General features: G+C 73.6%; 45 protein-coding genes and 1 pseudogene (1 of these 46 running past the window's edge). 16 read left to right on the forward strand and 30 right to left on the reverse strand.

The annotated features are described in order from the left end of the window. Positions 1-346 precede the first annotated feature (346 nt). Positions 347-1504, forward strand: coding sequence for a PP2C family protein-serine/threonine phosphatase (locus ACFVU9_RS26205; protein ID WP_387597311.1), 1158 nt, complete (start codon positions 347-349; stop codon positions 1502-1504). Between the two features lie 76 nt (positions 1505-1580). Here ACFVU9_RS26205 and ACFVU9_RS26210 read toward each other — a convergent pair whose 3' ends face one another. Both ACFVU9_RS26210 and ACFVU9_RS26215 read right to left on the reverse strand, forming a co-directional pair. Beyond that, a complete protein-coding gene (locus tag ACFVU9_RS26210) occupies positions 1581-2480 on the reverse strand; it encodes an SDR family oxidoreductase (protein WP_387597473.1) in 900 nt (299 codons plus the stop codon). Between the two features lie 316 nt (positions 2481-2796). Further along, positions 2797-3306, reverse strand: coding sequence for a flavin reductase family protein (locus ACFVU9_RS26215; protein ID WP_387597314.1), 510 nt, complete (start codon positions 3304-3306; stop codon positions 2797-2799). Between the two features lie 339 nt (positions 3307-3645). On the opposite strand from ACFVU9_RS26215, the gene ACFVU9_RS26220 reads away from it, so the two are divergent. The 6 genes from ACFVU9_RS26220 (at position 3646) to ACFVU9_RS26245 (ending at position 7650) form a co-directional block, all read left to right on the forward strand. Next, the gene (locus ACFVU9_RS26220; protein WP_387597317.1) at positions 3646-3813 is read left to right on the forward strand and encodes a hydrophobic protein; all 168 of its coding nucleotides are present in this window, start codon (positions 3646-3648) and stop codon (positions 3811-3813) included. A 55-nt stretch (positions 3814-3868) separates the two neighbouring features. After that, positions 3869-4030 (forward strand): hypothetical protein, encoded by a 162-nt coding sequence (locus ACFVU9_RS26225; protein ID WP_387597320.1) that lies wholly within the window; start codon positions 3869-3871, stop codon positions 4028-4030. 106 nt (positions 4031-4136) lie between these two features. After that, a complete protein-coding gene (locus ACFVU9_RS26230; RefSeq protein ID WP_387597321.1) occupies positions 4137-4460 on the forward strand; it encodes a plasmid stabilization protein in 324 nt (107 codons plus the stop codon). Between the two features lie 85 nt (positions 4461-4545). Further along, complete coding sequence (locus ACFVU9_RS26235) at positions 4546-4743, forward strand: hypothetical protein (protein ID WP_387597324.1); 198 nt, start codon at positions 4546-4548, stop codon at positions 4741-4743. 52 nt (positions 4744-4795) lie between these two features. Continuing rightward, entirely contained in the window at positions 4796-5269 is a 474-nt protein-coding gene (locus ACFVU9_RS26240; RefSeq protein ID WP_387597326.1) for a hemerythrin domain-containing protein, read from the forward strand. A gap of 35 nt (positions 5270-5304) precedes the next feature. Continuing rightward, positions 5305-7650, forward strand: a complete 2346-nt coding sequence (locus ACFVU9_RS26245) for a molybdopterin oxidoreductase family protein (RefSeq protein ID WP_387597329.1) — start codon at positions 5305-5307, stop codon at positions 7648-7650. Between the two features lie 132 nt (positions 7651-7782). Here ACFVU9_RS26245 and ACFVU9_RS26250 read toward each other — a convergent pair whose 3' ends face one another. The 7 genes from ACFVU9_RS26250 to ddaH all read right to left on the reverse strand — a co-directional run bounded on the left by ACFVU9_RS26250 (position 7783) and on the right by ddaH (position 13512). Continuing rightward, complete coding sequence (locus ACFVU9_RS26250; protein WP_387597332.1) at positions 7783-8322, reverse strand: hypothetical protein; 540 nt, start codon at positions 8320-8322, stop codon at positions 7783-7785. A 155-nt stretch (positions 8323-8477) separates the two neighbouring features. Next, positions 8478-9662 carry an alcohol dehydrogenase catalytic domain-containing protein gene (locus ACFVU9_RS26255; RefSeq protein WP_387597335.1) on the reverse strand — a complete coding sequence of 395 codons (1185 nt, stop codon included), beginning with the start codon at positions 9660-9662 and terminating at the stop codon, positions 8478-8480. A gap of 37 nt (positions 9663-9699) precedes the next feature. Beyond that, a complete protein-coding gene (locus ACFVU9_RS26260) occupies positions 9700-10671 on the reverse strand; it encodes an SDR family NAD(P)-dependent oxidoreductase (protein WP_387597338.1) in 972 nt (323 codons plus the stop codon). 76 nt (positions 10672-10747) lie between these two features. Then, positions 10748-10972 carry a CDGSH iron-sulfur domain-containing protein gene (locus tag ACFVU9_RS26265; RefSeq protein ID WP_387597341.1) on the reverse strand — a complete coding sequence of 75 codons (225 nt, stop codon included), beginning with the start codon at positions 10970-10972 and terminating at the stop codon, positions 10748-10750. Beyond that, a complete protein-coding gene (locus ACFVU9_RS26270; RefSeq protein ID WP_387597343.1) occupies positions 10959-11609 on the reverse strand; it encodes a HemK2/MTQ2 family protein methyltransferase in 651 nt (216 codons plus the stop codon). Before ACFVU9_RS26270 ends, ACFVU9_RS26265 begins: the two co-directional genes overlap by 14 nt. Positions 11610-11650: 41 nt before the next feature. Beyond that, positions 11651-12676, reverse strand: coding sequence for an iron-containing redox enzyme family protein (locus tag ACFVU9_RS26275; RefSeq protein WP_387597346.1), 1026 nt, complete (start codon positions 12674-12676; stop codon positions 11651-11653). Next, positions 12673-13512, reverse strand: coding sequence for a dimethylargininase (ddaH, locus tag ACFVU9_RS26280; RefSeq protein ID WP_387597349.1), 840 nt, complete (start codon positions 13510-13512; stop codon positions 12673-12675). The genes ACFVU9_RS26275 and ddaH overlap by 4 nt, the downstream gene beginning before the upstream one ends. A 380-nt stretch (positions 13513-13892) precedes the next feature. On the opposite strand from ddaH, the gene ACFVU9_RS26285 reads away from it, so the two are divergent. The 3 genes from ACFVU9_RS26285 to ACFVU9_RS26295 all read left to right on the forward strand — a co-directional run bounded on the left by ACFVU9_RS26285 (position 13893) and on the right by ACFVU9_RS26295 (position 15078). Continuing rightward, entirely contained in the window at positions 13893-14051 is a 159-nt protein-coding gene (locus ACFVU9_RS26285) for a hypothetical protein (RefSeq protein ID WP_387597352.1), read from the forward strand. A 251-nt stretch (positions 14052-14302) separates the two neighbouring features. Continuing rightward, positions 14303-14479 (forward strand): hypothetical protein, encoded by a 177-nt coding sequence (locus ACFVU9_RS26290; protein ID WP_387597355.1) that lies wholly within the window; start codon positions 14303-14305, stop codon positions 14477-14479. Between the two features lie 173 nt (positions 14480-14652). Next, positions 14653-15078 (forward strand): hypothetical protein, encoded by a 426-nt coding sequence (locus tag ACFVU9_RS26295; protein WP_387597479.1) that lies wholly within the window; start codon positions 14653-14655, stop codon positions 15076-15078. A 223-nt stretch (positions 15079-15301) separates the two neighbouring features. Here the strand turns inward: ACFVU9_RS26295 and ACFVU9_RS26300 are convergent. Next, positions 15302-15445, reverse strand: a pseudogene (locus ACFVU9_RS26300) (cyclase); the annotation flags it as partial. A gap of 158 nt (positions 15446-15603) precedes the next feature. On the opposite strand from ACFVU9_RS26300, the gene ACFVU9_RS26305 reads away from it, so the two are divergent. Next, on the forward strand, positions 15604-17160 hold the full coding sequence (locus tag ACFVU9_RS26305) for a recombinase family protein (protein WP_387597358.1): 1557 nt from the start codon (positions 15604-15606) through the stop codon (positions 17158-17160). Between the two features lie 305 nt (positions 17161-17465). Here the strand turns inward: ACFVU9_RS26305 and ACFVU9_RS26310 are convergent, their stop codons facing one another. Genes ACFVU9_RS26310 through ACFVU9_RS26355 form a run of 10 tightly spaced genes read right to left on the reverse strand, consistent with a single transcriptional unit; the run spans position 17466 to position 42331 of the window. After that, the gene (locus tag ACFVU9_RS26310) at positions 17466-19229 is read right to left on the reverse strand and encodes an ABC transporter ATP-binding protein (protein WP_387597361.1); all 1764 of its coding nucleotides are present in this window, start codon (positions 19227-19229) and stop codon (positions 17466-17468) included. Further along, positions 19226-21013, reverse strand: coding sequence for an ABC transporter ATP-binding protein (locus ACFVU9_RS26315; protein WP_387597364.1), 1788 nt, complete (start codon positions 21011-21013; stop codon positions 19226-19228). The genes ACFVU9_RS26310 and ACFVU9_RS26315 overlap by 4 nt, the downstream gene beginning before the upstream one ends. Next, positions 21006-22613 carry a (2,3-dihydroxybenzoyl)adenylate synthase gene (locus ACFVU9_RS26320; RefSeq protein WP_387597367.1) on the reverse strand — a complete coding sequence of 536 codons (1608 nt, stop codon included), beginning with the start codon at positions 22611-22613 and terminating at the stop codon, positions 21006-21008. The genes ACFVU9_RS26315 and ACFVU9_RS26320 overlap by 8 nt, the downstream gene beginning before the upstream one ends. A gap of 1 nt (position 22614) precedes the next feature. Then, positions 22615-23937, reverse strand: coding sequence for a salicylate synthase (locus ACFVU9_RS26325; protein WP_387597370.1), 1323 nt, complete (start codon positions 23935-23937; stop codon positions 22615-22617). A gap of 24 nt (positions 23938-23961) precedes the next feature. Continuing rightward, entirely contained in the window at positions 23962-29376 is a 5415-nt protein-coding gene (locus ACFVU9_RS26330) for an amino acid adenylation domain-containing protein (RefSeq protein ID WP_387597373.1), read from the reverse strand. After that, positions 29373-30731, reverse strand: coding sequence for an FAD-binding oxidoreductase (locus ACFVU9_RS26335; protein WP_387597376.1), 1359 nt, complete (start codon positions 30729-30731; stop codon positions 29373-29375). Before ACFVU9_RS26335 ends, ACFVU9_RS26330 begins: the two co-directional genes overlap by 4 nt. Beyond that, positions 30719-31435 carry a VOC family protein gene (locus ACFVU9_RS26340; RefSeq protein ID WP_387597379.1) on the reverse strand — a complete coding sequence of 239 codons (717 nt, stop codon included), beginning with the start codon at positions 31433-31435 and terminating at the stop codon, positions 30719-30721. The genes ACFVU9_RS26335 and ACFVU9_RS26340 overlap by 13 nt, the downstream gene beginning before the upstream one ends. A gap of 5 nt (positions 31436-31440) precedes the next feature. Continuing rightward, positions 31441-33651, reverse strand: a complete 2211-nt coding sequence (locus ACFVU9_RS26345; RefSeq protein WP_387597382.1) for a Gfo/Idh/MocA family oxidoreductase — start codon at positions 33649-33651, stop codon at positions 31441-31443. Then, positions 33648-34727, reverse strand: a complete 1080-nt coding sequence (locus ACFVU9_RS26350; RefSeq protein WP_387597385.1) for a saccharopine dehydrogenase NADP-binding domain-containing protein — start codon at positions 34725-34727, stop codon at positions 33648-33650. Before ACFVU9_RS26350 ends, ACFVU9_RS26345 begins: the two co-directional genes overlap by 4 nt. Then, complete coding sequence (locus tag ACFVU9_RS26355) at positions 34724-42331, reverse strand: amino acid adenylation domain-containing protein (RefSeq protein WP_387597388.1); 7608 nt, start codon at positions 42329-42331, stop codon at positions 34724-34726. Before ACFVU9_RS26355 ends, ACFVU9_RS26350 begins: the two co-directional genes overlap by 4 nt. A 114-nt stretch (positions 42332-42445) precedes the next feature. On the opposite strand from ACFVU9_RS26355, the gene ACFVU9_RS26360 reads away from it, so the two are divergent. Then, positions 42446-44041, forward strand: coding sequence for an MFS transporter (locus ACFVU9_RS26360; protein ID WP_387597391.1), 1596 nt, complete (start codon positions 42446-42448; stop codon positions 44039-44041). A 23-nt stretch (positions 44042-44064) separates the two neighbouring features. On the opposite strand, the gene ACFVU9_RS26365 is transcribed toward ACFVU9_RS26360, so the two are convergent. From ACFVU9_RS26365 to ACFVU9_RS26380, 4 genes are read right to left on the reverse strand one after another with little or no spacing between them, the layout of a single operon-like run. After that, positions 44065-44841 (reverse strand): thioesterase II family protein, encoded by a 777-nt coding sequence (locus tag ACFVU9_RS26365; protein WP_387597394.1) that lies wholly within the window; start codon positions 44839-44841, stop codon positions 44065-44067. Positions 44842-44874: 33 nt separating this feature from the next. Continuing rightward, positions 44875-47343, reverse strand: a complete 2469-nt coding sequence (locus tag ACFVU9_RS26370; RefSeq protein ID WP_387597397.1) for an ATP-binding cassette domain-containing protein — start codon at positions 47341-47343, stop codon at positions 44875-44877. After that, positions 47343-48296, reverse strand: a complete 954-nt coding sequence (locus tag ACFVU9_RS26375) for an ABC transporter permease (protein WP_387597400.1) — start codon at positions 48294-48296, stop codon at positions 47343-47345. The genes ACFVU9_RS26370 and ACFVU9_RS26375 overlap by 1 nt, the downstream gene beginning before the upstream one ends. Next, on the reverse strand, positions 48293-49855 hold the full coding sequence (locus ACFVU9_RS26380) for an ABC transporter substrate-binding protein (RefSeq protein ID WP_387597403.1): 1563 nt from the start codon (positions 49853-49855) through the stop codon (positions 48293-48295). The genes ACFVU9_RS26375 and ACFVU9_RS26380 overlap by 4 nt, the downstream gene beginning before the upstream one ends. A 114-nt stretch (positions 49856-49969) precedes the next feature. On the opposite strand from ACFVU9_RS26380, the gene ACFVU9_RS26385 reads away from it, so the two are divergent. Further along, on the forward strand, positions 49970-50764 hold the full coding sequence (locus ACFVU9_RS26385) for a class I SAM-dependent methyltransferase (protein WP_387597406.1): 795 nt from the start codon (positions 49970-49972) through the stop codon (positions 50762-50764). A 360-nt stretch (positions 50765-51124) separates the two neighbouring features. Here ACFVU9_RS26385 and ACFVU9_RS26390 read toward each other — a convergent pair whose 3' ends face one another. From ACFVU9_RS26390 to rpmG, 6 genes are all read right to left on the reverse strand, one after another. Next, positions 51125-51865, reverse strand: coding sequence for a TIGR03943 family putative permease subunit (locus ACFVU9_RS26390; RefSeq protein WP_387597409.1), 741 nt, complete (start codon positions 51863-51865; stop codon positions 51125-51127). Next, a complete protein-coding gene (locus ACFVU9_RS26395) occupies positions 51853-52866 on the reverse strand; it encodes a permease (protein WP_387597412.1) in 1014 nt (337 codons plus the stop codon). The genes ACFVU9_RS26390 and ACFVU9_RS26395 overlap by 13 nt, the downstream gene beginning before the upstream one ends. Before the next feature lie 544 nt (positions 52867-53410). Continuing rightward, entirely contained in the window at positions 53411-54250 is an 840-nt protein-coding gene (locus ACFVU9_RS26400; protein ID WP_387597414.1) for a hypothetical protein, read from the reverse strand. 345 nt (positions 54251-54595) lie between these two features. After that, positions 54596-55819 carry a GTP-binding protein gene (locus ACFVU9_RS26405; protein WP_387597417.1) on the reverse strand — a complete coding sequence of 408 codons (1224 nt, stop codon included), beginning with the start codon at positions 55817-55819 and terminating at the stop codon, positions 54596-54598. Positions 55820-55857: 38 nt separating this feature from the next. Further along, positions 55858-56127 (reverse strand): type B 50S ribosomal protein L31, encoded by a 270-nt coding sequence (locus tag ACFVU9_RS26410; RefSeq protein WP_387597420.1) that lies wholly within the window; start codon positions 56125-56127, stop codon positions 55858-55860. A gap of 32 nt (positions 56128-56159) precedes the next feature. Beyond that, complete coding sequence (rpmG, locus tag ACFVU9_RS26415) at positions 56160-56324, reverse strand: 50S ribosomal protein L33 (protein ID WP_030461239.1); 165 nt, start codon at positions 56322-56324, stop codon at positions 56160-56162. Between the two features lie 164 nt (positions 56325-56488). Here rpmG and rpmB point away from each other — a divergent pair, with 164 nt between their 5' ends. The 3 genes from rpmB to ACFVU9_RS26430 form a co-directional block, all read left to right on the forward strand. After that, positions 56489-56725, forward strand: a complete 237-nt coding sequence (rpmB, locus tag ACFVU9_RS26420; RefSeq protein ID WP_387597424.1) for a 50S ribosomal protein L28 — start codon at positions 56489-56491, stop codon at positions 56723-56725. After that, on the forward strand, positions 56725-57030 hold the full coding sequence (gene rpsN / locus ACFVU9_RS26425) for a 30S ribosomal protein S14 (RefSeq protein WP_387597427.1): 306 nt from the start codon (positions 56725-56727) through the stop codon (positions 57028-57030). The genes rpmB and rpsN overlap by 1 nt, the downstream gene beginning before the upstream one ends. 123 nt (positions 57031-57153) lie before the next feature. Then, positions 57154-57347, forward strand: partial view of a CobW family GTP-binding protein gene (locus tag ACFVU9_RS26430; RefSeq protein ID WP_387597430.1) — the 5' portion only. 994 nt of this gene lie beyond the right edge of the window; the window shows 194 of its 1188 coding nt (coding positions 1-194); its start codon is at positions 57154-57156; its stop codon lies off the right edge, out of view.

The raw sequence follows: 57347 nt of genomic DNA on the forward strand, positions 1-57347 counted from the left end.
ACTGAACGCCTTCGAGATCACCTTCGACGGCCGGCTCTCCATCGGCCGCCGGTAATACAAATCAACCTGAGTTACACCGTTGGCTGGACACACCCGTGGCCGGCGGGTTGACTGCGCCGGGGCTCGCTCGGACCGGGGATACCCGTGCTGAAGTGCGGGCCGGACACGGTCGGTGCGCGAGCGGGGGTCGGGACAGCAGGCAGGCACCGCGCTTCCGGGATCCCGCGAAGCTCCCCGTGACCACGGCCGCTCGCCGCGGCGCGTACGAGGTGGAGGGAGGAAAATCGCGCGACGATGGTGGCAGGACAGGACCGGGACGCGGGGGACGCGGCGGGAGACGAGGGAGATGGATGACCGGATCGGCTTGGCCGAGCTGCTGGCCGCAGCCGAAAGCGCGGCACCGGTGGCTTCGTTGGACATGGTCGCGCAGAACCTGCGGGAGCGGTTCGGCGCCCGGGACGTGACGTTCCTGTTCGTCGACGTGGTGGGGCGGCAGGTGGTGCGGATCAGCGAGGAGGACGGCCCGCAGCAAGGCCGCCATGCCGAGCAGATCCCCCTGGCGGGCAGCATCTACGACAGGGTCCTGCGCAGCCAGCACCTCGTGCAGGCGGAAGACTCCGAGCGCGGGCAGCGCCTGGTGGCACCCGTCACCAACCGCGGCGACACCATCGGCGTCCTGGAGCTGTTCCTCACTGAGGTCACCCCCGACGTGCTGGAACAGATCGAGGAAGCCGCGCACGCGCTGGCGTACATCGTCGTCACCGACCGCCGCTTCACCGACCTCTACCACTGGAGCCAGCGCACGGCCCCGATCAGCCTCGCCGCCGAGATCCAGCGCCAGCTCCTGCCCACCGCCCCCTCCTGCGAGGCAGCGCAGTTCGCCCTGGCCTGCGCCTTGGTGCCGACCAACGCCATCGCCGGGGACACCTACGACTACAGCCTCGACCGCGGCACCCTGCACCTGGCCATCACCGACGCGATGGGCCACGACGTCAGCGCCTCCCTGATGGCCACCCTGCTGGTCAACGCCTCCCGCGGCGCCCGCCGCGCCGGAACCGACCTCGCCGAACAGGCCCGCCGCACCAACCAGGCCCTCCTCGACCACGGCCACCACACCCTGGCCACCGGCCAGCTCCTGCGCATCGCCCTCGACGGAGGTGGCGCCCAGCTTGTCAACGCCGGCCACCCCTGGCCGCTGCGCCTGCGCAAGGGCATGGTCGAGGAGGTCACGCTGGCGGTCGACCTGCCCTTCGGCGTCCACGGGCCCGGCCCCTGGCACGTGCAGGACCTGGACCTGCAACCGGGCGACCGGCTGCTCCTGTACACGGACGGTACGCAGGACCGGCAGGCGCACTCGGTCGACCTTCCCGACGTGATCCGCAACACCGCCGCCGATCACCCCCGCGAAGTGGTCCGCACCACGGTCCAGGCAGTCAACGACGCGTGCGTCGGACACCCTCAGGACGACGCCACGATCGTCTGCCTCGACTGGTACGGGCCCTGAGGCTCGCCCCTGCGACAGGACGCCCGGTGTTTAGCGGCGGGATCGCACTGCCCGGTCCGGCCGAGCCGTCGGTGCCTTAGGGCAGCGGGGTGCCGCCGGTGGCGTTGAGGATCTCGCCGGTGATGTACGACGCCTCTGGCGAGGCGAGGAACACGAAGGCGGGGGCCATCTCGGCGGGTTGGGCGGGGCGGCCGAGCGGCGACTGCTCGCCGAAGTGTGCGACCTTCTCCTCGTCCATGGTCGCGGGGATCAGCGGTGTCCACACCGGCCCTGGCGCTACGGCGTTGACCCGGATCCCGTCGGGGGCGAGCTGCTGGGCCAGGCCCTGGGTGAACGCGACGATCGCCGCCTTCGTCATCGCGTAGTCCAGCAGGTGCGGGCTCGGCTTGTACGCCTGCACCGAGGCGGTGTTGATGATCGACGCCCCGGGACGCAGGCTGGGCAAGGCGGCCTTGGTGAGCCAGAACATGCCGAAGAGGTTGGTGCGCATGACCCGGTCGAACTGGGCGGTGGTGATCGCGGTGAGCCCGTCGGGCTGGGACATCTGGTAGGCGGCGTTGTTGACGAGGATGTCCAGGCCGCCGAGGTCGGTGAGGCATTGGTCGGGGAGCCGGGTGCAGAAGCCCTCGTCCCGCAGGTCCCCGGCGATGGGCAGGGGCCGCTGGCCGGCCTGTGCGATCAGGGCGGCGGTGGTGTCGGCATCGGCCCGTTCCTCGGGCAGGTGGCAGAACGCGATGTCGGCGCCCTCGCGGGCGAACGCGAGGGCAACCGCTCGCCCGATCCCGGAGTCGCCGCCGGTGATCAGCGCGACCTTGCCCGTCAGGCGGCCCGAGCCGCGGTAGGAGGCTTCGCCGTGGTCCGGCCGCGGTTGCATCTGCTCGCCGCTGCCGGGGTGCGGCAGGCTCTGCTCGGGAAGCGGAGGGCGCGGGTACTGCTGGGCTGGATTCTGCTGGGTGTTCTGGTCCGCACGGGTCACCACGTCGTCCTCCTCGCCAGCGGACGCGTGCCACTGTCATGGCCTGGCGCTTCCCGCCGTACCCGCCGAGTCTGCCCGTCCCGCCGCGGCACCGCGTTGTGCACCGCGGGCCCGGGGCGCCCCGCTCACCCGATTGGGGCCGCACGGGATCACCAGTGTGGCGGCGGTGTCGATCGCGGCCCGGCGCGCGGGTCACGCCGCTTCGGCGCCCTCCACGAGCAACCGCTCCAGGAGCCGGCAGCGGTGAAGGGCGGCGACGGGTTCCAGGAAGTCGGGGTGGCGCAGCAGGGCGGTGGCCTGGGCTTGATCCAGACGGTCAGGCGGGGTGGCCCGGTTCGATGCCCCGGGCCTGCCGGTAGGTCATCGGCCGGGCGGCCGGGCCGCGGCCGACCGCCACCGGGGCGAGGAGGAAGCCGACGTGGTCCCCGCCCTCCAGGCGGTGCAGGACCTTGCCGACGAACCAGGCGGGTGCGTCGCGCAGCAGTACCGTGTCGGCGGGGCCGCAAGTCCATTCGGCCAGGGCGAACTTGTCGGTGGTGTCCCCGGTGCGGCCGCCGAAGAGCTCGGCCAGGGCGTGGTCGGGCGGCAGCAGGTGGACGGCCAGGTGCTCGGCCGCCAGAGCGACGCGGTAGGTGCGGTTGGCGGTGGAGAGCCACACGACGAACCGTGGCGGGTCGATCGAGCACTGGCTTGCGAAGCCGACCAGACAGCCGGCCCGCCCGGCAGGGGTCGTGGCCGTCACGATGTAGAGCGGGTAGTCGAGCAGGTCCGTGAAGGCGTCGAACCCGTCGCCCTGCTCCGCCGATGTGGACCGCCTTCCGTCCATGTGCCCACACTCCGATCCGCAGCCGGTCGGGCCGCCACGCCGTCGCGCGGTCAGCGTGCTCCTGCCGCCGCACCCCACTCTGCCACCGAGGAGTGAGCGGCGGGTCTTGCCGCCGCGGTCGTCCGAGCCGGTCCCGATCGGATGGCGCACGGCCCTTACCCCCGGGCCGCGCGCCACCGCGCCGCAGGCGTCCGGTCGCGCCGGTCGGGCCTGGGCGGAGGTGATGACGCCTTGTGTCGGTTCGCGGAAGACGGGTACACGCGGTGTCGCAGCGCCCTGTGGCTGCTTGCCCGGGCACGTCTCCCGGGCACCGGGAATTTGTCGGAAAGGGAGCCTCCCATGCTCGCTCTTGTTCTCGTTCTGTTGCTCGCGCTGGTCCTGGGCGGTCTGGGATTCGCCGTCCACGTGCTGTGGTGGGTGGCGCTGGTGGTCCTGGCGCTGTGGCTGCTCGGCTTCGTCTTCCGCGGGGCGGCGGAGGGCGGGCGCAGCCGCTGGTACCGGTGGTAGCCCGTGCCGGTCACAACCGTGCCGGTCATCCAGGCCGGGGGGCGGAGGTCTGGTTGTGACCGTGTTCCTGGCACTGACGGTGATCGCCATCCTCCTGGGACTGGTAGGCGTCGCCGTCCACGGAGTGCTCTATCTGCTGTTCATCGGCATTGTCGTGTTCGTGGCCGGCCTGGCCCATCTCGGGCTGGCCGCCGCGCGCGGGCGTTCTGCCCGCTGAGGGCACCGCTCCGTCTGGTTACAGCGACCGGCGGAGCGGCCGGCCCGGTCAGGAGTCGTTCCCCACGCGCGGGGTAGACGCTCCGCCACCCCACAGAGGAGGGATCATGCCCGCGGGTTCGAACAAGAAGCGTGAACGCCAGTACGAGCACATCAAGGACAGTGAGCTGAAGAGCGGGAAGAGCCCCGAGCGGGCCAAGGAGATCGCGGCGCGGACCGTGAACAAGGAACGGGCCCGGCACGGCGAGTCGAAGACCGCCAGCCGCTCCTCCACCCACGACATGTCCTCCTCCCGGCGCGGAGGCCAGCGCTCTCACTCCGGCTCCCAGGGACCCACCAAGGAGCAGCTGTACAACGAGGCGAAGCAGCGCAACATCCACGGCCGCTCGACGATGAACAAGCAGGAACTCGCCAGCGCCCTGGGCCACTGACCGCACGGCGCGCCGGTGACCGGCGTGGCGCCTGCGTGCTGCGGGGCTGCCCACAGCCGCCCCCCAAACACGGAAGGACGATGCAATGAGCACGGACGGCACGGCTGCCCACCACGAGCACGACGACCCCCGTGGCGAAGACGACGGCACTGTCCGGGAGCGGTGCGAGCAGGAGCGGAACACCACGACTCCCACTCCCGAGGAAGCCCGAGCCAGGGCCGCGGACGACCACGAGGACGGGGAGGAGGCCGAGCCGCCCGCCGCCGACACCCAGGCCCCCTGACCGGCGGCGCCCGCCGGCCGGACGCGTCGAGACCCACGGATCGAGGTTTGTGATGGACGCGATCGTTCTGCTCAAGGACGACCACAAGACGGTGGAGAAGCTGTTCAAGGAGTTCGAGAAGGCCGATGACGGCGCCCACGCGGACAAGCGCCGCATCGCCGACCAGGTCATCGAAGAGCTGACCGTGCACGCCGTGATCGAGGAGACGGTGTTCTACCCCGCTGCCCGCGAGGCCGCCCCGGACACCACCGACCACGTGCTGGAGAGCGTCGAGGAGCACCACGTCGTGGTGTGGATGCTCTCCGAACTCGCCGCCATGGACCCGGAGGACGAGCGGTTCGACGCCAAGATGACCGTGCTGATCGAGAACGTGCGCCACCACGTCGAGGAGGAGGAGAAGGACTGGTTCCCCCAGGTGCGCAAGGCCATGGGCCGCAACCGCCTCGTGGAACTCGGCGAGCAGCTCGAAGAGGCCAAGAAGACCGCCACCCGCGACCCGCTGAAGGTCCCCAGCGCCGACGAGTAAGAGGGCGTTGCCCCGACCTGGGGGCGACGGAAGGAGTGACGGCCGTGGACCGCATCACCGACCCCTGGGGCGTGAGAACCCCGTACGCACCCGGTGATCCCTGGCCGGCCCGTGTGGACCTACAGCTGGCCGACGGCCTCACCGAGGCGGACGTGCAGCGGTGGGTGCCCTCCGCGTCGCTGCTCCACTCCAACGGCGACGCCATGGACATCGCGGTGCGCGACGGCCGGATCGTCGGCGTCCGAGGCCGCACAGGCGACCGGGTCAACCGCGGGCGGCTCGACATCAAGGACCTGTTCGGCTGGCAGGCCAACGCCTCGCCCGACCGCCTGACGGCGCCGCAGATCCGCCGTGACGGCAGGCTGGTGGACACGGACTGGGACACGGCCCTGGACGCCATCGCCCGTCGGTGCCGGTCCGCCCTGGATGGGGGCGGGCCGGGCGCGGTCGGCTTCTACACCTCCGGGCAGCTGTTCCTGGAGGAGTACTACACGCTCACCGTGCTCGCCCGGGCCGGCATCGGCACCAACCACCTCGACGGCAACACCCGGCTGTGCACCGCCACCGCGGGCGAGGCGCTCAAGGAGTCTTTCGGCTGCGACGGCCAGCCCGGCAGCTACGAGGACATCGACCACGCCGACGTGATCGCGCTGTGGGGCCACAACGTCGCCGAGTGCCAGCCCGTGCTCTGGATGCGCATCCTCGACCGCCTCCACGGCGCCGACCCGCCCGCGCTGCTCGTCCTCGACCCCCGCCCCACAGCGACCGCCCGCGAAGCGGCCCTGCACCTGGCACCGCGCCCGGGCACCAACCTCGCCCTCCTGAACGCCCTGCTGCGCGAGATCATCGTCACCGGCCTCGTCGACACCCGCTACGTCGAGGCGCACGCGGTCGGCTACCGGGACCTGGTGGCGCGCGTAGCGCCCTGCATCCCGGAGTGGGCGGCCGGCATCTGCGGCTTGAGCGTCCGCGAGATCCGCCGTGCCGCCGAGCTGCTCGCGGGCACCGACCGGCTCGTGTCCACCGTGCTGCAAGGCGTCTACCAGTCCCATCAGGCCACCGCCGCGGCGGTGCAGATCAACAACCTGCACCTGCTGCGCGGACAGCTCGGGCGTCCCGGCGCCGGCGTGCTCCAGATGAACGGTCAGCCCACCGCCCAGAACACCCGCGAGTGCGGCGCCAACGGAGACTTGCCGGGCTTCCGGAACTGGGCGAACCCGCGCCACGTCGCCGAACTCGCCGGCCTGTGGAACATCGACCCCGCCGTCCTGGACCACGGCGGGCCGCCCACCCACGCGCTGGAGCTGTTCCGCCTCGCCGAGACCGGCGAGCTGACGTTCCTGTGGATCAGTGCGACCAACCCGGCCGTGTCCCTGCCCGACCTCGCCCGCATCCGCCGCGTCCTCGCCCGTCCTGGCCTGTTCACCGTCGTGCAGGACATCTTCCCGACCGAGACCACCGAGTTCGCCGACGTGGTGCTCCCCGCCGCGACCTGGGGCGAGAAGACCGGAACCTTCACCAACGCCGACCGCACCGTCCACCTCTCCGAACAGGCCGTCGACCCGCCCGGCCAGGCGAGGCCAGACCTCGACATCTTCCTCGACTTCGCCCGCCGCATGGACCTGCGCGACCGCACCGGGCAGCCGCTGATCACCTGGAACGGTCCCGAGCAGGCGTTCGCCGCCTGGCAGCGGTGCAGCGCCGGCCGCCCGTGCGCCTACACCGGCCTCAGCTACCGGCTGCTGCGCGACCACGGCGGAACCCAGTGGCCCGCCACGCCCGAACGACCCGCCGGCACCTCGCGGCTGTACGCCGATGGCGACTTCCCGGCCCACCCGGACGTGTGCGAGACGTACGGCCGCGACCTCAATACGGGCGAGCCCGCCACCGAAGCCCAGTACCGCGCCCTGAACCCGCACGGCAAGGCCGTCCTGCGGGGCGCCGACTACCAGCCGGCGCCCGAACCCCCGGACGAGCGGCACCCGCTGTGGCCGACCACCGGCCGCACCATCTACCACTTCCACACCCGCACCAAGACCGGCCGCGTTCCCGAGCTCCAGCGCGCCGCCCCCGAGGTCTGGGTCGAATGCTCGCGCGCTGACGCCGACCGGTACGGCCTCGCCGACGGGCAGATGGCCGCCGTCGCCACCGCCCGCGGCACCGTCGCCGCGCGGGTCCGGATCACCGGCATCCGCGAGGGCCTGCTCTTCCTGCCGTTTCACTACGGCTACTGGGACCAGGAACCCGATCTCGCAGACGGCCCCGCCCGCCACGACCGGGCGGCGAACGAACTCATCCCCACCCGCCTCGACCCCGCCTCCAAGCAACCGGTCTTCAAGACCGCCACCGCCAGCATCGCCCCCCTCGAACAGCACGACTGAACCTGGCGCGAGCTCCTGCCGGTCAGGGTGCCGGGCACAGAGGGCTCGGGAGGAGGCGCAGGGCCTCGGCCACGCGCTGCCGGCGTCCAGCCGGCAGGCGCAGGGAGACGGCCCGTGCCGGGCGCGAGCCGCTCACAGGACGGTTCCCGTGCCGGAGTCCGGCCGCCGGGTCGCGCGGCGGTGCCCGAGTACGGCGGCGCTGACCGCCTGGTGCCAGCCGTTTAGCGTGCGTGCCTGCTCGGCGGCCCGCTCGGCAAGCCGTTCCAGCTGGACCCGGTCCAGGCGCTCGTCGCTGTCGGCGATGGCGTGCAGTGCCCGCCACAGCGCGGCCTTACCCTCGACGCCGGTGCGCAGCGCCTCCAGTTCGATCAGGTCGCTGAGCGGTGCGCGGCGGACCACGGTCCCGTTGGGCTTAAGCCGGCCCAGCCGTTCACCGGCGAGGCCGAGCCAGGTCCGGTAGCGCCGGACGGGTACGCCGAGCCGGTTCATGATCCGTACGAGGTCGTCGCGGTCCTGCTCGATGTCGCGGGCCAGCTGCCACAGGTCGCTCGCGCGGCGGCTGCCGGGATGGGTGCGGGCCATGCGCTCGGCGAGGGCGGCGCCGCCGAACGCGCCGGTCAGGTGGTCGTTCAGGTAGATGTGCAGGGGCTCGGCCAACGGCTGTGGGGACATCACGAATCCTTCGGTGCGACGACCAACTGGGACGCCGGGTGGATGCGGCGCCCCTCGGCCGGGGGCGGTACGGACACGGTGCTGGTCACTTCATCGTCCTGCGAGCGGCCGCGCCGTGCTCGCGCACGCACCCCGAGGGCGGCAGCGGTCCGTGTCTACGGCTGGAACAGCACCTTCACGGCGCCGTCCTGCTTGGCCTGGAACATCCGGTAGGCGTCCGGGGCCTCGGCGATCGGGACGTGGTGGGTGGCGAACTGCTCGGCTCCGAGCGGGTCGCCGTCGGCGAGCAGCGGCAGCAGGTCGGGCATCCAGCGCAGGACGTTGGCCTGGCCCATCCGGACGGTGAGCTGCTTGTCGAACATGGTCAGCAGCGGCATCGGGTCGGTCATGCCGCCGTAGACGCCGGACAGCGAGATCGTGCCGCCGCGGCGCACCATGTCGACGGCCAGGTGCAGGGCGTGGAGGCGGTCCAGGCCGACGCGGGTCATCAGGCGGGCGGCCAAGGCGTCGGGCAGCAGCGAGGTCATGCGCTGCGCGGCGGTGGCAGCGGGGGAGCCGTGGGCCTCCATGCCGACCGCGTCGATCACCGCGCAGGGGCCCCGGCCGCCGGTCAGCTCACGGGCCGCCGCGACCACCCCGCTGCCGAGCCGGGCCAGGTCGAGCACCTCGACCCCGCGCTGCTCGGCCCGCTCCAGCCGTTCGGGCACCAGGTCCACCCCGATCACGGTGCCGGCGCCCCGGTGGGCGGCGATGCGGGTGCACATGTCGCCGATCGGGCCGAGGCCGAGCACCGCGAGGCTGCCGCCTGGCGGGATGTCGGCGTACTCGACGGCCTGCCAGGCGGTGGGCAGGACGTCGGTGAGCAGCACGAACCGGTCGTCGGGCGGTCCGTGCGGGACGACGACCGGCAGGGTGTTGCCGAACGGCACCCGCAGCAGCTCGGCCTGCCCGCCGGGGACCTGCCCGTAGAGCTTGGTGTAGCCGAACAGGGCCGCGCCGGTGCCGTAGGGGTGGACCTGGGTGGTCTCGCACTGGGACTGGAGCCCTTGGACGCACATGAAGCAGGTGCCGCAGGAGATGTTGAACGGGACGATGACCCGGTCGCCAGGGGTGAGGGCGTGGACGCCGGGCCCGGTCTCGCGGACGATGCCCATGGCCTCGTGGCCGAGGATGTCGCCTTCGTCCAGGAATGCGCCGAGGACCTCGTACAGGTGCAGGTCGGAGCCGCACAGGCCGGTGGTGGTGACCTCGACCAGGATGTCGGTGGGTTGCTCGATCCGCGGGTCGGGCACGCTGCGGACCTCGACGGTGCGGCGCCCCTGCCAGGTGACTGCCTTCATCGGTTCCTCCTCGGAGACTGGGGCGGTGGACGGACGTTCAACGCCACTGGGCGGACGGTTCGTTGTTTCGGTGCCCGGCGCGCTCGCCGAGCACGGTCAAGCGGTGGAGGAAGCCGCCGCGCCGGTGGCTGCGGGCCGCCTCTGCCCCGGAGCGGCGGGGTTCGGGGGTGTCGCCGGCCGGGGGCAGCAGCCGGGAAGCCATGGCGAGGGCCCGGCCGGTGGTGGCAGGCGCCAAGCCGTGGACCAGCATTGCGGCCTTCGCCAGTGGCGTGAGCACCAGTTCGCGGCGGCCCTGTTCGACGGCGTCGGCGATCCGCCGGGCGGCCCGCCGCGCGTCGATCGAGACCAGCGGCAGCGAGGCGCCGGTGGCGAACCAGGCGTACTCCCGGCCCGGCCGCCCGGCGAACTCGGCGCCGTTCTGCGAGCCGGTCCGCATCAGGCCGGGCACCACGGTGGTGACCCGGACGCCGGTGGTCGCCAGTTCGGCGGCCAAGCCCTCCGAGAGGCCGACGGCCGCGAACTTGGCCGTGGAGTAGGGCAGGAGGTGGGGGACAGCGATCCGCCCGCCGACCGAGCCGATGGTGGCGATCGACCCGGACCCCCGGGCGAGCATCCCGGGCAGGACGGCCTGGACCAGCCGCAATGGTGCGAGGGCCATCAGCTCGTAGGCGTCCCGGAAGTCCTCCTCACCGAGCGCGGACAGCGGGCCGACCTGGATCGAGCCGGCGTTGTTGACCAGCAGGTCGACATCGGCCCCGAAGTGGAGGCGCACCCCGTCAAGTAGCTTGGCGGGGGCGTCGGCGGAGGTCAGGTCGCAGCTGGTGGCCGCGACCGCCCCGGGCAGTCCGCGCAGCTTGGCCAGGGCCCGTGCGAGGGCGAGTTCGTCGCGTCCGCAGAGCATTACGCGGCAGCCGCGCGAGGCGAGTTCGCCGGCGATCAGGAGGCCGAGACCTCGTGAGGAGCCGGTCACCAGGGCGATCCGTCCGGCGGTCGGGGTTCGCTTCGACATTGCCCTCATCTCGCTCTCCAATCATCCCGGGCGGGATCCGGCGCGTTACCGGCCCGGCTGACGACGGCGCGCACTCTCAGGTGTCCGCCGACGGGTGTTCCGCGTGGTCACGGTTGCGGTGGCTGGTGTCGCAGAAGGGGTAGCGGCGGCTGCGGCGGCAGGTGCACAGCTCGGTCACCGGGCGGTCGGCCCGGATGCTCCGCCCGTCGGGGAGCACGATCTCCACCGGTCCGTCGACCAGCACCGGACCGCTGCCGGTCAGCCGCAGCCGGGGAACGGCCTGTTCGTCACGGCCGGACACCGCGCACCACCACCAAGGTCTCCTCGTGCTGACCGCGCGCGATCAGACCACGGTCCTCGAACCAGTGGGTCCGCTCGGACATGACCGGCCCGAACGGCTGGGTCCGAGTCGCCGTCACACCGGCCCGCAGCCCGGTTCGGTGCAGCGCGGCGACGGTGGCCGCCGGGTCCGCCAGGGAGGACTGCACCACCAGCAGCACGCCGCCGGCGGTCAACAGCCGGGGCGCCTGCGAGCAGATCCGGTCCAGCAGCAGCCGCCCCGTGGGCCCGGCGTCCCAGGCCCGGGCGATGCCGCGCCGAGGGAGCCGGCTGCGGGCCGAGGGGACGTAGGGCGGGTTGGAGACGATGAAATCGAAGCGGCGACGCGTGACCGGCGAGGTCAGATCCCCCCGCCGGAGCGTGACGCGCAGGTGACGCAGCCGGGCGTTCGCCCAGGCGGTGGCCAGCGCCAGCCGGGACAGGTCCACGGCGGTCACCGCGGCGCCCAGTTCGGCGCCGGCCAGCGCGACCGCCCCGCTGCCGGTGCCGAGGTCCAGAAGCGTTGATCCCGGTGGTGGTTGCTCGTCGCGCAGTGCCTCGATCAGGAGCGAGGTGTCGCCCTGAGCGGGATAGACGCCGGGAGGTTGTAGGAGAAGCATGGTGGGCGCCTGCCCAGTTCATCCGTCTTGACCCATGAGCCTCAGATCCGCGCTACCCGCACGGGCAGTTCGGCCAGGGGCGCCCTCAGGGAGCTGCGGCCGCGCTGCCAGCAAGTGAGCAGGTGAGTTCCGAACCGGCCCTCCACGGCGCCGGTGGCGGCGATTCCGAAGGCGATGTCGGGGCCGAGCGAGGGGTCGTCCCTGACCAGCGGCGTGATGACGGTGCGCCGGACGAGCTGTTCGTGGACGGCGTCGGCCAGCACGTGCTCGCGGTAGAACAGGGTGCCCGCAGGGGAGGCGCCCAGGCGTTCGAGCGCGGCGGCGAGGCGGGCGGCGCCGGGCGGGGAGGTGATCTCCACCGTCGCGAACTGGCCGACGAGCGCGCCGCGCAGCGAGCGGTGCAGACCGAACAGCGACATCAGGTTGACCACTGCCAGCGTGGGCGCGGGGACGGCGTCGAGGTAGTGCCCGTAGCCCGGGTCCAAGCCGAGGTCGGCCATCATCTCGGCGAACAGCTGGGCGTGGGCCCGCTCGGGGCGGCCGGCGCCGTACTCGTCGTACTGCACCGTGACCAGAGCGGCCTTGGCAGGGTGGGGCAGCCGCGGCACCACCCACATCTGCGGGTCCGCCTCCTTCAGGTGGTAGAGCGAGCGGTGCACCAAATACTCGCGCGCCTGCCAGCGCTCCCCGCGGTCGAGCAGGTGGTGGGACGGGCCGGTTCCGCCCGTGTCGTCGGCCAGCAGACCGGCCAGGGCCCGGGCCAGCGGCCGCGGATCGCCGGTCTCCCGCCGGACAGCGGTGAGAAAGGTGCGCTCCAGCGCGGACCGCAGGGCCAACTGCGCCGGGTGCCACTCCCACTCGGGGTCGACCTCGGCGAAGCCCTGGTAGTGCAATTCGTAGCAGACGTAGAGCGCCAGCTGGACGTCTTCGCCCCACGGGTCGCCGACCGGCGGGCGCCCGATCCGGGCCGTCGGGCTGGGGGTGGTACGCAGGGCGGGGAAGAGCTCGGCGCAGACCGGGCCACGAGGGTGCGGCAGAACTGGCGCCAGGCCGTCGGGCGCGTTCACGCCGACCTCCGGGGCGCCGGGTGGAGCTCCAGGGCGCAGCACTTCGGTCCGCCGCCGGCCTTCAGCAGCTCGGGCAGGTGCACGCCGACGGGCGCGAAGCCGTCCGCGCGGAGCTGGGCGGCGAGATCGTGGGCGGCGTCCGTCAGCAGGACATGGCGGCCGTCACTGATCGCGTTCAGCCCGAGGACGGACGCGTCGTGGTCGGAGGCCAGGATCGCCCTGGGGAAGAGCGCGCGCAGAGTGCGGTCGCTCTCGTGGGTGAAGGCCGCGGGGTAGTACATGATCTGGTCCTCGCTCAGCACGGCCAGTGCGGTGTCGAGGTGGTAGTAGCGCGGATCGGTCAGCCGCAGGCTGACGACGCGCCAGCCGAACGCCAGCTCGGCCTCACGGTGGGCGGCCGCACTGGTCCGCAGACCCGAGCCCGCCAGGACCCTGCCGCCGACCGGCAGGAAGTCGCCTTGGCCCTCGTTCGGCAGCTGAGCGACCAGAGGCCGGAACCCCGCCCGGCGAAACCAGACGCGGTGCGCCGCCGCCTCCGGCGCCCGTTCGGGGTGCCGGAACCGGGCGACCAGGACACGGCCGTCCACCACCGAGGCGCCGTTGGCGGCGAACACCATGTCGGGAAGCCGTGGCCGTGGAGCGATGGTCTCGACCCGGTGGCCCAGCTCCCGAAGTGTGGCCTGGAGCGTCTGCCACTGCCGTAGAGCGGCACCGGTGTCGACCGGGCGACTCGGGTCCATCCACGGATTGATCGCATACTCGACGGTGAAGTAGGTCGGCGGGCAGAGCAGGTAGCGTCGGCGGGTTGCGGTCCGCGTCGGGGCGGTGGTGGTCATCAGCTGCTCCTGAGCGGTTCGGGGAGCCACGGGTTGGTGGGGCGGCCGGGCGGCAGGGCTTCGGTCACCGTGTCGGCCCGGTACCCCTGCCCGTGAGGGCCGGCCGCACGGCTCCGCGGCACGGATGCCACCGGACCTCGAAATCCCCGCCTGCTCCGCACTCGCGCCTACCCAGCGCGCCGGTCCCCAGACGCGTCCGGGCCGGGGCTTCTCAGGGCACGCTGCGCGGCGGTTGCCCGCGGCAGCAGCAGCGGCGCCGTGCGCGGTGCCACGCCCGCCGGTCACTCTCGCAGGGGTTTCCCGGAGGGGAGGCCGGGTAGCCGAGAGCACCTACCAGGAAGTCCGGTTCGGGCTTTCGAGAACCTCCGGAGGTGGCCCCCATGGACGCGCGCGAAGGCGGCGGCCCGGGCCGAGCCGTCCGCATACCCGAGCAGGCCGAGCACCGCGAGGCCGAACCCCGCCCGGCGCCCGTTGAGCCGGTCGAGAAGCGCTGGGAGCAGGACGATGCGGAACGCTACGCCGTCCTCGGCGAAGACTGACCACGCCGGACAGATGCCGGGCCGGCTCGCCCGGCGCCCGGCGCACCATCGCCCAGGCCGCCGGCGCCCAGCCGCAGGCCACAGCGCCCAGTACCCCGGCCAGTGCTGGCGGCCCGCCCGGACGTGATCGGGCCCGATTGGAACTGGACCCCGCCTGTGTCGACGGCAGGGGGGAAACCGGCAGGCCACCGGCCGTGCCGGCGCTGTACCCCCGGCCCTGCGCCACGGGCGGGAACGGCGAGGAGAGAGTGATGGATGACGTACCCCAGGGCGGCGCCGGCGGTGTGCCCCTGCACCACGAGACGGACGCCACGAAAGACAGGCCGGCGGAGGACCAGCCGGCACCTGCCAAGACTGTCCGGGCCGGCAAGCCGGTGGCCGAGCAACGCACGGAGAACCCCGACCCGCCCCAGCAGGAGAAGGACTGACCGGGCACCGGGTTTGCGCCGGTACCGGCGGGCCATGCGGACAAACCTGGCGGTTCACGCTTTGCCGGACTCGGGCTCGCGGGCCCTGAGGTCCGGTCAGTGGCCCCCGGGCACCCGGGCCTTCAAGCGATGGCCACGGACTTCGAGCAGGGGGAGGAGGGAAGGCGTCGGCCATGACGGGCAGCTGTGTTCCTCCGGGTGGCGAACGGCCCTCGGCCGGGGACTTCGAACCGTACGACATCTGCGATCTGTGCGGTCAGGTAGCCGGTGACGACGAACTGCTGGCAGCGATCGTTCCCGACTCCTCGGCCGTGCACGACACCAACCCGTCCCTGGACGGCAAACGCGGGTTGACCGCGTGCACCGTGGACCACCTGGCCGCTCTGGTGGAGGAGTACCGGGACCGGCCGTTCATGCCGGAAGAGCAATGGGCAGCCAAGATCCGCCGCGCGCTGGCCACCCTGGACACACCGGTGGGGCTGAGCGTCGTGGCGGAGCTGAGCGGATTGTCGGAGGCCGAGGCCATGCGCGGCATCGACTGGCACACCGCGCGAGTCCGCGAGTGGCAAGCCGGCAACGGCGCAGTCGGCAGCGGCTGACCCTGTCTGGTCGAGCAGCCCTCCGCGGCAGGAAGCGGCGGCACCGGCGTGGCCGGCACCACCGCTTCGGCAAGCTGCCGAGGTCGGTTGTCAGCCTCCCGGGGTGATGCGGCCGACGCCAGCCGCCTTCCTCGACGCCGTGATCCTCGATGAAGGACTTGAAGCGCTTGAGGTCGCCCTTGACCCGGCGGTCGACCATCCCCATGGCGTCGGCTGCCTTCTCCGCGACGCCGTCGGGCTCGAAGTCGATGGCCAGGCGGACCGTGGTGTGCTGGTCGTCGAGCCGCTCGAAGGTGACCACGCCCATCTGCTGGACCTCGCCGCCGGTGGTGCGCCAGGCGATCTTGTGGTCGGGCAGCTGGTCCACGATCTCGGTGTCGAACTCGGCTCTCCCCAATACCGGCGAGACACTTAGGTCTACTCTCCAGCGGATAGACGCCTTTTCGAAAAAGGTCCACCCGTTCGAGTGCAGCCTCTTCGAGGGTGTCCGCTGGTCTGGGCGGTAGGGGGCCTCCCGTGGGCATCATGACAGCTTCGGCGCCGGTTCGAGCAGTGGTGGGTTCGCGTGTCTCGGACACGCATGGGGACGAGGGCAAGGTCTCGCACCTGGTCCAGGCGGAGTCGGCGACCCGGCACGCCCTCTCGAAGGAGTGGGAGATCATCGGGTCCTTCGAGGATCTGGACGTCTCCGCCGAGATCACTCCCTGGAAGCGTCCGGACCTCGGGCCGTGGCTCACCGACCGCCAGAGCGAGTGGGACGCGATGGTGTGGGCCAAGGTCGACCGGGCGTTCCGCTCGGCCAAGGACTGCGCCGATGTCGCCCACTGGGCAGAGGAGAACCGCAAGGTCCTGGTGTTCACGGACGACGGCATCACGCTGGACTGTCGGGAGGGCCGCAAGTCGTCGTTCGGGAACGAGCTGGCGAAGGTGTTCCTGATGCTGGCGTCGATCTTCGCCGAGATGGAGCTCAAGCGGATCAAGGCGAGGGTCACCGCCGCGCACAAGCACCTGCGGAAGACGGACCGCTGGGCCGGCGGGCAGCCGCCCTACGGGTACCGGATCGTCGACCGTCCCGGCGGCGGGCGCACCCTCGAACCGGACCCGGTCACGTCCGAGGCCGTCCGGTACATGGGCAAGCTTCTCCTGGAGGGGCAGAGCCAGTGGATGATCGCCACAGCCCTGGAAGCCGCGGGTTTCGACACCCCGGCCACCCACGCGTACAAGAACCAGGGCGAGTCGTACTCGAGCAAGCGCAAGACGCCGCCGTCGAACCACTGGAACCCCACCAGCGTGGGGAAGATCCTCCGCTCGCCGGCGTCGATGGGCCTGAAGCTGACCGGCCGCTCCGTCAAGGCGCGCAAGATCGCCCGTGACGCGAAGGGCCTGCCGATCCGGATGGCCAAGCCGTTGTTCACGGAGGAGGAGTGGGCCGCGGTCCAGGCGGCGATGGACGAGTGGTCGGTCACCAAGGAACGCTCCAACGGGGCTTGGCCCTGGCTCGGTGTGGTCCATTGTGACCGCTGCGGCGACCGGTTCTACCGGCAGGTGAACCTCGCCATGAACGGCCGGGTGTATGAGTACTACCGGTGCGCGAAGACGGCGGGCAAACCGGCTTGCAAGGGGCAGTCCGTGAAGGGGGAACGGGTCACCGCCGCGATCACCGCTCTGGTGGAGCGCCTGGCGGGGCTGGCGATGACGGTGCGCGGGTTCATCCCCGGCGAGGACCACACCGAGCAGCTCTACCACGTCACCCAGGCCATGCGCGACCTTCGCGAGGAGAAACGCCGCAACCTGTTCGACTACCCCGGCGGCGACGACGAGTACTCCGAGGCCCTCGAAGTCCTCGTCGACGAACGCCGCCGCCTCGCAGCCCTCCCACAACGCCCCTCCGCCTGGGTCGACGTCGATACCGGTCAGACCTTCGCCGACGCCTGGACCCAAGCCGACCAGGAACACCGCCGCCAGCTCCTCCTCGGCCTCAAAGCCCGCCTCTACATGACACCCACGATCGAAGGCTGGTACCTACCCGCTGGACTCGAAACACGCGTAGGGCAGCTGGAGTGCGCCGGAAGTCCGGCGTAGGGCGTGAGGCCGGCTGCGGCACGTGGCGTGTCAGGCGGCGACCTGCGGGAGCTTAACGGCCCGTGATACGAGCTGCCGAGGCGCGGGTGAGCTGCCTACTCGGCGCTCGCCTGTGTCCGGCTGACGCCATCGACAGGACCCGAGTCCGGGTCGCGTCCGCGGCCTCAACACCACTGCCGCGCCGTGGTGTTCGGCCGCCGCTAGGTTCTGGCAACGTACTGCTGCCGTACGCCTCCACCACCATTGAGGGGGCGGAGCCCAGACGGGCTTTGCCCTCTCAACCGTTCGCGGCGTTAGGGCAGCCTCTAGGGGACTCCGGCATCTGTCGGCGGCAGGTGCCAGTGGCGGGCGGCCAGTTGGGCGGTCCACATCCGGGCGTAGCGGCCGTCGGCGTCGGTGAGCAGCTCGGCGTGGGTGCCTCGCTGGGTGATGCGGCCGTCGTCGACCACCACGATCTGGTCGGCGCCCACCACGGTGGAGAGCCGGTGGGCGATGACGACGACGGTCCGGCCGGCCACCAGGCGGTCCACGGCCTGCTGCACCACCACCTCGGACTCGGTGTCCAGGGCGGCCGTGGGCTCGTCGAGCAGCACGATCGGCGCGTCCTTGAGGATGGCCCGGGCGATGGAGATCCGCTGCCGCTCGCCGCCGGAGAGCGCGGAGCCGATCTCGCCGACCCGGGTGTCGTAGCCCAGGGGCAGCCGGGCGACGAACTCGTGCACGTTGGCCGCGCGGGCCGCGGCCTCGATCTGGGCGTCGGTGGCGTCGGGGCGGCCGAGCGCGATGTTGGCGCGGATGGTGTCGTCGAAGAGGTAGACGTCCTGGAACACGACGGCGATGTGGCGAAGCACCTCGTCCGGTTCGAGGGTGCGCAGGTCGACCCTGCCGATCCGTACGGTGCCGTGCTGGGGATCGGCGAAGCGGCTGATCAGCCTGGTCACGGTGGTCTTGCCGGAGCCCGAGGGCCCGACCAGAGCGGTCAGGCTGCGCTCGGGGACGGTGAGGTCGAAGGCGCGCAGCGTGGGCTCGTCGCGGCCGTCGTAGGCGAAGGTGACGTGCTCGAAGCGGATCTCGAAGTCCTTCGGCTCCGTCCCGCCGGGGGCGACGGGCAGCGGTTCCACCCGCAGGACCTCGTCGATCCTGGTCAGGGCGGCCTCGGACATCTCGAAGAGCTTGGTCATCACGGCGGCCATGCTCAGCGGCTCGGCGAACCGGGCGGCCGTCACGACGATGGCGACCAGCAGGCCGAGCGACAACTTTGCGTCGAGGACCAGCGCCGAGCCGAGCGCGACCAGCGCCACCAGGGCCAGCCGGACCAGGAGTTGGGCGGCGGCGAGCGGCGCGGCGGCCGAGCGGTTCGCCGCCGACTGGGCGTGGTGCTGGTGGGCGAGGACGGCGGCCAGCCGGGGCGAGTCGGCTCCCGCCTGGCCGGTCGCCTTGAACACCGGCAGGCCCTGCACGTACTCGACGATCCGGTTCGCGGACGCCGCGTCCGCCTCGTCCACGGCGTGGAAGCCCGTGTTGGAGGAGCGCTGTACCCGGCGGACGAACGGCAGTGCCGCGCCGGCCGACACGGCGAGCACCAGCCCGAGCCGCCAGTCCACGGCCAGCACGACGGCCCCCAGCACCACGGGTACCGTCACCAGCTGCACGAACAGCGTGGACAGGGCCGACACGGCGGTGGCCGCGGCCGTGGCGTTGGCGCCGACCACCGAGGTCAGGTCGCCTGCCGCCCGCCGGGCGAGCTCCTGCTGCGGCATCGCGCGCAGCCGCTCCCCGAGGCGCAGCCTGGTCGCCTGGGTGACCAGGTGCCAGTAGCCATAGGTGAAGCCCGACTCCCGGACGCGCAGGGCGCCCTCGGTGACGACCAGGGCGGCGAGCACCCCGACCCACAGCCAGGCGTGCCCGGTGCGAACCGGGTCGCGGGAGAGTTCGGCCAGCAGCGGTACGAAGCTCGCGTACGCCGCCGCCTGGACGGCGCTGGCGGTGAGCGACACCCGCAGGGTGGCGCGGAACTGCGGTGCGTACGGGCCCGCCGCCGTGAACATCAGGCGCAGGATCCGCCTCATTGGGAGACCTCCCTCTCGCGGCCGCTGGCCAGCCCCCAGGCCGCAGCCACCTCGTGGCGCGCCCAGAGCCGGGCGTAGCGGCCACCGGCGGCGACCAGCTCGGGGTGGCGGCCGCGTTCGACGATCCGCCCGCGGTCGAGGACGGCGATCTGGTCGACGTCGACGATGGTGGAGAGCCGGTGGGCGATGATCAGGACGGTTCGGCCGTGGGTCAGCCGGGCGATGGCGTCCTGGATGGCGGCCTCGCTCTCCGGGTCGGCGAAGGCCGTGGCCTCGTCCAGGATCACGATCGGGGCCCGGGACAGGACGGCACGGGCGATGGTGATCCGCTGGCGCTGCCCGCCGGAGAGCCGGGCGCCGCGCTCGCCGACCTGGGTGTCGTAGCCGTCGGGCAGTTCACGGGTGATGAACTCGTGCGCGGCGGCGGCCTCGGCGGCCGTCCGGACCTCCTCGTCGGTGGCCTCGGGCCGGGCCAGGCGGATGTTCTCGGCGACGGTGCCGGAGACCAGGAACGGGTCCTGGAAGACCAGCGTGACGTGCCGCAGCAGCGTCTCGGTGCGGATCTCGCGCACGTCGACGCCGCCGACCCGGACGGTGCCCGCCTCGACGTCGAAGAAGCGCGGGATCAGCCTGGCCACCGTCGACTTGCCGGAGCCGGACGGCCCGACCAGGGCGCAGACCGTGCCGGTCGGGACGTCCAGGTCGACGCCGTCCAGGACGGGTTCGCCCCGCTCGGCGGCGTAGCGGAAGCGGACGCCCTCCAGACTGATCGCGGAGCCCTGCGGTTCGCGCGGATTCGCGGGCTCGGGCAGCGGCGGGGTGTGCAGCAATCCTGCGATCCGGACGGCGCCGGCCTTGGAGTCGTTGAGGAAGTTGGTCAGGTGCATCAGCGGGGCGATCGCCTCGACCGGCATCGCGCCGATCATCAGGGCGAGGACCAGGTCCGGGACGGAGATCCAGTCGGCCGCCAGCATCGGGACGGCGGAGGCCGCGACGATCAGCAGCGTCGGCAGCGGGACGATGAACAGCTGGTTGAGGACGCCGGAGGTGCGCGAGGTGGCGATCCAGGAGGCCACCGCCTCCGTGAACTCGCGTACGGCGGCGGAGAACCGGCCGAAGGAGCCCTTGCCGTCGTCGAAGGTCCGTACCACCGGCATGCCCTGGACGAACTCGACGACGGCCGCGTTCACGTTCTCGTTCGCGCGGTTGTAGCGGGCCCGCTGCTCGGCGTGGTCCCGGGTCAACAGGGACAGGCAGAGTACGGCGATCGGCACGATCAGGAGGACGGCGATCAGCAGCCGCCACTGCACCACTCCGAGGGTGAGCAGCGCCGCGAGCGGCTGGGCGAGGCCGGAGCCGACGAACGGCAGCGCGTCGGCCACCGCGTTGTGCAGCGCCTTGACGTCGTCCTGGACGATCTTCTTGACGCGGCCGGAGCCGAGCCGTTGGACCTCGCCCAGCGGCATCCGGGCGAGTGCGTCGGCGAGCTCGCGCCGGAGTACCACCTCAAGGTCGTAACTGGCCTCGTGCGCCAGGTGTTCGGCCAGCCACCGGCTCGCGAACGAGACCAGCAGGCCGGCCAGTGCTCCGGCCAGCCAGCCCACCGGAACCGACCCGTCGTCGGTGAACAACCGGCCCACGGCGAAGGCCGCGCAGGCGAACCCGGCCACCGTGGCGGCACCGCCGAGCACGCCCAGCAGGGCGGCTCGGACGAGCCGGGCGCGTACCGCCGGTGCCAGCGCCACCAGCCCGGCCAGCACGCGCAGGCCACCGCGCTCAGCCATGCGTCAACTCCTTCAGTATCGTGGCGAGTTCGGACTTGTTGACCTTGCCGAGCGCGGTCCGGGGGAAGTCCTCCAGCACCACCACCCGGTCCGGCAGCTTGAAGGCCGCCAGCCCGAGTGCGGTGAGGTGGGCGTTCAGCTCGGCGCGGCCGGGCGGGGTGCCGTGCGCGATCACGCAGGCGCAGGAGCGCTCGCCGAGCGCCTCGTCCGGCACGCCCACCAGTGCGACGTCGTGCACGGCCGGGTGGGCCAGCAGGTGGTTCTCCACCTCCTCGACCGGGATCTTGTCGCCGCCGCGGTTGATGACGTCCTTCACCCGCCCCTCGACCACCAGGTGGCCGCTGGGCAGTCGACGCACCAGGTCGCCGCTGCGGTAGAAGCCGTCGGTGGTGAAGGCCGAGCGGTTGTGGTCGTCCGCCCGGTAGTAGCCGCGCAGCGTGTACGGGCCGCGCGTCAGCAGCTCGCCCACCTCCCCCGGGGCCACCTCCCGGTCGTCGGCGCCGACGATCCGCAGCTCGTCGTGCTCGGCCAGCGGCCGGCCCTGGGTGGACAGCGCGAGGCGCTCGGGGTCCTCCGGCCGGGTGAAGTTGAGCAGCCCCTCGGCCATCCCGAACACCTGCTGGAGGCGGCAGCCGAGCGCCGGGCCGATCCGCTTCGCCGCCTCCTCCTTCAGTCGGGCCCCGCCGACCTGGAGCAGTTCCAGGCTGCTCAGGTCGCCGCTGGACCAGGTGGCGGCCTCCAGCCAGAGCAGTGCGAGCGGCGGAACCAGTGCGGTGACGGTGACCCGCTCCCGCTCGATGAGCCGGAACGCGTCCTCGGGGCTGGGGGTCGGGGACAGGACGACCGTGCCCCCGACCGCCAGCGTGCCGAGCACCCCGGGGCAGGCCAGCGGGAAGTTGTGCGCGACGGGAAGCGCTGCGAGGTAGCGGGTCGAGGCGTCCATGCCGGTCACGGCCGCGCTCGCGGTGGCGTTGTAGAGGTAGTCGTCGTGCGTACGGGGGATCAGTTTGGGCACGCCGGTCGTGCCGCCGGAGAGCAGCAGCAGGGCGACGTCCGAGGACGCCGGGCCGGCCAGGGGCGGCGGGGTGGCGTCGACTTCCTCCAGCGCGGTGAACTCCTCGGGCTCGCCGACCACCAGCACCTCGCGCAGCCCTGGCCGTCGGGCCCGGACGGCTCGGGCGAGCTCCCGGTGGTCGAAACCGAGATGGCGGTCCGGGATGACGTACGCGACGGCCCCGGAGAGTCGGGCCAGGTGGGTGATCTCGGTCTCCCGGTGGGCGGGCAGCGCGAGGACCGGGACGGCACCGAGCCGGAACAGCGCGAAGCAGAGCGACACGAACTCGGCGACGTTGGGCAGGTGCACCAGCACCCGGTCGCCGGGGGCGATGCCGCGCCGGTGCAGGCCGGCGGCCAACCGGTCGGCCCGCAGGTCGAGTTCGCGGTACGTCCAGCGGCGAGCGCCGTCCACGACGGCGGTGCTCTCCGGGGCGCTCAGGGCCCGCTCGCGCAGCACCGAGCCGAGCGTGCGGCCCTGCCAGTAGCCGAGCTCGCGGTAGCGCGCCGCGAAATCCTCGGGCCAGGGGGTGAATCCGTCGAGCATGTCAGCCCTCCTCATGGCCGTGACGAGCGGCGGGGACGAGGTAGGGGGCGACGCTCGCCAGCTTCTCGCAGGTCTCCTCGTACTCTCGGGCCGGCCGGGAGGTGCCCACCACGCCGGCCCCGGCGCGTAGCCAGGCCCGGCCGTCCCGCTGGTAGACGGCGCGCAGGACGAGCGCGGCGTCCAGCGAGCCGTCGGCGGCGGCCATCAGGACCGTCCCCGAGTACAGCCCGCGCGGCTGCTCCTCCAACTCCTCGATCAGCCGGTACGCGGCGGCCTTCGGGATGCCCGAGGCCGTGACGGGCGGGAACACCGCGCCCAGTGCGTCCCAGGCGGTGCGGCCGTCAGCGAGCGTGGTGGTCACCCGGGAGGCGAGGTGCTGGACGCTGCCGCGCCGTCTGACGGCCATGAACTCGCTGACCCGGCAGGCGCCGGGCTCGCCGACCGACTCCAGCTCCGTGACGGCGAGCCGGACCGATGAGGCATGCTCGAAGACCTCCTTCGGGTCCCGGAACAGCTCCGCGCGCAGCGCCTCGTCGGTGTCCGGGTCGCCGGTGAGCGCCCGGGTGCCGGCCAGCGGCTGGGTGCTGGCCGTCCCGACCGCGTCGACCTCGACCACCGTCTCCGGGCTGAACCCGGCCGCCTGCCAGCCACCGAGGTCGAGCAGGAACGAGCGGGCCGGGGTGTTGTGCCGACGGCCCGCCAGGTAGCTCGCGGTCAGGTCCACCGGGAAGGGGACGGGGACCGGCCGCGAGAGGATCACCTTCTCCAGTCGGCCGCGCCCGATCTCCGCCACCGCGTGGGCGACCCCGGCCTGGTAGGCGGTGTCGGCCTGCCGGACGTCGAGGGGCACGCAGGTCGGGTCGGGGCCCTGGGCGGGCTCGGTCAGGAGCTTGCGGGCCGCGTCGAGGTCGCTCCCCTCCAGTGCCCTGACCCGGACCCGGTCCGCCCGCACCTCGAATTCGACTCCGGGGACGAAGAGATGGGCGAGCGGCTCGGCGGTACCGGAGCCGGGACGGCTCGCCAGTTCGAAGCAGGCCCAGCCGTACGCGTGCCAGTCCGCCACCGGTATCCGGCCCAGCGCCCGTTCCACCTGCCGCCACGGTCTGCCGGACCAGTCCTCGGCCGAGCCGCCTCCGGCGAGGAGGGTGTGCACCCGTCGGTCGTCCACCCGGATCTCCGCCACCGGGTTCCCGGCGACGTGCCAGCACGACTGGCGCTCGTACACCACGTACTCGCCGAGCAGGCCGGAGCCGACCAGCTGGGCGGTGATCGCGAGCGGGTCGAACTCGCCCTCGAAGAGGGCCTCTTGATAGTGCTGAAGCACGGTGTTTCTCCTGTCGGAAGCGGGTCAGCGGGCGGCGGCGCGCAACGGGGCGGCGATCAGGTCGGCGACGGCGCGGGCGTTCCGCTCCTCGATGCAGCTGAAGTGGTTGCCCTCGATGTCGGTCACGGCGAACTCGCCGAGGCAGACGTCGCGCCAGAAGGCGAGCGTGGTCTCGTCCATGCCGGGGGCGAAGCCCGAGGCGCCGCGCGGGCGCAGGAAGCGGATGTCGCCCGCGTACGGCGGCGGCGTGAAACGCGCGGAGCGGAAGCTCTGCCGGAAGACCCGGAACATTCCCTCGGCCATCTCGGGCATCAGCTCCTGGCCGGTGACCTCGGTCGCGGCCTTCGCGTACCGGGCGAAGCGCTCCTCGCGGGTGTGCTCCGACAGCCGGCGGAAGTAGGCGGCGACGGAGTCCGACGCGGGGTCGCCGCCGACCTCGACCAGCGAGCCGGCCGGCACCCGGCCGCCGTTGCGCTCGATCACCTGCATGAAGGCGTGGACGGCCGCGTCCGGGTCGATCCCGTCGAAGCCCGCCTGGGTGAGCTCGATGTGCAGGTTGGGGATGAACAGGGTCTCGATCATCAGGTCGTCCTCGACGTCGAAGACCACCGGGTGGCTGCTGGCCAGCACCAGGTCCTCCACCTGGACGCCGCGCTCGTCGAGCCGCCGGGCCACCTCGGTGGCGTACAGGCCGCCCAGGCAGTAGCCGACCAGCTGGACGCGCTGGTGCCCCTCGGTCAGCAGGCGTTCGGCGTAGTCGTCGGCGGCCCGCTCGATCACCTCGGCGGGGTCGAGCGCGCAGTACCGTTCGGGGTCGTCGACGACGATGCCGAGCACCGGGCCCAGGTTCTGGGCGACCAGCTCCTTGGCGAGCGGCCGGTAGCAGTCCATGGTGCCGAGGCCGGCGTGGAACAGGACGCGCAGCGGGCCGTCGCCGCCGGTGCCGAACGGCACCAGCAGGGCGTTGCCGGTCGTGCCGCGCCGGCCCTCGGGGGTGGTGTCCGGGGTGGCGCGCCCGCGCAGGAAGCGGGCGAGGGCCTCGACGGTCGGCTGGTTGAGCATCTGCCGCAGCAGGGTGTCGAAGGGGACGTCGTGGGCCTCCGGCAGCTCCTCGCGGAGCCGTCCGGCCATCCGTGCGGTGATCAGGGAGTCCGCGCCGCGCTCGTGGAAGCTCTCGGTCCGACCGATCGCGTCGACGGCGAGCGTTGCGGCCCACAACTCGGCCAGGCGGGACTCGAGTTCGTCGGCCGGCCGGTCCGTGGCCGCCGTCCGCGCGGAGGCGTCGGCCGCCGGGCGCCAGGTGCGCAGGGTACGGCGGTCGACCTTGCCGTTGCCGGTCAGCGGAAGGGCGTCCACGACCTGGAGGTGCGAGGGCAGCATGTGCGCGGGCAGTCGGGCCGCCAGGTGGCCGCGCAGCTCGGCCTCGGTCACCGGCATGCGGTCGGTCTTCAGCCGGGCGGCGAACAGGTGGACGTGCTGGGGGGCCAGGGCGTGGTCGTCCGCGGGCAGGCTGTGCACCAGCGGGGCCCCGGCGTCGGCGAGGAGGCCGAGCCACTGGTCACGGTCCAGGTAGGACGGGCCGTGGCGGCGCGTGTCGTCCTCCGGCGGGGTCATCAGGAAGGCCTGGGAAGCGAGGATCCACGGGTGCTCCCGGGTCGGCTCGGTGAGCATCAGCCAGCCGCCGGGCGCGACCAGGTCCACCAGTCGGTCGAGCGCGGCCCGCACGTCCCGGGCGTTCTCCAGCACGCCGGCGGCCAGCACCACGTCGAAGGAGTTCGGGGCCAGGCCCTGGGCGCGGTGGTCGCCGTCCACGTCGAACAGGCCGAACCGGACGCCCGGGCGGTCACCGAACCGGGCCCGCGCCTCGGGCAGGAAGAACGGCGAGACGTCGGTGAACAGGTAGTCGCAGTCGACACTGGAGAGGGCCTCCAGCACGTTCTCGGTGGTGCCCCCGGTCCCGGCCCCGGCCTCCAGGACGCGCAGCGGCCGGTCGCGGTCGGTGGCGGCATCAGCGGCGATGCGGCGGAACAGGCCGCTCACCGCGCTGTTCAGGTACCGGGCCATCGCGTTCTCGCGGTACAGGGCGCGGGTGGTGTCCAGGCCGCCTTCGGGGAAGAGCAGCTCCACCGGGTCCTGACGGCCGGTGAGCAGGTCGGGGAGCCGGTCGGCGTTGCGCCGCAGATAGGAGAGGAACTCGGGCGAGCCGAGTTCGGCCGTCCAGGTCGCTCCGGCATCCGTCCAGAGGTCGGCGACGACGGCCTCGTCCACGGTGGCCGCATCCACGTCGGTCTCGGCCAGGACGGCCCGCCAGCGCTCGGCCAGCCACCGGTGCTGCTCGGCGACCTCGCCGGCCACCTCCCGCAGGGCCAGCGCCATCGAGGCGAGCACGGCCCGGTCGAGACGATCGGCGAAGGCTGTGACCGTGTCCCGGTCGAGGCCGCCGAGGGTGGACTCGGCGGCCTTCCGGGCGTCCTCGATCAGCGCCCGGTCATCCGGGCGGACCGCCTCGGCCACCCGGGCGCTCTCCACCACGCCGAGCAGCCCGCGCTCCGCACCCGAGCCGTCCAGCACCACCCCGGCCGCCGCGACGGCGGGGTGCTCCAGCAGCGCGGACTCGATCTCGCCGAGCTCGATCCGGTGGCCGCGCACCTTGACCTGGGTGTCCTCACGGCCGAGGAACTCGATCTCCCCGCCCGGCAGGTACCGGCCGAAGTCGCCGGTGCGGTACAGGCGCTGCCCGTCTCCGGGCGTCAGCACGAACCGCTGCGCCGTGGTCTCCTCGTCCCCGAGGTAGCCCTGGGCCAGGCCCGCGCCGGAGATGTACAGCTCGCCGGCCGTCCACACCGGGCAGTCGCGCAGCGATGCGTCCAGCACCCGGAAGCCCTGGTTGGCGAGCGGCCGCCCGTACGGGATGCTGCGCCAGCCCGGCTCCAGGCCGCGGTACGGGTGGGCGATCGACCAGATGGCCGCCTCGGTGGCGCCGCCGAGGGAGACGACCTCCAGGCCGGGCAGGCGGGTGGTGACGGCGTCGGGCAGGGTGAGCGGGATCCAGTCGCCGGAGAGCAGGGCCAGGCGCAGCGCGGGCAGGTCCAGGCCGGGCTCGGTCTCCAGGTAGGTGGAGAGCATCTGCAGCTGCGCGGGCACCGAGTTCCACAGGGTGACGCCGTGCTCGGCGGCCAGCTCGGCCCAGTGCGAGGGGTCGGCGCGGCGTTCGGGGTCGGGCAGGACGAGGGCGCCGCCGACCGCGAGCGGCCCGAAGACGTCGTACACCGAGAGGTCGAAGCCCAGGTGGGCGAGGGCCAGGACGCGGTCCTCGGCGGTGACACCGAAGCGGCGGTTGATGTCCGCGATGGTGTTGCCGGCGGCCCGGTGGCTGATCACCACGCCCTTGGGGCGGCCGGTGGAGCCGGAGGTGTAGATCACGTACGCGGGCGCGCCGGGGTCGCCCCCGGGCAGGGTGGTCGGGGGTGCGGCGGGTGCCAGCCGGTCGACGGCGATGGCATCGGGACCGGTGTCCACCCAGGACTGGGAGAGCACGTGCCGGACCCCGGCGTCGGCCAGGATGGCGGCCCGGCGCAGCGGCGGCTGGACGGTGTCGACCGGCAGGTAGACGGCCCCGGCGAGCAGGGTGCCGAGCACGGCGGCGACCTGCTCGGGCCCCTTGTCCATGACGATCGCGACGTGTTCGCCCGCAGTGCAGCCGGCCTGCTTCAGCGCCTCGGCCACGGCGGCGGCCCGGCCCGCGAGTTCGCCCTGGCTGACGGTGCCGCGCGGGCCGAGCAGCGCGGGCCGGTCCGGCGTGCGGGCGGCCTGGGCGAACACGCCGTGGTGCAGCAGGGTGTTCGGCAGCGGGGCCCGGGTGTCATTGGCGCGGCGGCGCTCCTCGGCCTGCCAGGCGGGCAGGGGGACGGCCTGGTCGGCGTCCCAGGGTGCGTCGGCGGTGGCCAGGGAGCGCAGCAGGGCTTCGAAGGCGGCGAACATGTCGTCCGCGAGGCCGTCCGGGAAGATCCCCTCGCGGACGTCCCAGTTGACCTGGAGGCCCTCGGCGTCGTCCATCGCCTGGCAGTCGATGAACACCTGCGGGGTCTGGGTGATGCCGAAGCCGTCGAGCCGGCCGACGGCCCGTGCGTCGGTGCCGATGCCCGCCTCGCCGAGGCCGATCGCACTGGTGAAGACGATCGGCATGAGCGCCGCCTCGCGGCCCCGGCGGCGGGCGAGTTCGCGCAGCACCTCGACGCCGGAGCAGAGCCGGTGGTCGAGGTCGTCGAAGAGCTGTCCGCTCACGCTCTTTGCTCGCTCGGCGAAGGTGCTGCCGTCGGCCCAGTCGACGGCCAGCAGGTTGACCGAGGTGAAGTCGCCCACCACGCGGTCGACTTCGGGGTGCAGCGGAAGGCGGTTCAGCACGGTGAGGTTGAGCGCGAAGCGCGGGCTGCGGCTCCAGCGCTCGATCGCGGCCGCGTAGGCGGCGAGCACCACGGAGGACGGGGTGAGGCCGCGCTCCTGCGCCCGGCGCTTGAGGTCCGCCCATGCGGTGGCGTCCAGTTTGAGGAAGCGCCGCCGGAAGCGGGCCTCGGCCGGACGCTCAGCCGGGTGCTCGGCGGGCGTGCGGTCCGCGAGCGGAAGGTCGGGCGCGGGCGGAAGTTCGTCCAGCCGGGCCCACCAGTAGTCGCGGTCGCGCTGGAAGCGGTCGGACTCCCGCAGGCCGCGCTCGGCGAGCAGGTAGTCGCGGAACCGCAGCTCCAGCGGCGGGAGTTCGGCGTCCGGGGTAGCGTGCAGCGTCTCGAACTCGGCGAGCAGCAGCCAGATGGACGCCCAGTCGGCGATCAGGAAGTCCATCGACAGGTGCAGCACGGCCCGCCCCTCGGCCCTGGTGATCCGCAGGTCGAACAGCGGCCAGCTGCTGGTCTCGTACACCCGGTGGCCGAAGTCCTCGCGGACGGCGGCGAGTTCGGCCTCGACGGCGTCGGTGCCGCCGGCGCCGCGCAGATCGGTGGCGGGGACGGCGAGGTGCGGCACCTCCGGCAGCACCCGCTGGTGGCCGTCGGCTGCGATGACGGCCCGGAGCATGTCGTGGCGCCGGATCAGCCGGTTCCAGGCGGCCTCGGCGGCCGCCGGGTCGAGATCGGGGTATCCGACCTCCAGGTAGACGTGGCAGGCGACGCCGCCGTGTTCGAAGGCCCCGCCCCGGCCGAGCAGGTAGGCGGCCTGGACGTCGGTCAGCGGGAAGGGCTCGTGACAGGACTGCGGATCGGGGACGACGAGCGGCCGCTCGCCCTCGGACCGCAGCTGCGCCAGGACGGCCTCCTTGGCCTGCCGCAGCGCGGCGAGCCGCTCGGGGCCGAGCGCGCCCTTGGGCGCGCGGTAGCGCAGCTGGCCCGCCTCCTCCCACAACTGGACGCCCGCGCCGCGGAGTTCGGTGATCAGTTCGGTGACGCTCATGCTTCTCGGGTGTCCTCTTCGAGTCGCGGGGGGATGGTGGCGTTGAACCGGAACACGTTGTCCGGATCCCAGGTCGTCTTGAGCCGGACCAGCCGCTCGTAGGTGGCTGGGCCGTATGCGGCGCGCACCCACTCGGGCTCGGGGTCGGGCAGGAGGTTCAGGTACGGTCCGCGGGTCACGGGCTGCAGGGCGCGCCAGCCGTCGAGGGCCGGCCGCAGGTGGACGGCGCTCTCCGGCGCGCCGTACCACTGGGCGCAGATCTCCACGAACCAGCGGGCGTCGCGGTGGGTGAAGGCGGTGGGCCCGGCCGGGGCACGGCCGATGGCCCCGCCGAGGGCGCCGAGGACCACGGAGAAGTTCGGCCCGGCGGCGGCCCAGCGGGTGAGCAGGTCGTCGATGACGGCGTCGGACAGTTCGGGCAGCAACTCGCCGCGGTTGTAGACGTTCTGCTCCCGGAAGCCGGGCGGGGAGGGCAGCAGCCGCTGGTAGTCCGCGTACCGCATCCGTCGTACGCCGTCCGAGACCGGCCGCGGTCCCACGTTCCGGAGCGACGCGAGTACCTCGTCGCCCTGTTCGGGCGCGCCGAACCAGGTGGGGATCAGCACGACCGAGCGCTCGAAGTGCAGCTGCTCTGGGACGAACGGCACTGGCGGGGCCGTCCAGGCGAGCGCGACCAGCGACGCCTCGTCGGGCGCCGTGGCGAGCCAGTCCCGGGCGGTCCGCAGGACGGCCGGTGCATGGCGGGCCGGGTGGACGAGCGGGCCGGCCAGCACGTGGGTGACCGGGTGCAGCCGGAAGCCGAACCGGACCACCACGCCGAAGTTGCCGCCCCCGCCGCGCAGGCCCCAGAACAGTTCCGGGTGCTCGTCCGCACTGGCCCGCACCCGGCGGCCGTCTGCGGTCATCAGGTCGAAGAAGACCACGTTGTCGCTGGTCAGCCCGAACTGGCGGGACAGGTCGCCGACCCCGCCGCCGAGGGTGTGGCCGGCGATGCCGACGTCGGTGTTGCGCGGCCCGGGCAGGGCGAGGCCGTGCTGCTGCGTGGCGGCGTCGAACTCGCCCCAGGTGAGGCCCGGTTCGGCGATCGCCAGGCGGGCGTCCGGGTCGATCTCGAGGCGCTTCATGCCGCTGAGGTCGAGCACCATCCCGTCGTCGCAGGTGCCCCAGCCGGCCACGTGGGCGCCGCCGCCGCGCACCGCCACCGGCAGGCCGCGCCGACGGGCGAGCGCGAGGGCGGCTGTGACGTCATCGGCGTCGGCGCACCGGGCGATCAGCGCCGGGCGGCGGTCGATCCGGGCGTTGCGGACCCGGCGGGCGCGGTCGTAGCCCGGGCTCGCGGGGGTCAGGAGTTCCATCGTGCGCTCCGCTCCGACGCGGCCGGGCCGAGCTCGGCGCCGTGCAGAGCGGCGGCGTCGAGTGGGTGCGTCAGCCCGGTCAGGTCCACGTGTAGGACACCGGTGCGGTCGGCGGGCTCGGGCGTCAGCCACGGGTCCGCGCCGACGAGCGTGTCGAAGGCGGCGCGGTCGCTCGCGGCCACGCCCAGCCGCACCCGGGAGACGCCGAGCGCGCCGTTGGGGTGGGCCACATGAGCGGGCCGCTGCGGCGGGTGGTAGGCGGAGACGACGAACGGGAGCCCGGCCGGGGCGGGGGTGAGGAACCGGTAGCGGACCGGCTGTCCGTCGGGCCTGGTCCGGCGGCCGGTCATGACGCGGGAGGCCGGGAGACCCCGGGCGCGCAGGTCGCGGCGGGTCCCGGACAGCTCGAAGCCGGTGGTCTCCAGCGCGACATCGCGCCACCCCTCGCCCGCTCGGGCCCACTTGGCGAGCCGGGTGCTCGCTGCCGAGCCGTACGCGAGGCCGAACGGTCCGCGCAACAGGGCGAACCGGGAGGGGAGTTCGAAGAGCTCGATGAACGGGCCCTGCTCGAACCAGATCAGCGCGTTGTGGGCCTTCGCCGGTGCGCTGCCCCACTCCACGGTGAAGCCGAGGTCGGTGAAGTCCCGTACGGCCGCCCGGATGTCGTCGACCTTGCACAGGACGTGACTGCACGTCAGTTCCATGGTTCTCATTTCTCGGCCTTGCGGGCGACGAAGAGCCGCTGCCCGAGCGGAGCCAGGACATGGGACTCGGCCGGCAGCGTCCGCACCTGCCGCAGGCCCGCCCCGGCGAACACGTCCAGCCACTGGCCGGGGGAGAGGAAGGTGCGGCCTGTCTTCGCCCTGGCGTCCTCGGGGGCGGTCATCATGAACGCCTGCGAGGTGAGGATCTCCAGGTGCTCGCGGGTCGGCTCGGTGACCAGCAACCAGCCGCAGGGAGCGAGGAGTTCGACCAGGGCGCGGACGGTGGCGTCGGTGTCGCGGGCGTTGTTCAGCACGCCGGCGGCGATGACCACGTCGAAGGAGCCGGGGGAGTGTCCCTGTTCGCGTGGGGCCCGGTCGACGTCGTACACGCCGAGCCGCAGCCAGCGGTGGCGGGCGAACCGCTCCCTGGCGGGGCCGAGGAAGAAGCGGGACACGTCGGTGAACAGGTAGTCGACGTTCGGCGCGGCCGTGCCCGTCACCGTCAGGGCCCGGACGACCGCCTCGGTCGTCGCGGCGGTGCCGCCCCCGACCTCCAGCACCCGCAGCGGTCGCCCGTCGGCCGGGACGAGGCGGCGGACGGCGGTCGCCACGGCCGTGTTGAGGTAGCGGGCGGTGATCGTCTCCCGGTAGACGGTGTCCGCGAGCTCCGTGCGCCCCTCGGGGAAGAGCAGCAGGGCGGCCTGCTGCTCACCGCTCAGCAGGGCGGGCAGCCGTTCGGCGTTGAGCCGCAGGTAGTCGACGAACTCGGGCGCGCCGAGCCCGTCCGCCCACAGGGCCGCCGCGCGGTCCCAGGCCTCGGCCGCCTCGGCGTGCCGGACCGTCCGGGTCGCGACGAATCGCTCGCCATCTCGGACGACCCGACCACGCTCGGCCAGAACGGCCAGCCAGCGTTCGACCAGGCCGTGATGGGCCGGTGCTACCCGGGCGGTGGCGAGGATCTCCTCCAGGGTGCCGAGGGCCCCCGGTAGTGCCAGCAGCATGCCGGCGAGCACGGCCTCGTCCAACTGCTCGACGAAGGCGCGGACCTGCACGGCTCCGACGCCGCGCACCTGGAGCTCGGCGGCTCCTGCCGCCGCCTCGACCAGGCCGTCCAGGGCGGGCGGTACGACGGCCGCATCGTCCACCGTCGCCAGCAACTCGCCGACGGGGAAGGGCTGGTGAGCCTGCCCCGGCCGCAGCGTGGGGTAGCCGAGCCGGGAGGTGAGGTCCTGCCACAGTCGGGTGAGGGTCAGATGGTACTGGTCGGGCCGTTCGGCCTCCGGCTCGCCGAGGATGCCCGCGTGCAGTGCCAGCAGGTCGGCGCCGATCGCCTCGGGCCAGGTCCGGCTCAGCGCCTCCCGGTAGGGCGGCGGTCCGGCGGGGCCGAGCACGGTCGTGGCCGGTTCGGCGAGGTGGCCGGTGTCCGGGCCGTCGAAGTCGAAGCGCTCCTTCACCGCGTCGGGGATGTGCAGCCGGGGGTGCCACAACACCGGTCCGTGCGGGTCGGTCAGGCTGAGCGTGCCGCCCGCCGTGGCGATCGTCACCCGGTGCAGCAGCTGGATGTGGTTGTCCGGGTCCGCCGGGTCGACCTCGTTCTGCACCCGCAGCGTCAGCGGCACGGCGCCGAGTACTCCCGTCAGCACCGTGAACGGGCCGTCCGCCGGGCCCGACGGGGGATCGATCCGCCAGGGACGCAGGCTGCCGAGCGCGTCGCCGAGCAGGTGCACCAGCGGGAAGGCGACCTGCATCGAGCAGGCCGCGTCCACCGACAGGGCCGGCTGTTCACCGAGCAGCCGGCGTGCCGCCGTCGTGAAGCGGCGCACCGCCGGGAGCCGGACGTACAGGTCGCCGAGCCGGTACCGCACGCCGTTCCGGCGCGCCTCGCGCAGACAGCGGGCCAGGTCGTCGTGGTGGACGGGCTGCTCCTGGAGGACGTGGACGCCACGGCCGAGCAGCCGCAGCGCGAGCTCGGTGCCGGGCCCGCCCATTACCCCCGACCGCACCACGACGCAGGCCAGGTCGATGTCCTCCGGCAGTTGGTCGACCTCGGTGAACAGCGGCACCCCGAACCGGCGGGCGCATTCGACGGAGCGGGGCCCGCCCCTCGCGAGCACGCCCGCGATCTCGAACTCCTCGGGCAGCCGGGCCAGTGCGGCGAGGTAGAACTGCCCGAACGTCGTCCCGCACACCACGGTTCGCAGTCGGCGGCCGGTCACAGCACTCCCTCCTCGACGAGATCGACGAGATCGCCGATCGGCCCGTCGGTCACGGTCAACTCCATGGCGCCCGGGAGCCGTTCGACGGTCGCGGCCGGATCGAGCACCGCGTCCGCCCAGTGCACCCCGGCCGGCACCTCGCCCAGCAGCACCGCCAGCGCGGCCGCCGCCGTGACGGCTCCGGTCAGCTCGGCGATGCCGGGCGCGCGCAGCACGGCCGTCCGGCTCAGGGGGCGCCCGTCGGCCGTGCCGTCGAGCTGGACGAACAGCGCCGCGTACGGGGTGCGCCCGGCGGTGTCCAGGGCGGTCGCCCGGCACAGGCCCGCGACGGCCTCGGCCCGGTCGAGCCCACGGGCGGCGTCGAGCGCGGCCGGCAGGTGCTCGCCGTCGAGCACGGTGTACCAGCGGCCGTGGTCGAGGGCGAGGTCGTGCGCCAGCCGCTCGCCTTCGGCATCGAGGTACGGGTAGGCGGCGACGGAGCGCGGCAGGAGCGGCAGCCGCAGCCCGGACTGCCGCGCCAGCGCCCCTGCCCGGCGCCCACCGCCCTGCCAGGCGGCGAGTGGCTCGTTGCCGCCGCCGAGGACGCCGTGCAGGTAATCCTCCGCGCCCGTGGCGGTGAAGCGGTCGAGCACCGCCGCGTAGCAGGTCAGCCCGTGCACGGTGGCGAAGCCCTGCCCGGCGAGCCAGCGGGGGAGCAGCCCGGAGAGCCCCGGCAGCGCGCCCGCCGCGAACACCGTGCTGAACGTACCGTCGCTGTCGGCGAGTTGATCCGGCGCGCCCGCGTCCACGTGGTGCGCACCCGCCGCCAGCGCCGCCCGGGCCACCCGGGCGGCCGAGGTGTGCGAGGGCCCCGCGCAGTGCACGACGACCCGGCAGCCGGCGACGAACTCGGCCAGCGAGGCGTCGTCCGCCACGTCGACCCGTACGGCCTCGGCCGGGCCGGGCAGGGCGGCGGCCAGCTCGGCCGCACGCTCCAGGCGTCGACCACCGATCCGCAGCGGGCCCGCGCCCCGGGCGGCGAGCAGCCGGGCGGCCTGGGCGCCGACCGCGCCGTAGCCGCCGATGATGCCGATCACAGAGTGCCTTCCTCAAGGTCGTCGTGCTGTGCGAGCTCCTCGGCCACGGCCGCCGCCACCTGGGCGAGGCCGGGCCCGTTGAACATCCGGCGCAGTGGCAGCTCCACACCGAAACGCTGCTGCAGCTGGGCGAGGAAACGGGTGGCCAGCAGACTGTCGCCGCCCTGCTCGAAGAAGCTCCGCCGTCGGCCGACGACCGCCAGCCCCAGCAACTCCACCCACATGGCCGCGAGTTGCTCCTCCAGCTCGCCCTGCGGCGGCTCATCGGCGTCCTCGTCACCGCCCTCGGCCAGCGCCGCGGTGACTGCTGCCCGGTCGACCTTCCCGTTGGCGCTCAGCGGCAGCCAGGGCAGCACCTCGATCCGCTCCGGCACCATGTGCGCCGGCAGCAAGGCCGCCACGTGATCGCGCAGGTCGGCCGGGTCGGGGTCGAGCGAGGCCTCCGGCCGCCGGGCCCAGAGCCGCTCCATGAAGGAGTCGCCGACCGCCAGGTGGCCGGCCTCGTGCAGACCGACCCGGGCGAACAGCTCCGCCCAGCGCGACGCCGGCAGCATCGGCGTGCCGGCCAGCCGACGCGCCCGGTCGAAGGTGACGTAGCCGCGGTCGAGCAGGCCCGCCGTCAGCAGCGCCACCGGGGTCAGCTCGGCCCGCTCGACGGCCAGCAGTCGCCCGCCGGGCCGCAGCAGCAGGGCGGCCAGGGCCGGCCCCTGCTCGGGCTCGGGGTAGCGGTGGAGCACGTTGTCCGCCACCACCACGTCGAAGCGGTGCCGCAGTTCCTCGGGTATCCGCTGGTCCGGCAGCTGGTGGCAGACGGCGTGCGGCTGCTCCGCCAGGCGCCGGGACGCGGCGGTGACCATCGCGGCCGAGGGGTCGAGCAGGGTGTAGCGCACCTGCGCCGGGGAGAGCAGGCCGAGCAGCTGCTCGGCGGTGCGGCCCGCGCGCCCGTCCAGCTCGGCCACCTCGATGGGGCGGCCGGCGGCCTCGGCCAGGTCGGCCAACTCCCGCGCGATCCCGGCCAGGGCCGCCGCACCGCCGGGATCGGCGGCCGCGAGGTTCGCCGGGGCGAGTACGTCGTCGTCCAGCAGGACGGACGGGTCGAGCCGCCCGGCCAGGATCGCCCGGTAGTCCGCCACCCGGTCGAGCAGCTGCCGCCGGGCGCGGACGATCAGGGCGCCGTACGCGTCGGAACCCGTGTCGGGCTCGCCGCGGGTCAGGGCGACGGCGAGCTCCGGCCCGGCGCTGTACCCGTTGCCCTCCTCGACCAGCACCTTCCGCTCGACCAGCCACCGCAGCCACAGCCGCAGGACCGGCCGGTGCTCCTCCGTCACCTCCAGCCGGGCGGCCAGCGCGTCCAGGTGCTGCGGGCCGTCGAGCCCGTCCGGACCGAGCAGTCGGATCAGCACCTCCTCCGCCGCCTCGGCCTCCACCTGCCGGGCCCGCGCCGCCGCCACGGTCGTCCGGACGGTTCCGGTCGGCGACACCTCCTGCGGTGCGACCGCCGGAACGACCGCTGCCGCCAGCCGCCGCCCGGACCGTTCCCCGACCACCGCCACGACCGCGCGGCCCACCGCCGGATGCGACCGCAGCGCCGCCTCGATCTCACCGAGCTCGATCCGGTGGCCCCGGAGCTTCACCTGCTGGTCCGCCCGGCCGAGGAACTCCAGCGTGCCGTCCGGCCGGTAGCGGCCGAGGTCCCCCGTGCGGTACCAGCGCCCGCCCGCCCACTCGACGAACCGGCGCCCCGTCAGCTCGGGCGCTCCCCGGTAGCCGCGGGCCACGCCCGCGCCACCGATCCACAGCTCGCCCGGCACCCAGTCCGGGCAGTCCCGGCCGAAGCCGTCCACCACCCGGAACCGCTGGGCGCGCAGCGGCCGGCCGTACGGGATCGAAGGCCAGGCCGGGTCGACCTCGCGCACCTCGAAGGAGTTGGACCAGATGGCCGCCTCGGTCGCGCCGCCGAGCGCGACGAACCGGCAGTGCGGCAGCAGTGCCGTGCAGCGGCCCGGCAGGTCGAGGCCGACCCAGTCGCCGGAGACCAGCGCCAGCCGCAGCGGCTCGGGCGCCGGACCGGTCTCCGCCACGGTGAGCAGCATGTCGAGCAGCGCGGGCACGGAGTTCCACACCGTCACCCGGTGGCGGCGCGCCAGCTCCAGCCACCGCCGGGCGTCCCGCCGGGCCTCCTCCTCGACCAGCACCACCGCGCCGCCCGCCGACAGCGGGCCGAACACGTCGTACACCGAGAGGTCGAAGTCCAGCGCGGACACCGCGAGAACGCGGTCCTCCGGCCCGACGGCAAAGCGCTCGTTGACGTCGTCCACGGTGTTGGCCGCCGAGCGGTGGGCGATCTCGACGCCCTTCGGCTCGCCGGTCGACCCCGAGGTGAAGATCACGTAGGCGAGGTCCTTCGGACCGGTCGCGACCGGCGCGGGCAGCGCCTCCCTGCCCTCGGAGATCCCGATCCTACGGATACCGTCGTCCCCCGTCCCCGCCTCGTCGGTGACCGCGAACCGGGCCCCCGCCAGGCGGTGGATCCGCTCGCGCCGCGCCGTCGGCTGATCGACCCCGACCGGCAGGTACGCCGCCCCGGCCGCCAGCACCCCGAGAACGGCCACGACCTGCTCCGGCCCCTTCGGCAGCGTCACCGCCACCACCTCGCCGGGCTCCACCCCGCGCCGGCGCAGCACCGCCGCCAGCCGCAGCGCCCGCTGCGCCAGCTCGCCGTACGTCCACGCCTCGCCGTCACCCCACACCAGGGCGGTCCGGTCCGGCTGTTCGGCCGCCCGACGGAAGAACCCGCCGTGCAGCAGCCCGGCCGGCGCCTCCGTGCCGGTGGCGTTGACCTGCCGACGCACCAGCCGCTGCGCCTCCGGCAGCAGCTCGGGCGCGGGCTGGTGCCAGTCGGCGGCGCCGAGGTGGTCGAGCAGCCGCAGGTAGCCGGCGAGCATCGCGTCCAGCACGCCGTCGGGGAAGAGCTCCTCGACCGCGTCCCAGTTCAGCCGGATCCCGCCGTCGGCGGTCTCGGTGACCTGGTGGTCCAGCCAGACCTGCGGTGTCTGGGACACCCCCCACACGTGCTCGGCGAAGGGGCCGTCCGGCGCGCCGGCGCCGACCCCGAGGGCGCTGGTGAACACCACGGGCATCGTGGTCTCCGGTTCACCGGTACGGCGCGCGAGGTCGCGCAGGACCTGGACGGCCGACAGCTCCCGGTGGTCCAGCGCCCGCCACAGTTCCTCCTGCACCCGCCGGGCCGTGGCCAGCCAGCCCTCGTCGCGCTCGGGGCGCACGGGGACGAGGACCAGCGAGGTGAAGTCGCCCAGCACCCGCTCGATGTCCGGGTGCACCTCCCGGCGGTCGAACAGGGTGAGGTTGAGCGTCAGGTCCGGCCGCGCGCTCCAGCGGCCCAGCACCTCGCCGAAGGCGGCGAGCAGCACCGCCGACGGGGTCAGGCCGTGCTCGCGCGCCTGGTCGGCGATCGGCCGCCACCGCTCGGCGGACATCCGCGCCTCGCGCCGGGTGAAGTACGGGCGCGCCACCTCCGACGGATCGACGGCGAGCGGCAGCTGCGGCGCGGGCGGGAGCTCGGCGAGCCGCTCGGACCAGTACTCCCGGGCAGCGGTCAGTGCCTCGGGGGCGGGCGCCGCGCCGAGCACGTAGTCGCGGAACGAGACGTCCAGCGGCGGGAGTTCGGCGTCCAGGTCCTGGTACACGGCGCCGAGTTCGGCGTAGAAGCGCAGGATGCTCAGCGCGTCCAGCACCAGGTTGTCCATCCCGATGCCGAGCCTGGTCCGACGGCCCGAGCGCACCGCGCGGATCGAGAACAGGGGCCAGACGCCCGGGTCGAAGACCTGGTGGGAGGCGCTCTCCCGCAGCTCGGCGAACGCGGCCTCGGGGTCGGGGCCGGCCTCGGCCAGCGGGATCGTGAAGCGGGGCACCTCGGGCAGGACGCGCTGCTCGCCCCGCTCGTCGACGACCGCCCGCAGCATCTCGTGCCGTGCGACCAGCCGGTTGACCGCCTCCTCCAGACGGTCCGGGTCGAGGTCGTCGAGGTCGTACTCGCGGTAGAAGTGGCAGCCGATCCCGCCGAGGGTGAAGCCCTTGCCCCGGCCCAGCCAGTACGCGCGCTGGACGTCGGTGAGCGGGAACGGCTCGTGGCGGCCCGCCGGGTCCGCTGCGAGGACGGGGGCTGGGGCCGGTGCGGCGTCCGGCCGCAGCGTCGCCGCGAAGTCGGCGAGGACCGGCCGGGCGAACAGCTCGGCGAGCCGGACCTGCCCGTAGCCCGCCGCGCGCAGCCGGCCGACCAGCCGGGTCGCCAACAGGGAGTCGCCGCCGAGGGCGAAGAAGTCGTGCTCCCGGCCGACGGCGGCCGCGCCGAGCACCTCCGTCCAGGCGGCGGCGACGGCCTCCTCGGCCGCGCCGACCGGAGCCGTGACGGGGGTGGTGTCCGGAAGGTCCCCGGCCGCCAGCACCTGGCGCAGGGCTGCCCGGTCCACCTTCCCGTTGGGCGTCAGCGGCAGTCCGGGCAGCACGGCGATCCGCTCGGGCACCATCGCCGAGGGCAGCCGTTCCGCGAGGAAGGCACGCAGCGCCGCCGGGTCGAGAGCGGAAGCGCGGCCGTCCCGCAGCGCGCCCACGGTGGCCAGCGCCTGCCAGTCGGCGGCCGCGCGCTCCCGGTCGGCGGTGAGCGCGGCCCCGAGTCTGCCGTCCGCGCAGACCACGGCGACGCCCTGCGCCACGCCGGGGAAGACGGTCAACGCGGCTTCGATCTCGCCGAGTTCGATCCGGTGGCCGCGCACCTTGACCTGGTGGTCGGCCCGGCCGAGGAACTCCAGGGTGCCGTCCGGCCGGTAGCGGGCCCGGTCGCCGGTGCGGTACCAGCGCCGTCCGTCGGCCTCGACGAAGCGCTCGGCGGTCCGTTCGGCGTCGCCCCGGTAGCCGCGGGCGAGGCCCGCGCCGCCGATCCACAGCTCGCCCGGCACCCAGTCCGGCCGGTCCCGTCCGAGCGGGTCGACCACCCGGCAGACGACGCCCCGCAGCGGTGTGCCGTACGGGATCGATGACCAGTCGGCCGGGACCGGCCGGGGGACCTCGCAGACGGTGGAGTGGATGGCCGTCTCGGTGGTGCCGCCCAGGGCGACGAACCGGCAGCCGGGCGCGAGGGCGGCGAGCCTTCCGGGCAGCTCCAGCGGTACCCAGTCGCCGCCGAGCAGCACCGTGCGCAGCGCGGGTGCGGGGCCGTCGGCTGCCGCGGTGACCAGCATGTCCAGCAGCGCGGGCACGCAGTTGACCACGGTGACGCGGTGGCGATGCATCAGCTCGGCCCAGACGGTGGCGTCCCGGCGGTCCGGCTCCTCGACGCAGACCACCGCCGCGCCGGCCGACAGCGGGCCGAAGACGTCGTACACGGACAGGTCGAAGTCCAGGGCGGACAGCGCCAGGGTGCGGTCCCGGGGCCCGATGGCGAACCGCTCGTCGAGGTCCTCGACGGTGTTCACGGCGGCCGCGTGCGGGATCTTGACGCCCTTGGGCTCGCCCGTCGAGCCGGAGGTGTAGATGACGTAGGCGAGGTCGGTGTCGGCGCCCGGCAGCGGGCCGGCCAGGGGCTCGACGTCGGCGGGGACGGTGACGTCGTCCAGGACGAGCCGGATGCCCGCCGAGGTGTGGATCCGGGCGCGACGGGTCTCGGGCTGGTCGATGCCGAGCGGCAGGTAGGCGGCGCCGGCGGCGAGGACGGCGAGGACGGCGGTGACCTGGTCGGGCCCCTTGGGCAGGGTGACGGCCACCAGGTCACCGGGGCGGACGCCCCGGTCGTGCAGGTGGGCGGCCAGGCGCAGGGCCCGGTGGGCCAGCTCTCCGTATCCCAGTGCTCCGCTCTCGCCCCAGAGCAGGGCCGGGACGTCGGGGTGCGCGGCGGCGCGGGCGAAGAAGGTGTCGTGCAGTCGGGCGCCGGAGCGGGTGTGCGCGGTGTCGTTCGCCCGTTCCCGGACGGCCAGTTGGGCAGCGGGGAGCAGTGGCGGAACGGGTGCGCCCCAGGCGTCCGGGCCGTCGAGCAGTCGGTCGAGCAGGGTGCCGTAGGCGGCGAACATGGCGTCCAGGATGCCGGGGGCGAAGGCGTCCTCGCGGGCGTCCCAGTTGACCAGCAGCCCGCCGTCGACCTCGGTGACCTGGGCGTCCAACCAGACCTGCGGGCCCTGGGAGATGATCCAGGAGGCCTCGCCGAACGCCTCGCGGACCGCGGGGGCGAACAGTTCGCCCAGCCCGAGGGCGCTGGTGTAGACGACCGGTGCGAGCACGCGCTCGCCGTGCAGACGGGAGAGGTCGCGCAGGACCTCGACGCCGGAGTGGCCGGCGTGTGCGGCGTCCGCGTGGAACCGGCTCTGGAGGCGGGTGGCGCGCTCGGCGAAGGTGCCGGGGGCGGAGCCCTCCCAAGCGAGTAGGACCGAGGAGGTGAAGTCGCCGACCAGTTCGCCCACTTCGGGGTGGAGCGGGGCACGGTCGAAGAGTGGCAGGTTGAGCAGGACGTCAGGCTCGGCGCTGAAGGCCGTCAGCGTCTCGGCGAAGACGGCGGCGAGCGCCATGGCCGGGGTGAGTCCGTGTCGGCGGGCCAGGCGGTCGAAGGCGTGCACGGCCTCGGCGTCGAGCCTGCGGTGTCTACGGACGACCGTGGTGGCGGCGGAGGCGAACGCATCAGGCGCGAGGGCCAGTTGGGGCGCCGACGGAAGGTCGGGCAGTCGGGCCTGCCAGTACGCCCGGTCCGCGTGTTCGGCGTCGGGGTCGGCGGCCGCGGCCCGGTCGGCGCGGTACCGCGGGTAGCTGTAGTCCAGGGGCGGCAGCGGCCGGTCGGGCTCGGTGTAGGCGCGGGCCAGGTCGGCCAGCAGGACCCGCAGGCTCAGCGCGTCGGCGGCGACCATGTCCAGGTTGATGTGCAGCCGGGTTCCGTCAGGCCTCAACTCATCGGGGAGCAGTGAGAGTTGGACGTCGAAGACCTCGCCGCTCGCGATGTCCAGGGAACGGTGCGAAAGACATCGGCGTAGCTCCGCCAGCCGGTCCTCGGCCTCGGCGGAGGGGAGTTCGCGCAGGTCGTGCGCGCGCAGGCCCGGCCAGGTGGTGTCCGGCGCGATCCGCTGACGGCCGTCGTCGAGGACGTGCACCCGCAGCATTCCGTGGCGGGCCAGCACGGCCCGGACGGCGTCTTCGAGCCGGGCCGGATCGACGCCGGCGCCGTCGAACTCATGGTAGAAGTGCGCTGCCACACCGCCGAGTTGCTGACCCTCCTCGCGCCCGACCCAGTACGCGTGCTGCATCAGGGCCAGCTCGAACGGCGCCGACTCGTCGACGGCGGCCGGCGCCGGACGGGCCGTCGCTGTGCCCGGCTGTCTGTCGAGCAGCGAGTGCCAGGCGGAGAGCCGGGGTTCGGCGGCCAGGTCGGCGAAGCCGACGTCGAGGCCGTGCTGCCGAAGCCGGCCCGCGAGGCGCATCAAGGTCAGTGAGTCCAGCCCGAGTTCGATCAGGTTGGCATGCTCGGCCACCTCCTCGGCGGGCAGGCCCAGCAGCTCGCCGACGGCCTTCGGCAGATCGATGGGCGGCGGCCCGGATACCTGAGACAACAGGGGCTCCTCTCCTTCGGTGCGGTGTGCTCGTATCTTAATAGCATTGAAAACCATTTCCATCTACTGCTAGCGTCCAGGGCATTCGAGAACACCGGCCACGAAGGGGCGGGGATGACCAACTCCACGACAGGACCCGTAGAAGATAAGGAAGTTGACCAGGCGGACACGTCAGCCGACGTGCTCTCCGGGCGGCGCTGGACGACCGCGCTGACCTCACTGGCGGCCGCGATGATGACCCTGGACATCACGGTCGTCAACGTGGCCCTGCCGAAGATCGGGGAGGACCTCGACGCCTCGCTCGACTCCCTCCAGTGGATCGTCAACGCCTACACGCTCAGCTTCGCCGCGCTGCTGCTCACGGCCGGCTCGGTGTCCGACCGGATCGGCCGCCGCCGGATCTTCCTCGCCGGGGTCGCGCTCTTCACCGCCGCCTCGGCCGCCTGCGCGCTCGCGCCGAACGCGGCCGTGCTGATCGCGGCCCGCGCCGTCCAGGGCGCGGGCGGCGCGATGGTGCTGGGCACATCGCTGGCGCTGATCGCCGGGGCGTACGAGGGCGCTCCCGCCCGGTCCCGGACCAGCGCCATCGGCCTGTTCACGGCCGGCGGCGCGGTCTCGGCGGCGCTCGGCCCGCTGGTCGGCGGCGTGGTCGTCGAGTGGCTCAGCTGGCCCTTCCTGTTCGCGGTCAATGTCCCCATCGGGCTGGTCATCCTCTACGGCACCGCGCGCCGGGTGCCCGAGAGCGCCGCCCCCGGCGCGGCGCAGCCGGTCGACCGGGTCGGCGCGGTGCTGGCGGTGCTCGCCCTTTTTGCCCTCAACTACGGCATGCTGACCGGCGCGGAGCAGGGCTGGTCCGCGCCGCGGGTGCTCGCCCTGCTCGGCGCCGGGGCGGTGCTGGCGGTGGCGTTCGCCGTCGTGCAGTGGCGCCTCGGCGAGCGGGCGATGCTCGACCTGCGACTGTTCGCGATCCCCACCTTCAGCGGTGCGGTGCTGCTGAGTTTCGCGGCCCGGGTCTTCAGCTTCGGCCTGCTGCCCTTCCTCACCCTGTGGCTGGGCGGCATGCTCGGGCTCTCGCCGTTGCGGATCGGGTTCGTCCTGCTCGCCCAGTCCCTCGCCCTGGTGGCCGGCGCCGCGGTCAGCTCGCTGCTGACCAAGGTGATGTCGATCGGCCGGGTCCTGGCGCTCGGGATGGTGCTGGTGGCCGTAGGCCTGTTCACCGCCGTGGGCATCGGCCCCGGGGACGGCTGGACGGTCGTGCTGCCGATGCTGGTGCTGGTGGGCGCGGGCGCCGGTCTGACCCTGCCGCACCTGCTCGCCCTCGCCGTCGGCGTCGTCCCGGCCGCGCGGGCCGGCACCGCTTCCGGCGCGGCCAACAGCTTCTTCCCGCTGGGTACGGCGACCGGCGTGGCCGTGTTCGGCGCGGTCCTGACCGCCAAGGTCGGAAACGTTCTGTCGCCGGAGGCCCTGGACCGCCTGGGCGGGCAGTCGGGCGGTGCCGGGCAGGTCCACCGGCTCGTCACGGCGGGCCAGTTCGATGCGGCGGCCGCCCCGTTCCCCGCGGCCGCTCGTGGCGAGTTGCTCGACCTGGCCCACTCCGGCTACACCGGCGCCCTGTCCACCATCTTCCTGATCGCCGGCATCGCCGCCCTGGTCGCTGCCGGGGCGAGTCTGGTGCTGATCCGCGAGCAGGACGCCGACCGGAGCAGCTGATGCAAGGCGAGCCACGGGCCCGGTCACCCCTTCCGGTGACCGGGCCCGCCGCTCGCCCCAGCCGAGGACAGCAGCCGCTCCAGGAGGGCGTCCAGCACCGCCCGGGGCTGCTCGGAGAGGTAGAAGTGCCCGCCGGGGAAGGCCAGCGACTCGAACGGGCCGCTGGTCCACTCACACCAGCCGGCCGCCTCCTCGGGAGTGAGCTCGGTGTCCTGGACACCGGTCAGGGCGGTCACCGGGCAGGGGAGCAGGCCCTCGGCGGCGGCCGGGTACGTCTCGATCAGCCGGTAGTCGCCCCGTACGGCCGGCAGGACCAGACGCAGCAGCTCGGGCAGCTCCAGTACCGCCGGGTCCGTGCCGCCCAGCCGGGCCAGTTCGGCGCACAGCGCGGCGTCGTCGAGCAGGTGGACGGTGCCGCCGCGGTGGTGCTGAGGCGCCTCGCGCGCCGAGACGAACACGTGGGCGGGCGCCCGGTGGCCCCGGCGCAGCAGGTGCAGGGCCAGCTCGTGTCCGACCGTCGCACCCATGCTGTGTCCGAACACCGCCCACGGCCGGTCCAGCAACGGGCCCACCGCATCGGCCAGTTCGGCCACCATGGCCGCCAGGTCGGGCGGTATCGGCTCGTCGAGGCGCTCCGCCCGGCCCGGCGGGCAGACGAGGACGAGGTCCACCTGGGGTGGGAGCAGCTCGGCCCACGTCCGGTAGAGCGCGGCCGAACCGCCCGCGTGCGGCAGGCAGATCAGACGCAGCGAGGCGTACGGGCGTGGGCGCGGGCGGCGCAGCCATCGGGAGTCGGGCATTGGTCCGGGTCCTCGTGGTCGTCACGGATTCGGTCAGCGCTGGGCGGGGTCGGGGATCGCGAGGCCGGCCGGGTCCGGCAGGTCCGGTACGGCGGCGACGAGCCGGGCGGTCACCGGGTCGGCGGGCGCGGACAGCACCCGCTGCACCGGCCCGCTCTCGCGGACCGTGCCGTCGGCGAGCACCGCGAGCGTGCCGCCGATCCGGGCGGGCACCGAGAGGTCGTGCGTGACGACGACCAGCGCGACGCCCAGGTCCCGGCGCAGCTCGTCCAGCAGGGCGACGACGGTGGCGGCCGTCGGCGGATCCAGTGCGCTGGTGACTTCGTCGCAGAGCAGCACCTCGGGTTGCGCGGCGAGGGCGCGGGCGAGGGCGACCCGCTGGCGTTGCCCGCCGGACAGCTCTCCGGGCCGCCGTCCGGCGTGCTCCGCGGTCAGGCCGACTCGCCCCAGCAGCCGGTGCACCTCGGCGCGTACGGCCTCGGCGTCCAGCTCCGGCCGGAACAGACCCAGCGGGCGCGCGATGATGCGGCCCACCGGGTGGCGCGGGTTCAGCGAGTCCTGGGGGTCCTGCGGTACGAGCTGGACGCGGCGGAGCTGGTCGCGGCCGCGCATTCGCAGCCCTGCCGGGAGTGCGTCGCCAGCGAGCCGGACGGTGCCCGTCCATTCGGGGTGCAGCCCGGCGAGGCAGCGCAGCAGGGTGGTCTTCCCGCTGCCCGACGGGCCGACCACGCTCAGGCAACCACCGGGTGCGACGGCGAGGGCGATGCCGGAGAGCACCGCACGGCCACCGCGGTGGGCGGAGAGCGCGTCGACGTCCAGCACCCGTGTCGAATCGGCGGCCCCGGTCGCAGGCCGCGCGGCCGGGAGCGTGCTTGCCCGGGCGGCCGCCACCAGCCGTCGCCCGGCCTCGCTCTCCGGTCGGGCGAGCACCTCGGCGACCGGTCCCCATTCGACCAGCTGCCCGGCGTCGAGGACGGCCACCTCGTCGGCCACCGAGGTCACCTGGGCCAGGTCGTGGGCGACCAACAGCACCGCCGGCCCGCCGTCCTCGCGCAGCCGCCGGACGTCCGCCAGCAGGGCGGCGGCCGTGGCCGGGTCGAGCGCGCTGGTCGGCTCGTCGAGCACCAGCAGGTCGGGCCGGTGCGCGAGCGCGCAGGCCAGGGCGACGCGCTGCCGCTGCCCGCCGGAGAGCTCGTACGGCCGTCGGCGCAGAAAGGCGGGGTCGTCCGGCAGCCGGGCCAGCCGCAGCGCCGCGCGGATCCGCTCGGGCCGTTCGGCGCGGGGAACGGCCCGGGCGCGCAGGAACTCGCCGATCTGGTCGGCCACGCGCAGCGTCGGGGCGAGCGAGGTGCGCGGGTCCTGGGGGACGTACCCGGAGTGCCGGGCGCGCAGTCGCCGCAGCGGCCGGGGCGCCAGGTCGAGCACCGGGTGCCCGGCCAGTCCGACCTGCCCGGACCGCAGCGCGAGCCCGGGGCGGATCTCGCCGAGCGCGGCGAGGGCGAGGGTGGTCTTCCCGCTGCCGGACGCGCCGACCAGCGCCAGGATCCGGCCCGGCGGCAGGTTCAGGTCGACGTGGTCGAGCACCGGCGCACCGTCCGGCCCGGCCAGGCAGAGCCCGCGGACGCGCAGCACGGAGCCGTTGTCCGGGGCGCCGTTCGGGGCATCGTTGGGCGTGGCAACTCGGCGACGAGGTCGGGGGGTTGCCCGAGCGGCAGCCGGAGAGGCGGTGTCGACCAGCAGGTTCGCGGACAGCAGCAGGACCAGGATCGCGGCCGCGGGCACGGCGACCGCGAGCGGCTGCAGGGCGAGCCCGTCCCGGTTCTCCAGGATCATCAACCCCCAGTCCGCCGACGGTGGTTGGGTGCCGTACCCGAGGAACGACGCGGTGGAGACGATGAACACCGCTCCGACGAACCGCACCCCGGCGTCGGCCGCCAGCACCGGCGCGAGGTTGGGCAGCACCTCGCGCAGCAGGACGTACCCGGTGCGCTCGCCGCGCGCCAACGCCGCCTCGACGTAGTCGTGTTGCAGCGCCTGGAGGGTCGCCGCGCGCACCACCCGGACGACCTCCGGCAGTAGCACCACGGCGGCCGCCGCGCCGACCCCGAACCCGCCGTGCCCCAGCGCCACCACGGTCACGCTCAGGAGTAGGAAGCCGGGCAGGCTCAGCAGCACGTCCGTCGCACGCAGCACCCAGGTGTCGAGGCGCCCACCGCGCAGCGCCGCGAGCATCCCGGCGGCCGCGCCCAGCCCGTACGCGGCGGCGAGTGCGGCCGTCGACTGCACCAGCAGCGCCCGTCCGCCGGCCAGGAGCCGGCTGAGCACGTCCGAGCCGAGGTGGTCGGTGCCCAGCGGGGCCGCGCCGCCGGCGGGTGCGTACGGCATGTCCAGGACCTCGCCGCTCCCGTGTGGGGCGAACAGCGGGCCGAGCATGGCGAGCAAGACGACGGCGATGAGCACGCCACCCGCGGCGACTGTCTGGACCCGCCTCTTTCGTATCATCAACTCGTTGTCCTAGCAGCGGGATTGAGTGCTCGGGCGAGCAGGTCGGCCAGCAGGTTGAGCACGATGGTCAGGCACGCGACCAGCAGGGCGCAGCCCAGCACGACCGGGGTGTCCCGGGAGGCGGTGGCGTTCACCAGCGCGGCCGCCAGCCCGGGGTAGCCGAACAGCGTCTCGGCGACCAGCGTCCCGCCCAGCAGATAGGCGAGGTAGCGGGCGAACGCCGGGACGGCGGGCACGACGGCGGCGGGCATTACCCAGCGCAGCACGACCCGGTGTTCGGGCACTCCGCCGAGTCGCGCGGCGAGGACGGCGTCCGAGCCGGTGGCCGTGAGCACACCCGAGCGCACCAGCCGCACGTTCTGGGCCAGGCTGACCGAGAGCAGCGTGACCACCGGCAGGACCAGCAGCTGGGGTTGGGTGAGCACGCCCTCCCCGGCGGGCGGCACCGAGACCGCAGGCAGCCAGCCGAGACCCACCGCGAACACCAGCACGAGCAGCGTGCCGGTCACGAACTCGGGCAGGCTGACCAGCGTGAGGGTGGCCGCCGACACCGTGCGGTCCGCGGCCTGACCGGCCCGCAGCCCTGCCCAGAGGCCGAGGCCGAGCGCCAGGGGCACCAGCAGGACGGCGGTCACCGCACCCAGCAGCAGCGAATTGCCGGCCCGCTCGGCGATCAGCCGGGCGACCGGCTCGCCATTGGCGTAGGAGGTGCCGAGGTCGCCCTGGACGGCATGCCACAGCCAGTGCGCGTAGCGGGTCCACAGCGGCTCGTCCAGGCCCAGCTGGTGCCGGAGTTCGGCGATCCGCTCCGGTCCGCCGTGACCGGCCAGCCGGGCGGTGGCCGCGTCCCCGGGGGCCAGGGCGGTGGCGGCGAACACCAGGACGGAGACGGCCAGGAGCGTTCCTGCCGCGCCGCCGAGTGCGCGGAGCGGCCTCAGCACGTTCCTCATGCGCCGAGGAACGCGTCGCGCAGGGACGGGTAGTCGAAGAACCCGAGGGCCTTGACGCCCTGGACGCTCGGCTTGGCCGCCGCGACCGGCGGGATCCGCGCGAAGACCACGTCGCCGCCGTGCTCGTAGAGGTGGTGCTGGACGTCGTGCACCGCGCGGGTGCGCTTGGCGTCGTCCCCGACCGCCGCGTGCATGGCCGTCAGCAGCCCGTCCAAGGTCGGACCGGCGGGCCCGGTGAAGGGGTACGACGCCTTCGAGCCGTAGTACATCGACAGTTGCAGCGGCAGCGGCATCGCGTGGTAGAGGTTGGTCTGCAGCGGGGTGCTGAGCAGGGTCTTGATGTCGGTGTAGTAGTCGGCGGCGGGGATCTTGTCGACGTTCACCGACAGCCCGGCGTCCTTGGCCTGCTGGACGAAGGCGGTGGCGCTCTCCAGCGTGCCGTACTCGTAGTCGCTGGTGCGGACCGAGAGGGTGAGGCCGCCGAGTCCGGCGGCGGCGAGCACCGTGTGGGCCTGCGCGGGATCGTGGGCCGGGCGCGGCAGCGAGGTGTCGTACCAGGACTGGTGACGGCCGAGCGCGTCGTCGGCGACCTCCCCGTAGCCGAGGGTGACGGTGCGCACCATCGCGTCCCGGTCGACGGCGAGGCGCAGCGCCTGGAGGGCCTCGGGCTTGTCGAAGGGGTGGGCGCCGAGGTTCATGGTGAGCGCCAGGTCGCTCCAGAGTTCCTGCGGCGCGGTCAGCACCCTGAGCGCGGGGTTCTTCGCCTCGGCGCGGGCGGCGGCCAGCGAGATGGCGCCGGCGTAGTCGAACTGGCCGGCCTTCAGGCCGTTCAGGCGGGCCCCGGCGTCGGCGACGGAGACCAGCTCGATCTCGTCCAGGTACGGCCCGCCGCCGGCCGCCGCGCCCCAGTAGTCGGTGCGCGCGGTCAGCAGACTGCTCGCGCCCCGGGACCAGCTCTTGAGGACGAACGGGCCCGAGCCGACGGAGTGTTCGAAGTCCGTGGTGCCCGCCGGGAAGACGAACATCGACTGGGCGAGGACGAGGTCGAAGAAGCCGTCCGGCGACTTGAGCGCCAGAACGACGGTGCGCGGGTCCGGGGCGCTGGAGGCGGCCGGGTCGAGGGCGCTGAGCAGGCCGCTCTGCGTGGTCGGGTTGGTGGCCAGCGTGCGCAGGCTGAACAGCACGTCCTCGGCGGTCAGCTTGCGGCCGTCGCTGAAGGTCGCGCCGTCGCGGACGCGGACGGTCCAGCGGGTCGCGTCCGGGCTCGGCTCGACGGATTCGGCCAGCCGCCAGACCGGCTTGCTGTCCTCGATCTCGCCGAGGGTGTCCCAGACCAGCCGGGCCCGGACGTAGTCGACCGCGCTGCCGGTGGCCTGGAGCACGCTGGTCGACTCGGCGGCCGAGCCGGCGAACGTGGCCCGCAGCCGCCCGCCCTTGCGGGGTGCGACCGAGGAACCGGTGGCGGCTGTGAGCGGCGGCCGCGTGCCGTCGCTCCCGCACGCGGCCAGCAGGCCGCTCACGGTGGCAGCCCCGAGGCCGGCGCCGACGCCTCTGAGCATGGAGCGGCGGGATATCTGATCAGGAGTCACGTGACCTCATTCGAACGGGCGGAGGGCGGGCCCTCACTCTAGAATGAAACGATAATGCTTTTCAATAAGGTTCCTGGGGGTCTCATGTCCGACCGCTCGCCCGCCCGTACCCGTCGCGCCGGGGTTCTCGACCGATCGACCGCAGCCGCCTGGATCGCGCGCTGGGAGATCCAGCAGGAGAGGTACGCGGTCGACCGCGAGGAGCGCTTTGAGGCGATCGACGACGTGGTGGAGCTGGCGACCGCGAGGAACCCGCGGCCGCTGGTGGCCGACCTCGGCTGCGGTCCCGGCTCGCTCGCGGTCCGGCTTGCCGGCCGCCTGCCGGGCGCGCGTGTGGTCGCTGCCGACGCCGACCCGTTGCTGCTCGCGCTGGGGCGTGCATACGGCTTGAACGCGGTCGAGTACGTGGACGCCGTCATCGGAGAGCCCGGTTGGGTGACCGCGCTCGGGCTGGACCGTCCGCTGGACGCCGTGGTGTCCAGCGCGGCGTTGCACTATCCGCAGGCCGAGGCGTTGGGCGCGATCTACCGCGACCTGTCCGATGCGCTCAGGCCGGGTGGGGTGCTCGTCAACGGTGACCACATGGAGCCCGGCGACCCCGCGATGGCAGCGTTCGCTCGCGCCGTCGGCCGCCGCCGGGCCGAGCGGCGAGCCGAGGTCGAGGGGGAGGACTGGCAGTCGTGGTGGGACGCCGCCGCGCGGGAGCCCGCGTTCGCCGAGCTGCTGGCGGAGCGGGCCGAGCGCCCGGCCTTGGCCGATGGGGGCGACAACCTGTTGTCGGCTGCCGACCATGAACGGTTGCTCCGCGCGGCCGGATTCCGGTCCGTGGGGGTGGTCTGGCGGTGCGGCCCGAGCTGCGTCCAGGTGGCCGTTCGCTGATTCCGTATCGGGCCCGGCAGGCGGCATGACTGCCTCGACTGATGGTCGAGGGCGGTCGAACCCGGGTTGGCCGGGTCTGGTGATCGCTGGAGGTCAGTGCGACGGCGAGTCGGTCCCGAGGGCTTCGGTGAAGGGGGCGTCGGACAGCCGCCAGTGTTCCATTCGGAGGGCGAGCTCGGAGTCGGTGAGCAGGCACTTGTTCAGCCGCTCGTGGAGCGACGGGACGTCGAGGTCGATGCCGGTGAAGGTCAGTTCGCAGCGGCGCTCGCCCTAGTGAGCGCGGCGACCACACCCAGCGCGAGTACGGCGACCGCACGGCGGCGGTTTCTCATATGTCCTTCGGTCATGGCTGACGGGTGCTCACTCATACGGGTCGCCCGGTTCGGCGATCCGATGGACCTGGTCCGCCGCCAGGACCGGGACGGCGCTGTCCTGGCCGGCCGGCCCGTCCGGCTGCCAGCGGCCGGTGACCTGGACCCAGGCGCCCTTGGGCGGTGCGTCGGCGCCATGGATCTCGACCTTGCTGGTCTGCGCGTCGGCGGCGCAGCAGGTGATCGTCAGCCGGGCGAGGTACCAGCCGCCTGCGTCGGGTGCGGGCGTGGCGAAGCCGGTGAGCCGGACCTGCCGTCCCTTGAGCGAACCGCTGGTGTCCCAGACGGCGCGGGCGTCGAAGTCGGCGAGCCGCATGGCGATCGGGTCGGTTGTGGGCAGCGGGGCGAGGCCGCCCGCGGCCTGCGCGGGTTTGACGGTGGTGCTGTCCGAGCGCTGTGCGGTGTAGGCGCCGAGCGCTCGGGGTTGAAGCAGATAGATTGCCAGGACGGGCAGGAGGAGGAGCCACGCGGTGCGGGGTGTGCCGTGACCGTGCCCGTGGTGGGCGTCGGGTGTGTCGGCGTCGTGCTTGGGGCGCAGCAACTCCCGGGCGGCGACGGCCGCGCCGATCAGGCCCACCGCGACGAGCAGTGTGCCGCTCGCGATCAGGTACGGTCGCAGGCCCTTGCGGACGTACCGCAGGTACAGCTCACTGAAGAGCGCGATGTGCAGCACTGCCGCACCGAGCAGGATGTGCAGCAGCGCCCGGACTTCGCGCCTCACAGAAGCCACCAGCCGGTCACGGTCGACGCGGTCACGGCGACGGCGAACATGGCGGCGCAGAAGCGCCAGGCGAAGGCCCGTCCGAAGGTGCCGGCCTGGAGGGCGATCAGTTTGGCGTCCACCATCGGGCCGACGACCATGAACGCCAGCCGGGCGGTGGGGGAGAAGCGGCTCAGTCCGGCGGCGACGAAGGCGTCCGCCTCCGAGCAGACCGCGAGCAGGACCGCCAGCAGGGCCAGGACCAGGACCTCGACGCCCGACAGGCCGGCCGCGCCCCTGAGCAGGTCGCGCGGCACGGCGACGTTCAGGGTGGCCGCCGTCATCCCGCCGATCACCAGGAAGCCGCCGGCGTGCAGGAAGTCGTGTTCCAGCGAGGCGCGGAAGGCCGTCCAGCCGGTCGGACCGTTCGACGGCACCCGGGGCCGCAGCCACTCCGGGCGGCCGAACCGGGCCCAGAGCAGCCCCATGACCACGGCGGTGGCGAGGGAGGCGAGGAAGCGCGCCGCCATCAGCTCGGGCTGCCCCCGGAAGGCGACGGCGGTGGCCACCAGGACCACCGGGTTGACGGCCGGTGAGGAGAGCAGGAACGCCAGCGCGGCGGCTGGCGCCCCCCCGCGCGCGATCAGCCGCTCGGCCCCCGGCACGGAGGCGCACTCGCAGCCGGGCAGCACCACCCCGGCCGCGCCGGCGATCGGCACGGCGAGCAACGGGTTCCGCGGCAGCGCCCGTTCCAGCAGCCGCGCGGGAACGAACGCGGCGATCGTGGCCGACAGCACCACGCCGAGCAGCAGGAACGGCAGCGCCTGCACGCAGACGGCGACGAAGACCGCCCCCCAGGCCTCCAGCCACGCCGGTCCCGTCCAGCCGCCCAGGAACTGACGGCCGACCAGCACGGCCACTATCTCGGCGACCAGCGCTTCGAGCGAACCGGGCGAGCGGACCCGGCGGCGGGTGCGGTCGGTGCCCGCAACCGGGTGCGGCCTGGCCTCGACGGCGGTCTTGTCAGCCATGGCGGCCGGACGCTCCTTCACCGCAGGAATCTGAGGTACGGCCGCACCCGAACGCGCGGCCGGGGGCGAGTCTAGGCGGTGCCTGCGGAGGAACGCCCGAGACCCCGGACAGAGCCCCAGCCGCGTCCCGGGGCTTGCTCTCCGATCCGAGACGTCGCCGATGGGTCGGGGCACAGCTGCCCGCCACACGTCCTGGGCGGTGGCGGCCCCGCGCGCCCTCACCACCGGCACCCGGCCGGCAGGTCAACTGCCTGCCAAGCGCTGAGCAAGGTCTCGGCAACGCCGTCATTTCGGACCGATGCTTCTGGTTGGCTGGGAAGCCGGGGCCGGACGAGGGTTCGGAGGGTCGCGCGGGACCGGGGGTTTCGGTGCCGGCGGCCTGAATGCTCGCGAACTCGTCCGTGTCCGGCCCCGAGGCCGGCTGCGCACGCTGTGTGGGGCACAGCGAGCGGACTCTGCGCAGCCGGCACCGCCTGCTCCCGAGCACGGAGTTCAGGGCTGCGGAGTGTCCCGGGAAGGGTGGTCGGGCCGGGCACCGCGGATTTCAGTCGACGTGCAAGGTGAGTTCGGCGGTGTGCAGTTGTCCGGCGGTCTGGAACTGCAGGAAGACCCGCCAGTTGCCGGGCTCGGCGAGCAGGGCCTGGAAGGTCAGGGTGGGCCCGCCGTGGTCGCCGTTGACGGTGTTCGCCGGGTGGAGGTGGGCCAGTGCCTGGTCACCCTCGTGGAAGGCGGTGAGGTGGGCGTAGCTGTCCAGGTAGGGCTGGAGGTCGGTGACGGGGCGGCCGGCCTGGCTGACGGTGGCGGTCAACTGGTGTGCACCGGCCATCGGTTGGGCGTGCAGGGTGACGGTGTAGCCGTCGACGACGGTGCTGCCGGTCGGGGCGGGCAGGGGTGTCGGGACAACCTCGCCCGGCACCGTCACGGTGCGGCTGAGGACGAGCTCTGTGGCGTGGGGGCCGGTGTTCGGGATGAAGTCGGCGTACAGCCGCCAGGTGCCCGGAGCGAGGGCGGCGAGATCGGCGGTCCAGGTGCCGTCGTCGGAGATGTCCGGGTGCAGGTGCTGGAAGCCGGTGAGATCGGTGCGGATCGCGTAGAAGTGCAGCTTCCTGGTCTGATGGACGGTGAAGTCGGTGACGGGGGTGCCGTCAGGGCCGGTGACGGCGAATTGGAAGGCCGTCGGCAGGCCGGCCGGCACGCCGCAGGTCGCGGCGTTCAGGCGGTAGCCGTCCTGCTCGGTGGCGAGGCCGCGGGCGAGGCCCTGGGCGGTGCCCGCCGCGTGCGCCATCCCGGGCATTCCCGGCATGCGCGCCGTCGCGTCCCGGGGTGAGCCGGAGGAGACGGGCGGGACGGATGCGGCCATCCCGAGCACGAGCAGCACGGGCACGCAGGACGCGAGCAGCCAACCTCGGGAGAATGAACGAGGCGGAGAAGCGGTCATCGGCAGGTTCCCGAGCCGGCGCGGCGAAGCCGGCGCCGTCCGGGGTCGAGGAGATTCGGCCTCGCTACAACAGGAGACCGGTGACGGGAACCGCGATAACGGAAAGTCCAGGCCGAGCGGAACGCCCTCGGCGGCGCCGACGGCGGTCGGGCCATGGAGGGCACACAGCGGGTGGCCAGGTTGTCGGCCGGCTCGGCGTCGGCTGGGAGGGAGGCAAAGGGGGTGGCGAGGTCGGGACGAGTTCCACGGACGTCACGGATTCGCGAGGTCGGCCCCCGCCTTGAGGACCGGTCATGCCGCCTCGATGCCGAGGGCTGCAGCGAAGGGGTCGTCGGGCAGGCGCCAGTGGTCCGTTCCGAGGGCGAGTTCGGAGTCGGTGAGCAGGCAGCTGTTCAGTCGCTCGTGGAGGGAGGGGACGTCGAGGTCGATGCCGGTGAAGGTCAGTTCGCAGCGGCGCTCGCCGTAGTAGGGGTGCCAGAGCAGTGCGGCGAACGTGCGCCGCTCGGCCGAGGCCGTCTGCCATGCCTTGCCGTCGTGCTCGGGTAGCCAGGTGCCCGCGGTGTGGATGGCCAGGTGCTCGCCGGCGGACTCCCAGCGGTGGATGGACCGGGGCCGGTTGGCGAGCCACAGGTGCCCGTGTCCGCGTATGACATCCGGGCAGATTTGCGCCAGTGCGTCGTGCAGGCGTTGTGGGTGCATCGGCCGGCGGGAGGACCAGTACGTGGTGCGGACGCCGAACTCCGGCGCGCGCGGCTGTCGGGGGACGGGCAGTGGGCCGTGCCGGTCCCGGACGTCGTCGGGGTCGAAGTGGTTCCGGCCGATCAGTGCCGGGAGGTCGGGCGTCCAGAGGGCGCCGGTCAGCGGGTCGTGGCAGATGTGGGCCATGGAGCGGTACGCGGAGAGGTGGCGCACCAGGGCGACGGCGCGTGCGGAGGCGGCGGGATCCGGGTCGTGTGCGTTCGAGGTCACCACGGTCCTGGCGCTCGCGAGGTGGCGGGCGGCGGTCTCGGCGACGGTGCGCCGGTCTGCGGGGCCGATGGCCAGTCCCCGGTCCAGGAGCCGGTCGCCGGAGCCCAGATCGTCCTCGAGTCGCGACAGGTCGACGCAGGCGGCGACCGTGTCGATGCGCAGGTGGTCGGCGAGTGCCTGCCCGCGGACGTGGCCCTCCGCCACATCCAGGGCGACCAGGTCCGGCGCCATGCCCGGTGGCAGGGCGAGCAGCAGGTGCCGGTAGCGGGCGGTGCGCGTCAGCTGCAGCAGGACGGCGAGCAGGGCCGGCGGCAGCGCGTCGGAGGAGCAGGGGCGCGCCGGGGTCAGCGTGCCGCCGCCGACCGGTCCGCGACGCTCGTGCACCTGCCAGGAGGCCGTACGGGCGTCGGCGGCGACCTGCACGGTGAGCACCGCGAGGCCCGGGACCTCGATGCGCGCCAGGTCGGCGACGCAGTCCCGGACGCCGGTGGCGAGGCCGCCGAGCACTGTGATCGGCAGCGGGCGGGGCTCGCCCTGCGGGGTCAACTGATTCCTCCTCGGTGCACCGGACGAGTCGGTGTGTGTCAGCTCGCCGTGCCGGGCTTCGAGCCGGTGAGGCCGTAGCGGCGCTGGAAGCGCTCGACGCGGCCGGCGGTGTCCAGGACGCGGGCGTTGCCGGTGTAGAACGGGTGGCTGGCGGAGGAGATCTCGACGTCGATGACGGGGTAGGTGTTGCCGTCCGTCCACTCGATCGTCTTGTCGCTGGAGGCGGTCGAGCGGGTGAGGAAGGCGAGGTCGCCGGCCTTGTCGCGGAAGACGACGGGGCGGTACTCGGGGTGGATGCCGGACTGCATGGGGTTCTCCTGGTGGCAGGCGGGGTGGGTGGTCAGCGCTCTTCGCGGAAGTCGACGTGCTGCCGGACTACCGGGTCGTACTTGCGCAGCACCAGGCGGTCGGGGTCGTTGCGGCGGTTCTTGCGGGTGACGTAGGTGTAGCCGGTTCCTGCGGTGGAGCGGAGTTTGATGATCGGGCGCAGTTCGTTGCGGGCCATTGGGGGTCCTTCCTGGTGTGTCGGACTGGCGTGGACTTCACCATAGCGTAATGGTTTTCGTTTTCATCTAGTGTAGTGTCGGCTCAACGTTCGCGGCAGCGGCGGCATTCCCATGGGCTGCCGGCCCCGTCTGCCGCCGCTGTCCTCACCGGCACGGAGTCGCCATGTCCGCCCACTGCCAACTCACCGGCCGCAAGCCCGGTTTCGGCAACGCCATCTCCCACTCGCACCGCCGCACCCGGCGCCGCTTCGACCCCAACGCCCAGACCAAGCGCTACTGGCTGCCGAGCGAGGGCCGGTTCGTCCGCCTGACGCTGAGCGCCAAGGGCATCAAGACCGTCGACAAGCTCGGCATCGAGAGGGCCGTCGCCGTCGTGCGTGCCCGGGGAGAGAAGGTCTGATGGCCAAGCGCAGCAAGATCGCCAAGAACGAGCAGCGCCGAGCCGTTGTCGCCCGGTACGCCGAGCGCAGGGCCGAGCTCAAGCGCCTGATCGCCTCCCCGGCGACCGCACCCGAGGACCGCCTGGCCGCGCAGGCCGAGTTGCAGCGCCAGCCGCGCGACGCCAGCGCCACCCGGGTCCGCAACCGCGACGCGGTCGACGGCCGCCCGCGCGGCTACCTGCGGGCCTTCGGGCTCTCCCGCATCGGTGTACGTCAGCAGGCCCACGCCGGATTCCTGCCCGGTGTGCGCAAGGCCAGCTGGTAGCGCACCGCGTGAACTGGTCGCGCCCCGTGCCGCGCGGACTCTCCCGGGTCGCGCCGTCCGGGGCGCGACCCCCAACCTGCTCCGCCGGCCAACGCCGGTGCAGTGACTGAGAAAGGAAGACCCGTGTCCCAACAGAGCCTGCTGCCCGTGGTGGTGGTCGCCGGCCTGCACGAGGCCGAGCGGCGTCAGGCCGTCCTGGAGCTGCTCGCCGGCTGCGAGGGGGCGGTGGTCCTGCACCACGACCTGACCGCAGCCGGCAAGGGCAGGGTGAGCCGAAGGGCCTGGGACGCATCCGGTCCGCTGGGCGAGGCCCACGT

Source organism: Kitasatospora sp. NPDC057936 (assembly GCF_042887525.1).
Taxonomy (GTDB): Bacteria; Actinomycetota; Actinomycetes; order Streptomycetales; family Streptomycetaceae; genus Kitasatospora.

Excerpts from the sequence above, each read along its gene's own strand:
- ACFVU9_RS26205 (WP_387597311.1), top strand. The coding sequence starts at position 347 with ATGGATGACCGGATCGGCTTGGCCGAGCTGCTGGCCGCAGCCGAAAGC.
- ACFVU9_RS26215 (WP_387597314.1), bottom strand. The coding sequence starts at position 3,306 with ATGGACGGAAGGCGGTCCACATCGGCGGAGCAGGGCGACGGGTTCGAC.
- ACFVU9_RS26220 (WP_387597317.1), top strand. The coding sequence starts at position 3,646 with ATGCTCGCTCTTGTTCTCGTTCTGTTGCTCGCGCTGGTCCTGGGCGGT.
- ACFVU9_RS26230 (WP_387597321.1), top strand. The coding sequence starts at position 4,137 with ATGCCCGCGGGTTCGAACAAGAAGCGTGAACGCCAGTACGAGCACATC.
- ACFVU9_RS26235 (WP_387597324.1), top strand. The coding sequence starts at position 4,546 with ATGAGCACGGACGGCACGGCTGCCCACCACGAGCACGACGACCCCCGT.
- ACFVU9_RS26240 (WP_387597326.1), top strand. The coding sequence starts at position 4,796 with ATGGACGCGATCGTTCTGCTCAAGGACGACCACAAGACGGTGGAGAAG.
- ACFVU9_RS26250 (WP_387597332.1), bottom strand. The coding sequence starts at position 8,322 with ATGTCCCCACAGCCGTTGGCCGAGCCCCTGCACATCTACCTGAACGAC.
- ACFVU9_RS26255 (WP_387597335.1), bottom strand. The coding sequence starts at position 9,662 with ATGAAGGCAGTCACCTGGCAGGGGCGCCGCACCGTCGAGGTCCGCAGC.
- ACFVU9_RS26260 (WP_387597338.1), bottom strand. The coding sequence starts at position 10,671 with ATGTCGAAGCGAACCCCGACCGCCGGACGGATCGCCCTGGTGACCGGC.
- ACFVU9_RS26270 (WP_387597343.1), bottom strand. The coding sequence starts at position 11,609 with ATGCTTCTCCTACAACCTCCCGGCGTCTATCCCGCTCAGGGCGACACC.
- ddaH (WP_387597349.1), bottom strand. The coding sequence starts at position 13,512 with ATGACCACCACCGCCCCGACGCGGACCGCAACCCGCCGACGCTACCTG.
- ACFVU9_RS26285 (WP_387597352.1), top strand. The coding sequence starts at position 13,893 with ATGGACGCGCGCGAAGGCGGCGGCCCGGGCCGAGCCGTCCGCATACCC.
- ACFVU9_RS26290 (WP_387597355.1), top strand. The coding sequence starts at position 14,303 with ATGGATGACGTACCCCAGGGCGGCGCCGGCGGTGTGCCCCTGCACCAC.
- ACFVU9_RS26295 (WP_387597479.1), top strand. The coding sequence starts at position 14,653 with ATGACGGGCAGCTGTGTTCCTCCGGGTGGCGAACGGCCCTCGGCCGGG.
- ACFVU9_RS26305 (WP_387597358.1), top strand. The coding sequence starts at position 15,604 with ATGACAGCTTCGGCGCCGGTTCGAGCAGTGGTGGGTTCGCGTGTCTCG.
- ACFVU9_RS26310 (WP_387597361.1), bottom strand. The coding sequence starts at position 19,229 with ATGAGGCGGATCCTGCGCCTGATGTTCACGGCGGCGGGCCCGTACGCA.
- ACFVU9_RS26315 (WP_387597364.1), bottom strand. The coding sequence starts at position 21,013 with ATGGCTGAGCGCGGTGGCCTGCGCGTGCTGGCCGGGCTGGTGGCGCTG.
- ACFVU9_RS26320 (WP_387597367.1), bottom strand. The coding sequence starts at position 22,613 with ATGCTCGACGGATTCACCCCCTGGCCCGAGGATTTCGCGGCGCGCTAC.
- ACFVU9_RS26330 (WP_387597373.1), bottom strand. The coding sequence starts at position 29,376 with ATGAGCGTCACCGAACTGATCACCGAACTCCGCGGCGCGGGCGTCCAG.
- ACFVU9_RS26335 (WP_387597376.1), bottom strand. The coding sequence starts at position 30,731 with ATGGAACTCCTGACCCCCGCGAGCCCGGGCTACGACCGCGCCCGCCGG.
- ACFVU9_RS26340 (WP_387597379.1), bottom strand. The coding sequence starts at position 31,435 with ATGGAACTGACGTGCAGTCACGTCCTGTGCAAGGTCGACGACATCCGG.
- ACFVU9_RS26360 (WP_387597391.1), top strand. The coding sequence starts at position 42,446 with ATGACCAACTCCACGACAGGACCCGTAGAAGATAAGGAAGTTGACCAG.
- ACFVU9_RS26365 (WP_387597394.1), bottom strand. The coding sequence starts at position 44,841 with ATGCCCGACTCCCGATGGCTGCGCCGCCCGCGCCCACGCCCGTACGCC.
- ACFVU9_RS26370 (WP_387597397.1), bottom strand. The coding sequence starts at position 47,343 with ATGATACGAAAGAGGCGGGTCCAGACAGTCGCCGCGGGTGGCGTGCTC.
- ACFVU9_RS26375 (WP_387597400.1), bottom strand. The coding sequence starts at position 48,296 with ATGAGGAACGTGCTGAGGCCGCTCCGCGCACTCGGCGGCGCGGCAGGA.
- ACFVU9_RS26380 (WP_387597403.1), bottom strand. The coding sequence starts at position 49,855 with ATGCTCAGAGGCGTCGGCGCCGGCCTCGGGGCTGCCACCGTGAGCGGC.
- ACFVU9_RS26385 (WP_387597406.1), top strand. The coding sequence starts at position 49,970 with ATGTCCGACCGCTCGCCCGCCCGTACCCGTCGCGCCGGGGTTCTCGAC.
- ACFVU9_RS26395 (WP_387597412.1), bottom strand. The coding sequence starts at position 52,866 with ATGGCTGACAAGACCGCCGTCGAGGCCAGGCCGCACCCGGTTGCGGGC.
- ACFVU9_RS26410 (WP_387597420.1), bottom strand. The coding sequence starts at position 56,127 with ATGCAGTCCGGCATCCACCCCGAGTACCGCCCCGTCGTCTTCCGCGAC.
- rpmG (WP_030461239.1), bottom strand. The coding sequence starts at position 56,324 with ATGGCCCGCAACGAACTGCGCCCGATCATCAAACTCCGCTCCACCGCA.
- rpmB (WP_387597424.1), top strand. The coding sequence starts at position 56,489 with ATGTCCGCCCACTGCCAACTCACCGGCCGCAAGCCCGGTTTCGGCAAC.
- rpsN (WP_387597427.1), top strand. The coding sequence starts at position 56,725 with ATGGCCAAGCGCAGCAAGATCGCCAAGAACGAGCAGCGCCGAGCCGTT.